The sequence below is a fragment of the Cryobacterium sp. Hh38 genome, assembly GCF_004403235.1.
Taxonomy (GTDB): domain Bacteria; phylum Actinomycetota; class Actinomycetes; order Actinomycetales; family Microbacteriaceae; genus Cryobacterium; species Cryobacterium levicorallinum.
In genome coordinates this window covers 1-57,436 of sequence record NZ_SOHD01000036.1, presented here as the reverse complement: position 1 = coordinate 57,436, position 57,436 = coordinate 1, and the positions used below count along the sequence as shown (strand labels likewise).

Here is a 57,436-nt window from a genome sequence, read left to right as displayed (position 1 = left end):
TCGTGAACCGGCCGCGGGTGAACAACGGGCCGGTGCTGCCGCGCGAAGGCGTGGTCTGGCTGCACTTTCTGGTAATTGCGATCACCGGATGCGTGATTCCGCACCTGCTCTTCGCCTGGGCCGAACAGTACGTCTCGTCGAGTCTGGCGAGCATCTACAACGCGGTCACTCCGATCATGACGGCGCTCCTGGCGACGCTGGCGTTTCGGGTGGAGAAGTTCGTGCGCGCCCAGGTGGCCGGGGTGATGCTCGGCATTTTCGGCGTCGTCGTGATCATCGGTCCGTGGCAATACTCCTCGCTCACCGGCGACTTCTGGGGTCAGCTCGCCTGCCTCGGCGCGGCCGTCAGCTACGGCTTCACCTATGGCTACACGCGTCGTTTTCTGAGCGGCCGGCCGATCGCCGGCAGCACCTTCGCCTTTCTCAATATCGGCATCGGCGGTGGCATCATGTTGCTGCTGACTCCCGTGCTGGCCGGGAGCCCGGTGCAATTGACGCTGCCGATCGTGCTGTGTCTGCTGGCTTTGGGTGCCCTCGGCACCGGAGTCACCTACATCTGGAACATCAACGTGCTGCGCGCGTGGGGCCCGACCAACGCGTCCACGGTGACCTACGTGACACCCGTCGTCGGCGTGATTCTAGGGGTGCTCGTGCTGGCCGAAACGTTCTCCTGGCACGAACCGACCGGGGCGCTGCTGGTGCTCGTGGGCATCCTGCTCACGCAGAAACGGTTGCGGCTCGGGTGGTTCGGGGTGCGGGGCCGGGAGGCGGCGGCATCCGTTTGACGCGGGCAGCATGCATTATCGTAAAACCATGGCCGTACACGAGGAACTACCCCCAGAAGCCGCCGCGGCTGCGATCGACCAGCTGCACAGCATTCGCGAGAGCATCGACAATATCGACGCCGCGCTCATTCATCTGCTGGCCGAACGGTTCAAATTCACCCAGCAGGTCGGGCGTCTGAAAGCCGCCCACGGGTTGCCGGCCGCCGACCCGGCGCGTGAGCTCATGCAGATCGATCGCCTGCGCGGGCTCGCCGAAGAAGCGCACCTCGACCCGGCCTTCGCCGAGAAGTTCCTTAATTTCATCATCGCCGAGGTGATCCACCACCACGTGAAGATCGCCGGCGGCGAGCCGGTCGTGGTGGGACGGGCCGCTGGGGCTGCGGCGGGGCTTCCGGCTGGGTCGGCGACTGTGCCCGCTAAGACTGCTGTGCGCGCTGCGACGCACCCGGTGCCGCACCCGCCGACCGCGCATGCACCGAGCCGGGCGTCGTGATCGTTCGGCGCCGCGCTGTGGGAACCGTGTGGTCAGCAACGTGAGCTGGGATCTGCGCTCCCTCCCCGACCAGAGCGGCAAGACCTTCGTGGTCACCGGCGCCAACGCGGGCCTTGGTTATTTCACCAGTGAGCAACTCGCTGGGGCTGGCGCGCACGTCATTCTGGCCTGCCGCAACACCCTGAAAGCGGATGCCGCCGCGGCGGCCATCCGCGATCGCGCGCCCGGGGCATCCGTTTCTGTGCTGCAGCTGGATGTATCAGACCTGCAGTCGGTGCGCGAGGTCAGCGAGACCCTGCGTGCTCTGCCGCGTCTCGACGGTCTGATTCTGAACGCCGGAATCGTGCACCCGTCTGCCGACCGGCAGGTGAGCCTCGACGGCAACGAGCTCATCTTCGCGACGAACTTTCTGGGCCACTTCGCGCTCACCGCCGGCACCCTTACGGCCTTGCGCCGCACGCCCGGCAGCCGGGTGGTGTCGCTCGGGTCGCTGATTTCCCGACTGATGGATTCGTCCCTCGATGATTTGCAGCTCGCCACCACGTACAACGGGTGGAAGGCGTACGCGCAATCCAAGATCGCCATGCAGGTGTTCGGATTCGAACTCGACCGGAGGCTACGGGCGACCGGCGCCGGCATGGTGCAATCCCTGGTGGCACATCCGGGATATTCCATTTCGGGGCTGACTCCGACCATTCCCGGTGTCAATAGCGTCTCGCGGATCAAACGGGTGATCGACGGTGCGCAAACCGTGGTCGGCGCGCAGGGCAAGCACCACGGCGCCTGGTCGACCGTGCGTGCTGCAATCGACCCGGATGCCCACGGTGGCGACTACTTCGGCCCGCGCCTGCTCACCCGTGGCCGCCCCGTGCGCCAGCCCGCCACCCGCACCTCCCGCGACCGAGCCGTGGCCGCGCGTCTCTGGGAGCGAGCCGAGACCCTCATCGACGAGCCCTTCCTCTAATCCCTCTCGCGAAAGCGCAAAAAGTGCCCGATTGAGAGGTTCAATCGGGCACTTTTTGCGCTCTCGCGTGACGTTATACGCGTGGCATCGTGTCGCCACGCCGCTATCCTGACCAAATGAGTACAACTCCCGCCACCCTGACCGCAGTCACACTGGGCGACGGCCTCACGGTCAGCTTGCAGGGCTACGGAGGCATGTCGCTCACTCCGGTCTACGGACCCATCGACCCCGACGACGCCCTGCGCACGGTGACGCATGCTGTTGACTCCGGCCTCACCTTCATCGACACGGCCAACGTCTACGGCAACGGGTTGAGCGAGCAGACCATCGCACGCTTGATCGCCACCCGGCGCGATGAGGTTCAGCTGGCGAGCAAGTTCGGCATCCTCTCTGGTGGCGGCATCGGAGCGCGCGGCATCCGCGGTGACCGTGCCTACGTGTTCGAGCAGATCGACCTGAGTCTCGCCCGCCTCGGCACCGACCACCTCGACCTCTATTACCAGCACCGGGTCGACCCCGAAGTGCCGATCGAAGAAACCGTCGGTGCACTCGCCGAGCTCGTTCAGGCGGGAAAGATTCGCCACATCGGCTTGTCCGAACCGACCGGCGATGAGCTGCGTCGCGCGGTGGCCGTGCACCCGATCGCTGCGGTGCAGTCTGAGTGGAGCATTATCAGCCGGGACGTCGAGCGGCACGTTATTCCGACGGCGATCGAGCTGGGAGTCGGGTTCGTTCCGTACTCGCCGCTCGGGCGCCAATGGCTCACCGGACTCTTCGACCGTGCCTCGCTCACCGACGGCGACGGTCGCCACAAGTTTCCCCGGTTTGCCCCTGAGGCTCTCGCCGCCAACCAGCCGATGCTCGACGAGGTGCTGGCGGTGGCTCGTGAGGCCGGGGTTTCGCCGGCTCAGGTGGCGCTCGCGTGGATTTATGACAAGGGTCGCGCTCTTGGGGTTGCCGTGTCGCCCATCCCCGGCTCAAGGTTTATTGAGCGCGTGGACGAGAACCTGGCGGCCGCGGGCATCCGTCTCGATGCTGCGCACGTCGAGCGCCTGGACGCGCTCGCCGACCGCGTCGTCGCCGGCCGGTCATTCAACCCCCAGTGGGTCTCCGCCGGTCTCCGCCGGCCGCGAATAGCGACTCGCCTTCCTCGCGAGAGCGCAAAAAGTGCCCGATTGGGCCTCTCAATCGGGCACTTTTTGCGCTCTCGGCTTACGGCCGCCAGCCGCCGGCCATGAGCGCCACCGTCACCCTGCGGATCACCTCGGGCGGATTGCGGAGGTGGGATTTGTTGATGCGGATGACCCGCCAGGTCTCCTCCATGAGCGCGTCGAGGCGGTCAACGTCCCAGTGGTACTGGTTCTCGTCGGTGCGATGCTGCCCGCCGTCGTACTCGAGCAGAACACGGTACCGGCGAAAGACCAGGTCCCCGGTGGCAAGTCTCACGCCGGTGCGGCCCAGAATCAGGCCATTGACCTCGGGCTCTGGCAGGCCGGACCGCACGATCAGCAGCCGCAGGTCGGTCTCGCGGGGTGAGTCGACGCCCGGTCGAATCCAAATTAGCGCCTCGCGCAGGAGCTTCACGCCCCGGTGTCCCGAATAGCGACGAACGGCGGTGAGCAAGTCGCGCGTCGTTGCGAACGGATGCTTGCGGCGCATGAGTGCGTCGCCGATCCGGATCAAGTCGTCGAGTCCAAGCATGGTAGATAGCTGGCACCAGGTGTCGACCGCACTCGTGACGTGCAGGCCCTGAACGTCAACCACGGTGACTGTCTGGGGGGCGACGTGGTGGCCGCGAACCCCGCGTACCCGGTCGCGCAGCGCGGGTGCTTCGGTTGAGACATGAATGGTTTGGGTGCGTTCGACGGCGTAGGGCAGTGGGAGCCCGTGCACGCGAGCAGCAGTCACATGGCTGAAAAAGTCTGATTCGGACATGCGGTGGGCGTAGGTGTGGATGAGCAGGTTTACCGAGTTGTTCTTTCCACGCGGGGTGCGCGTTGCCGGATAGGGACGCGCCAAGTCGGACGCCCGCATCCGCTTCTTGGTTAGGCCGGCGCCACTGCCCTCGGCCGTGCTGAATGGACGTCCGTCAAAGTCCGGTGGAAGTCTGTGAGACCGATTCATGCCCACAGTGTGACCCAACTTCAACGAGTCCCAAGAGTTATCCACACCCCAAGCCCCTGGCAAGGTTCGCGAGAGCGCAAAAAGTGCCCGATTGAACCTCTCAATCGGGCACTTTTTGCGCTCTCGCGAGCTAGCTAGGCGAAGGCGGCGGGGAGGGTGGTGCGGTGACGCGACTGCATCTCCGAGAGAGTCGCAGCGAAGACGTCTTGCACCTCCAGGGCGTGCAGGGTGTTGTCCGTCACACCGATGCGCAGCACCGGAATGTACCGGCCGGCACACAGTCCGAGGAATTTCACGTCGTCTTCGCGCGGCACGCTGACGATGACGCGACCGGCCGACTCCGAGAACAGGGCAGTGGATGCGTCCACCCCGTCGCGCCCGCAGATGTCACCCAGCCAGACCCGTGCGCCCACCCCGAAGCGCATCACGGCTTCGGCGAGGGCCTGGGCAAGCCCGCCCTCGCTGAGGTCGTGGGCGCTGTCGATGAGGGCTTCCTTCGATGCGGCGTGCAGCAGACCGGCGAGGGCCTTCTCCCGGCCGAGATCCACAACCGGCGGACGACCACCGAGGTGGTTGTGCACGACACCGGCCCAGGCCGAGCCGTCGAGTTCGAGGCGGGTCTCACCGAGCAGGTAGATGTTGTGCCCGTCGTCCTGCCAGCCGCTCGGGATGCGGCGGGCGACGTCGTCGATCACGCCGAGCACGGCGACGACCGGGGTGGGGTGAATCGGCTGGTCGCCGGTCTGGTTGTAGAACGAGACGTTGCCGCCGGTGACGGGAATCTCCAGCTCGAGGCATCCGTCGGCGAGGGCGGTGACGGCCTCACGGAACTGCCACATGACCTCGGGGTTCTCGGGCGAGCCGAAGTTGAGGCAGTCGCTGACGCCGGCCGGCACGGCGCCGGTCGCGGCGACGTTGCGGTACGCCTCGGCGAGGGCGAGCTGCGCGCCGCGGTACGGGTCGAGCTGGCAGTAGCGGCCGTTGGCGTCGGTGGCGATCGCGAAGCCGAGGCCCGACTCTTCGTCGATGCGGATCATACCGCCATCGTCGGGAAAGGATAGCGCCGTGTTGCCCTGCACGTAGTGGTCGTACTGGTCGGTGATCCAGCTCGGGTCGGCCAGGTTGGGCGAGCCCAGCAGATCGAGGAACTGCTCGCGCAGGGTCTCGCCGTCGAGTGCACGGGGCAGCACGGAGGCGGTGTCGGCCTGGAGGGCGTCGATCCAGGTGGGGTAGGCGAGCGGGCGCTCGTAGACCGGGCCGTCGACGGCCACGGTGCGTGGCAGCACGTTGACGATCTCCTCGCCGTGCCAGTTGATGATCAACCGGCCGGTGTCGGTGACCTCGCCGAGCACGCTGGTCTCAACGTCCCACTTTGTCGTGACGGCGAGGAAGCCCTCGAGCTTCTCGGGCGTGACGATCGCCATCATGCGTTCCTGGCTCTCGCTCATGAGGATCTCTTCGGCGGTGAGCGTTGGATCGCGCAGCAGCACCTTCTCGAGTTCGATGAACATGCCGCCGTCACCGTTCGAGGCGAGCTCAGAAGTGGCGCAGCTGATGCCGGCCGCGCCGAGGTCCTGAATACCCTCGACGAGCTTGCCCGCGAACAGTTCGAGGCAGCACTCGATGAGTACCTTCTCGGCGAACGGGTCGCCGACCTGCACCGCTGGGCGCTTGGTGGGTCCGCCGGCGCTGAACGTGTCCGAGGCGAGAATGGATGCCCCGCCGATGCCGTCGCCGCCGGTGCGGGCTCCAAACAATACGACCTGATTGCCGACGCCGCGGGCGTTGGCGAGGTGCAGGTCTTCGTGGCGCAGCACGCCGACCGAGAGCGCGTTGACCAGCGGGTTGCCCTGGTAGACCCGGTCGAAGACGGTTTCGCCGCCGATGTTGGGCAGGCCGAGGCAGTTGCCGTAGAAGCTGATGCCGCTGACGACGCCGTGCACGACGCGGGCGGTGTCTGCATCGTTGATATCGCCAAAGCGGAGGGCGTCCATCACGGCGACCGGGCGGGCGCCCATCGAGATAATGTCGCGCACGATGCCGCCGACGCCGGTCGCGGCACCCTGGAACGGTTCGATGTAGGAGGGGTGGTTGTGCGATTCGATCTTGAAGGTGACCGCCCAGCCTTCGCCGACGTCGAGCACACCGGCGTTTTCGCCCATGCCGACCATGAGGTTCTTCTTCATGGCGGGGGTGACCTTGTCGCCGAACTGGCGCAGGTACATCTTCGAGCTTTTATAGGAGCAGTGCTCGCTCCACATCACCGAGTACATGGCGAGCTCGCCCGACGTGGGGCGGCGGCCCAGAATTTCGCGAATCTTCGCGTACTCATCGGCCTTGAGCCCGAGCGCGCCGTAGGGCTGCTCCTTCTCCGGCGTCGCAATGGCGTTGGAAACGGTGTCGGCGACGCCGCGGGAAGAGGTATTGGAAACAGCGGTCACGTGTGGAATTCTCCCCGAGATAGCGGATGCTTGACCCGGTCAGTCTACCGGTCGCCTCGTTATGCCGATATCGGCATGGTGCGGCAGACGGGAATCGGGTGCCTTCGGCCCGCAGGGAGGACTACTCGGCTCAGCTCTGCCCCCAACGAAAAACGGGCGGGTCGGATGCCGCAGCACCCGACCCGCCCTGTTGGGTTCAGAAGGTCAGTCCCTACTTCTCCCAACCCATGTTCTCGACGGGCTGCACGCCGAAGAGGTCCAAGCCAACGTAGGGCTCGGGAGTGAGATTTGCGAGGCCTTCCTTGACAGTCCAAATTTCTGGTCCGTTATACATCGGGAAGATGCCCCAGGTCTCGGCGAGGATCTCGGCTTCGAGCTTCATCGCCTGGACCGTCTGCTCCTTGGGGTCGGAGATCGACTCAAGCTGGTCGTGAATCTTCGCGTCGATCTCGGGAGTTCCCGTTCCGGAGAGATTGAGCCCACTGTCGGAGCAGTAGATCTGGCAGAACCATGCCGCACCGAACGGGTCAGAGGCAGTGAAGCGAAGCGAAAATATGTCCCAGTTCTTCGTGGAGTAGTCGGTCGAGAAGTCCTGAGGCGACCGCGTGTCGATGGTGACAGCAAAACCGGCGGCCTTCAGCTGCTGCTGCAAAGCCTTGGCGGCAGCCTCCTGCACGGGGTCGTCGCTGAAGATGGGGTAGGTCAACGCGAGGGCGACGCCATCCTTCGCGCGAATTCCGTCCTCGCCCGCGGTCCAGCCGGCCTCGTCAAGCAGACTTTTTGCGCCTTCGAGGTCAAACTTGTAGCCGGCCTCTTCGAGCGCGTTGACGTAGTCGGGCTGGAAGGCGTACAGCGTGAACGAACCAGCGGGATCCTCTTCGTAGTTCAGACCGTTCCAGACGACCTTCTTCTGCTGCTCCACGTCAACAGCCATGAAGAATGCCTTGCGAACATTGATGTCCTGGAACTGTGGCTTGTCGGAGTCAACCTGCAGCAGCGTGTTGGCCGTCTGCTGAGCCCGGTACGTCACGACCCCATCCATATCCTTGACCTGCTCGAGGCGGTCCTTGGTGTTGGTGCTGGCCATGTCGATCTCGCCGTTTTTGAAGGCGTTGATGGATGCTGCGCGGTCCAGCTGACGAAAGGTCACCTTGTCGAGCAGCGGCTTCTCGCCCCACCAATTTTCGTTTGGCTCAAACACCACGGTTCCGCCGTTGATGTCGAAGTTGCTGAGTTTGTACGGCCCGGCGCCCCACTCAGCGTGCGGTTCGTCAATGTAGCCCTCGTTGAAGATTTCGGGCGTGTTCACATTGGGGTTGAGCACAGTGGTGAAGAGCATCTGGGGCCACGCAAATTCACCTTTAAAGGTGACGACGGCCTGCTTATCTGTTTCGCCCTTGGTGACCGACTCGATCTCCTTGTAACCGTCGGTGGCATTGGGGCTGTAGCCCTCTTCGTAGGAGCGGTTCGCGATCCAGGTTGCTTCGAACGCCTTCCAGTCGATGGGTGCGCCATCGTTCCAGACTGCGTCGTCGTTGATGGTGAAGTTGACGAAGGTCTTGCCGTCCGCGGTGCCGAATTCCCAGTCGTCGAGGTAGGCATCGTTCTTGTAGGGCGTGCCATCTTCTTCCATGAGCAGAATCTGTGGCGTGTACCACGACGCGAGGCGTGAGGTGTCCGCGCTCGCGTCGCCGTTGAGGGGGTTCATCTGCGGGGTGATCTCCACGATCGGGAAGACCACTTCGCCACCCTGCTGAAGGTTCTCGCGTGGTTGGGGATTGTAGTCGGCTGACGAGACCGCAATGATGCTTTCGCCACTGTCGCCGGAGTCACCTGCCGCGGTGCAACCGCTGATACCGAGGGTGAGAACACCGCCCAGTGCGACAAATCCAAGGAGCTTTCTGTGCTGATTCATACCGTTCCTTACTGTGTGGGGCTGGAAATGGGAAAATCAACTCCGGCCAGGAACCGTGACACCCGAACGGTGTCAACGCTCACTGAGCTGAGACGTTTTATCTGAAATGGCAAGCGTTGCGATGGGTGTTCTCTAGCCCGGTCAACGGCGGCACTTCGCCAAGACAACGTGCCTGATCTTCGGGCGGCAAAACCTTGAAGAGCTGGCACCTGCTGGCAAACGAGCAGCCACCAATGTGATCGGTGGCGCTCGCCAGATCGCCAGTGAGCACGATGCGTTCGCGGGTGCGCTCGATGTCCGGATCCGGGATGGGAATCGCAGAGAGCAAAGCCTGCGTATAGGGATGCTGGGGGTTCTCGAAGATCTCGTCGACGCTGCCATGCTCAACGAAAGCGCCCAGATACATGACGGCCACGCGATCAGCGATGTGTCGAACGACGGAGAGGTCGTGCGCGACGAAGAGGTAGGACAGGCCCAGTTTGGCCTTGAGCTCATCGAGCAGGTTGATCACGCCAGCCTGGATGGAAACATCGAGAGCCGAGACGGGTTCATCAAGTACCACAATCTTGGGGTTGGTAGCCAGGGCTCGGGCGATACCGATGCGTTGGCGTTGGCCTCCCGAGAACGCGGACGGAAAACGGTTGCTGTGCGTTGGGTCGAGGCCGACCAAGTCCATCAGCTCATCGACCCGGCTTTCGCCCTCAGCTTTCTTGGTTCCGATCGCACGTAACGGCTCGGCGATGATGTCGGCCACCGTCATGCGCGGGTCGAGGGCGCCCATCGGGTCTTGAAACACGATCTGGATGTCACGCCGCAGGGTGCGCTCGGCGTGACCGCGACGCACATCGGCGACGCTGGTCCCGCCGAGGAGGATGTCGCCGTCAACCTGTTCAACCAGATCCATGATTTGCAGCAGCGTCGTGGTCTTGCCGCAACCCGATTCGCCGACGATCGCCATCGTCTCGCCCTCACGGATGTCAAACGATATTCCACGGATGGCATGGACTTCCCCAACCTTGCGTTTAAGGAAGGCCCCCTTCATCAAGGGAAAGGTCTTGGTCAAATTGCGTACTTCGAGGGTCACCGGCCGATCCGCACGGGGGACGCCCGCCAGCGCGCGCTCGGGGATGTCTGGCAGGGGAAACACTGGGTGCCCATCGATGAGGCCACCGTCGGTAATTTCGTGTGAACGGATGCACGCAGCGTGGTGTTCGCCCACCTTGTCGTTGCCAACGGCCACGAGATCAGGTTCGCGCGAATGACAGGCATCGATAACGATCGGACAGCGCGCCGCGAAGGGGCACGCATCCGGAAGATTGATCAGCAGCGGCGGGTTTCCCTTGACCGGTACGAGGGGCTGTTTTTCGGCCTTGTCGACCCGGGGGATCGCGCCAAGGAGACCAATGGAGTACGGCATGCGCGTGCGGTGGAAGAGCTCGTGCACGGGGGCCTTCTCGACCGGCCTGCCCGCATACATCACCAGCACATCGTCCGCTGTCTTGGCGACGACCCCCATGTCGTGAGTGATCATGATGACGGCGGCACCGGTCTCGCTCTGGGCTTTGGCGATCAGGTCGAGAATCTGGGCCTGGATCGTCACATCTAGGGCGGTTGTCGGCTCGTCGGCGATGATGAGTTTCGGCTTGTTGGCCATCGCGATCGCGATCACCACTCGTTGGCGCATCCCGCCAGAAAACTCGTGGGGGAAGGACTTCATGCGCCGTTCGGGATTGGGAAGCCCCACGGTTTCGAGCAGTTCGACGGCACGAGCCCACGCTGCACGCTTCGAGAGCTTGCGATGAACGGTGAGCGCCTCAATAAGCTGGTCACCAATGCTGAAGACCGGGGTGAGCGACGACAGCGGGTCTTGAAAGATCATCGCCAAACCATTGCCCCGGATCGCGGAGAGCTGCTTGTCAGATTTGCCCAGTAGCTCCTGGCCGTCGAAAGTGATTGAGCCAGAGACCCTGACGTTCTCGTCTAGCAGCCCCATGATCGCCAGCGACGTGACCGACTTGCCCGAGCCGGACTCGCCGACAATGCCGAGTGTGCGACCGGCCTTGAGGTCGAACGAGATGCCGCGTACGGCGTCGACTGTGCCCGTCTCCGAGGGGAAACTGACCTTGAGGTCGCGAACAGAAAGTAGTGGGTTGGTCATGCTCGCCCTCCAGCGGCCGAAGTCGGGTCGAGCGCGTCCCGCAGGCCGTCAGCGACGAGGGCCATCGAGACCGTGAGTAGCGTGAGCGCGGCGGCTGGAAAATAGAACAACCACGGTGCGCTGGTGATGGTGTTTGCCCCGGAGCCAATCAGTGAGCCGAGCGAGACATCAGGGATCTTGACACCGAAGCCGAGGAACGACAGACCGGTCTCGATCATCACCGCGGCAACCACACCAAGAGTGAAGTTGATCACCAGAAGCGAACCGATGTTGGGCAGCATGTGGCGCAGCACGATCTTCATACCCGGCACGCCCATGTAGCGGGCGGCGTGCACATACTCTCGTTCACGCAGTGAGAGGGCCATCGTCCAGATCACCCGAGCGGGGAAGAACCACCCGATGAGAATCATGATGAGCGAAATAATGCGCCAGTCTCCGCCGGAGTCGTTGGAGAACATTGCCAGAAGCAGGAATGTGGGCACGACCATCAGGAAATGAATGAGCAGCAGTGTGAGCCGCTCGAACATGCCGCTGAAGTATGCGGCCGCGGTACCAACCACTGCAGAGATCACCGTGGTTCCCACCGAGACTGCGACGGCAATCATGAGTGAGCGTTGCAGGCCGATTGCCACCTGGGCGAAGGTGTCGTTGCCCGCGCTCGTGGTGCCAAACCAGTGTTCGCCGCTCGGCGGCTCACCGATGTTGAGAAAATCGAGCTCAATGTGGTCGTAGCGCGCAAGCAGGGGAGCAACGAGCGCGAACAGCACGAGGACGGCGAAGATCACCAGGCCCGCGACCGCCGGACGATTGCGCCGAAAACGCCTGGAGTAGAGCTCCCACTTCGACATCCGTTTTCGGGGAAGCCGAATAGCAGTGGTCTCTGGTCCGACGGCCGGTTGGATTGAATTCCTGGGCATCTCAGCTCACCCGCACTCTCGGATCGAGAACAACGACGGCGATGTCGGCGAGCAGCGCTCCGATCGCGGTCAGAACCGCGCCAAACGCGGCAATCGCGACGGTTCCATGGATGTCATTCTTTGAAATGGTTTCGAGAAAGTAGCGGCCCATGCCATTCCATCCGAAAATCGACTCGGTGAGGATCGCACCCATGAAAACGGTGGGGATTGTGAACGCCACCTGTGTTGCGACCGGAATGAGCGAGGTGCGCAGCGCGTGCTTGCGAATGGCCTGCGCCTTCGTCAGGCCCTTGGCGCGGGCGGTGCGCACGTAGTCGGCGTTGATGTTGTCGAGCAGCAGTGAACGCTGAAGGAAATGGGTGCCGGCATAGCCAATGATCACGAGTGCGACGGTCGGCAAAATAAGATGCTGCAGGGCATCAACGATGATGGGGAAGAATCCTGTAACATCCGGACTCGCCGAGCCGGTGACGAAGAACACCGTCGTTCCCACCATGTTGTTGAAACCGATCGCCAAGAGCACGATTCCGAGAGCCGCCACGACGATATTGATGTTCATCGTGACGATTGAGGTGGCCTGACCGATGCGGTCGGCAATCTTGTACTGTCTGGACGCGGTGTACACGCCGAGAGCAATACCCAAGACGGTGGCGAGTATCGTGGCGCCGAGTACGAGCTCTGCGCTCACCCACATGCGATAGGCCACTTGATCATTCACCGACTGGCCGACCGGGCTTACTCCCCAATCCCAGCGGAAGATGATGCCGGAGAACCAGCTCCACCAACGCTCCAGGAGCGGAACGGTATCGCTGAGGTTTCGTGGTTGGAGCAGTTGGACTATCTGGTCCTCTGACAGGGGTGGGCGACGTCCAACGTAGTTGTTGCGCGGGTCAAGAAATCCCCATGCCAAGAAGTAAGTCAAAGTCGTCGCGACCACGATCATGAGCATCCAGCCGGCGAAGCGACGTATCAAGTACTTGATCAAGAGCTTGTCTTTCTGCAGTGAAAGCGCGTGTCAGGATCGCCGACGCAACGCTGAGTCAGTATGTGCTGTGTACACATGCGACCGTCGTTTGTTTACGTCGGGTGAACAGGTGCAGAACATTCGTACTATCGCAGTGTGTCACGGCTGATGTCCGTCGCGATAGTTAAAGCTCGCCATCGTGTCTCTTGGGAGACGAGCGGCAGCTCTCTTTACGCGCCGATGCTGGATGCCAGGGATCCAGCAGAAGACCGCCTCATCGACAGGTGGGGAACGTTGCTGAATGACCATCAGTCCCGGGAAAATCGCAACCGGTTTGACCCCCGTTTTGGGGGAGAAGCTTACTCCTCCAGTGGCCGTCGATAGCGTCGGTTGCGGCTTTGTGGAATGCCACGCCGCGGGTCGTCGTCGACGCGCTCTTTCACGATATCGCCACCGGCATCGATTTTCAGGTCGTGAACACTCACTTTGACCACCGCTCCCGCACCTCGCGGCTGCGATCCGCCGACGCGGTTCGACGAATCGTGGCTGCATCGATGCTGCCCACTATCGTGACCGGCGATTTCAACACGGATGCGAATACCGCCCCTTTTGACCGGATCACCGGTCAGGGCCTGCTGCTGGATACCTGGAAAACAGCAGAAGAACGCCTCGCCGAAGAGTGGGGAACGTTCCTGAACTACCGCCTTCCGCGGCGCAATCTCAAACGCATCGACTGGCTCCTCGTCACGCCCAGCGCCACCGTGCTGAAGGCTGCCATTAACGTGACGCATTTTGAGGGCGACTGGCCGTCGGACCACGCCGCGATACAGGCCGTCGTGAATCTCGCCGGCACCCCCCGAGGCTCGAGCGCCGACCTGTTTCGCGGGAGGGACCGAACCTGGCGGGACTCTAGGCTGGCGGGTGGGGATGTGACCATTCCCGGTTTAAGGGGAAACCATGAGCAGTGCCGATCCACCCGTCATTCCGGCTGAGGTCGCCAAGAGCGCGCCTCGTCGCAGCATCGTCGCGCTGATCGCGTTCTGGTTCTGGATCGCCGGAGCCTTGACCATATTCATTTCCACCGCGGTCGGGTTCGCCCAGCCGATCCGGACCGGCTCCGAGTTCATGTTCATTGTCGGGCCGCTGTTGCTCTACGCCATCTACGTCCCCATTCTGACGATCGGCGCAGCCGTGGCCGTCGTCGCCATCGCGATGAAGAATCGTCCCAAGCGCCTGGCGATCGTGGCGCTGGTGCTGAACGTGGTGTCGGTGCTCCCGGCGCTCTTGGTTATCCTGCTGATGATGGGTGGCATTCCCGTCAGCGCGAATTGACCTGCCCGCATGTCTAAAGGAACGCTCCCTCGCACACCAGCGGCCAACCGCTGACGCTCATTAGCCGCTGATTTGGGGCCGGTCCAGGTGCGATCAATAGCCCTGATGAGTTGCCCATTCGAGCCAGTTGGCCGGCAGCCACGAGCCGTCCTGCAATTGCGGGTGAGACGGATGCCGCGCGAGAGCCCAGAGCGCAAACACGAGCTCCGCCCACTCCGAGTTGAGGCGCCACGTAATCGGTCCAGTGCTCGACCGGCCCTGCAAGATCAGGCAGTTGTAGCCGACCAGCTACATGAGGTCGATGGAGTCCCAGGTCCACTCAAATAGCCCCTCCATTGTCTGCAGGTAGAAGCCATGCGTGGTGACGAAGATGGTTCCGCCAAACAGTGGGCGCCACGCTATTTGGGCATTCGCTGCCGCACGGTTGCGCGCATTCGAGTTGCCGGTGGCTCTCGCCGCCAGAGTGCCGGCCGCGAGAGCGAGGCCAAACAGGCCTCTTCCAAAGGCGAAGGACCTGGATTGTGCGTACGAACCGTCTCCAGCGGCGTAGAACGCGTCGACGAGGAGCCCGCCCATGGTCAGCGCCGTCACGCCGGGCGACAACGGAAACAGCGTTTGGATGTGCGATTCTATCGGTCGCTTCTTCACCACATCGGACACGATATGACAGGTTGTCCACAGGGCGGTGTCGGCGGGAAGCCACACCCGTGCGGGAAGTCGGGAAGCCACAATGCACACTATCCACTTCGGCCCGGCACCGACAGGCATCGTGTGGATTCACCGGCGAGGGTTTGCACCTCGCCGGCTCCCGCCGGGTGGCCGAGAAGTCGGGGATCGCTGCGACCGAACAGGGGCCCGGCCACCCGCCACCGCGGCCGCTCAGGCCGCCGCATCCATCTTCACCGCCGGGACGTCGTCCTATTGAAGCATCGCGGCACGCTCCCGCGCGCGAAGGTCCTTACGCAGAATCTTGCCGGAGGCCGACTTGGGAATCGCTTCGATGAACTCGACCGCCCGCACCTTCTTGTGCGGAGCGACTCGCTCGGTGACGTAGGCCATCACCTCTTCGGCTGTCACGGCGGACGATGCCACGACGAAGGCCTTGGGAATCTCCTGGCCGTCGGCATCCGCTGCCCCGATCACGGCCGCATCGGCGATCTGCGGATGGGTGAGCAGCAGCGCCTCGAGCTCGGCCGGCGCGATCTGGTAGCCCTTGTACTTGATCAGCTCCTTGCTGCGGTCGACGATGGTCACCTCGCCGAGGGCGCTCACCGTGGCGATGTCGCCGGTGTGCAGAAACCCGTCGGCGTCGATGGTCTCGCGGGTGGCCTGCTCGTTGTTCAGGTAGCCGAGCATCACGTTGGGGCCGCGCACGAGCAGCTCGCCAGGCTCGCTCACCCCCGCTGAGGGCACCTCGATCTCCTCGCCGGTTTCGGTCGAAATGAGCTTGCAGTCCATGTTCGGCACGGTCACCCCGACCGAGGCGCGCGACAGGTGCGGCGCGTCGATCGGAATCAGGTGGCTCACCGGGCTGACCTCGGTCATGCCGTAGCCCTGCAGAATGCGGCAGTCCAGCCGGGCGGCGACGGCCGCGGCGAGGGTGCCGTCGAGCGGTGCAGCGCCAGAGAGAATCGTGTGCACGCTCGACAGGTCGTAGCTTTCGACGAGCGGATGCTTCGCCACGGCGACCGCAATCGGCGGCGCGATGAACACGTAGCTGCAGCGGTGATCCTGAATCATTCGTAGAAATTCGACGAAGTCGAACTTCGCCATCGTGACGAGGGCAGCCCGCTGTTTGAAGGCGAGGTTGAGCAGAACCGTCATTCCGTAGATGTGGTAGAACGGCAGCAGTGCGAGCACCCTGTCTTCGAGCACGACGCCGATCAGGTCCCGCGCTTGCTGCACATTCGCGACCAGGTTGCGGTGGCTGAGCATGACGCCCTTTGGCGCCGCCGTGGTGCCCGAAGAGTACGGCAAAACGGCCACGTGCGTGGCCGGGTCGATGCTCAGAGCGGGCGGGGCTGCATCCGCTTGTAAGAGGTCAGCCAGCGACGGATGCCCCGGCTCGCCGTCGATTACCACGACGTGCTCGTCGGGAATGCCGGCGGCGTGCGCTGCAGCCTTGGCGCCGGGCAACAAATGAGAGACGGTCACAAGCCAGGTCGCGCCGGAGTCGACCAGCTGACGCTGGATGTCGTCAGGGGTGTAGAGCGAATTGATGGTGGTGATCGTGGCGCCGGCGCGCAGAACACCGTGGAAGACGGCGGTGAACTCCGGTGTGTTGGGGCAGAGCAGGCCGATGACCGTGCCGGGGCCGACGCCCTGGGCGGCGAGAGCGCCAGCCACTCGGGTGATCTGGTCGACCAGGGTGCGATAGCTGAGTGCCTCGCCCGTGGCCCCGTCGATCACTGCGGTGCGATCGAGCTCGGCCTCGGTCAAATCGCCGAACAGAAAATCGAAAATGCTCAGGTTGGGAATCTCGACCGGAGCGTAGGGGCTCGTGAACACGGGGATCTCCTTTGATCGGATGCGGCGGTTCACCGTACCGCTCGGGGCTGGCGCGAAACTGTGCATGTCACGAAGGTGTCGATCTCGGCGCCAGGTGTAGCTGGCGCGTTCACCGGCAGGTGGCGCGGTGACCGAGTGTCACGGAGCCCAATTGCCATGGCGCGTTCACCTGCCGGTTACCCGGGTCGCCTTGGCTGTTGGCGTGGTCTGCCTAGCGTTGCAGAACGTCCTGGCAGCACGGGCGTCGGCCACGACCGGAATCGGTGTGACGACCGGTCTCGGCGAGCACGTGATTTCTACTGTCTGCGATCACCTCTCTGAAAGGCATTTCATGAGTACTGCACCGCTCTCTCCCGACCTGGACTCAGACCTCGACCTCGATGATTTCGAACCGGACGACGTCGAGGTTGAACTCGTCGTCTTCGACATGGCCGGCACCACCGTGAGCGACAACGGACTCGTCGAGCGGGCGTTTGTGCTGGCAGCGCAACGCAGCGGCATCGCCGACACCGCCGACGCGTTGGAAGAGGCCGTCGCCTACGTGCGTGAAACCATGGGCCAGTCCAAGCTGGATGTCTTTCGCGAACTGACCGACTCCGAAGGGGATGCCCTGGCGGCCACGGAAGCCTTTGAAACCGCCTACGGTGAACTCGTCGAGCGGGTCGGGGTGAGCGCGATCGATGGTACATCCGACCTGTTTCAGGAGCTGCGCGACAACGGCCTGAAAATTGCCCTGGTCACCGGTTTCTCCCGCGCGACCCAGGACACGCTGATTGACGCCCTAGGCTGGAGCGATCTGATCGATGTGAGCCTGTGCCCGGCCGAAGCCGGTCGCGGCCGCCCCTATCCTGACCTGCCGCTCACCGCCTTATTACGCACCGGTACGTCGAGCGTCGCGGCGATGGTCGTCGTGGGAGACACCGCCAGCGACATGCTCTCCGGGCTGAGTGCAGGTGCTGGACTCGTGGTCGGTGTGCGTACCGGTACCCATGACACCGAGACCCTGGAGGATGCCGGGGCTGACGTGGTCATTGACAGCGTGGCCGACCTCGCCGAGCTGCTCGGCCTGCGTGAGGAAACGACCGAGTAGTCATGTCGAAATCGGACCCGCACTCGAGGCCACCGTCGACGGACGGGATGCTGGCGACCGCTGCCGGGGATGTACTGCCGGTGAGCGGTTACCGGCTCGGCCGCGAGATCGTACTGCCGCGAACCGCCGAGGCGATGGTCTGGTTGGGAGCAGGCTTGCCGCTGGAGTGCGTGGCGGTGCCGGGAGTGCTGCTGCGTCCCGGCGACGTGCTGGTCGAAGTCGAGTTGGCGACCGTCTGCGGATCCGACGTGCACACGGCGCTGGGTCACCGCCCGGCCGCGAAGCCGCTCGTGCTCGGCCACGAGCAGGTCGGTCGCATCGTCGCGACCGGCGACCCGGCATATGCCGCAAATGGAATGCCTTTGCGGGTGGGGCAGCGCGTGGTCTGGTCGGTCACCGTGAGCTGTGGAACGTGCGCCCGTTGCCGCCGCGGAGTCCCGCAGAAATGCCTCGACCTGGCCAAATACGGCCACGAACGGATGCAGCGGGGCTGGGAACTCAGCGGCGGCTTCGCCACCCACGTGCAGGTGTGTGCCGGCACGGCGATCGTTGTGGTCGACGAGCAGGTTCCGGCGTCGGTGCTCGCGCCGGCCTCCTGCGCGACCGCGACGGTCGTCGCCGCGCTGGCTGCGGCATCCGCTCTGGTGCCGCTGGCCGGAGCCACGGTGCTGGTAACCGGTGCGGGAATGCTCGGGGTGACGGCCTGCGCTATGGCGACGGATGCCGGTGCCCTCGTGGTCGTGAGCGACCCGGATGCTGCGCGGCGGCAGCTCGCGCTGGCTTTCGGTGCTGCCGCCGTTGCGGACCCGAGTGCGCCCGGCGAGTCGCCGACCGGGGTGGCGAGCGTGCTCGCCGCGCTGCAGGATGCCGGTGCGGCCGAGCCGACGATCGCGCTGGAAGTGAGCGGCGCCCAAACGGCGGTGCAAACCGTCATCGACCTGATCGGCATCGGCGGAGTCGTCGTGCTGGTCGGAAGCGTTTCGCCGGGGGAGCCCGTGCTGCTCGACCCGGAGTCGATGGTGCGCCGCCTGATTGCGCTGCGCGGTGTGCACAACTACACGCCGGCCGATCTGCAGCAGGCAGTGACCTATCTGAGCGGCGGCTGGCATCGGCATCCGTTTTCGGCGCTGGTGGGGACGACGTTTCCCCTCGAGAAAGCGGATTCTGCCCTCTTGCTGGCCGCGACCACCCGCTACCCCCGCGTCGGAATCACCCCGCAGCAGCCCGCTACTCTCGGCTGACCTGAGCCGCCGTTTCGCTCCATCGCTTTGAACGGGCCCCGTCCCCATTGAATCCGTATTGAGGGGGAGGCTAGCTGGCGCCGCCGGGCGGGCCGAGCGTGAGCAGCGTGGCCATAATCGACACCAGGGCGACCGCCATGGCTGTCACGAGCAGCACCGGGCGGGCCAGCACCCAGCGGAGCAGGGCGCTCACCCCGGTATGATCGCGGGGATCATCGGTGCGAATACGGCGCCAATCACCGTCGAGCCGGCCCTTCTTCTCCAGCCCGCGGTCGAGGGAGATCGTGACGAACGGAACGATCGCGGTGACCATGGCGATCGCGGTGAGCTTCGGGCCCCAGTGCTGGTTGACGCCGACGAACCCGGCCGTCAGGCCGAAGGCGATGAAGACGAGGCCGTGCAGGAACCCGCCGATCTGCACCCCGAGCTCCCCGACCTGCAGGACATATTTCAGGAACATCCCGGTGAGCAGCAGTGCCCAGGTAATGGCTTCGGCAATGGCGACGGAACGAAACAGGAGGCGCGGGGTCATGGCGACTTTCAACTCAGGGCAGGGGAGGGGCATCCCCATCGTCGCAGCCGCAGCTGAACAACCCCCGGCGGGCACGCCTGAGCGTTCGCCAAGAAACATGCATCACTAGAAACTTGCAGTTGCGCAACCGAGGCCGGGTTCCTGACGATCCCGATGATGGCCGCGCTGCTGATCAGCTCGATCGGTTCCGGCTGGTCAGCAAGTTCGGGCGCTACAAGTGGATGCGCATCGCCGTACCCGGCCGCTGCTACCGTGAACCCATGCGCACGCTTTCGCCCCGCCCTAACCGCCCGGCTGCGGAATGATCGGGGTCGTGCTCGCCCTCGTTTCGGCCGCGGCCTATGGTATGAGCGACTTTCTCGGCGGCATCGCGTCCCGCCAAGTGGCCGCACTCCGGGTCGTCCTCCTGTCGTATCCGATCTCGGCCCTGATTATCGCCGTCGCTGCCGCGTTCGTCGGCGGTGAGTTTTCCTGGCGGTCGATGCTGTTCGGCGCGGCGTCCGGCGTGGTGATGGCCCTGGCCATGTGGTGGTTCTACATCGCCCTCGCCGAGGGGCCGATGAGCGTGGTGTCGCCGCTGACCGCCGTGATCGTCGCCGGAATTCCGGTCATTGTGGGAGTGCTGATCGGGGAGCGGCCCTCGGGCATCTCCTACGCCGGAATTGCGCTGGCGATCGTCGCGGTGATAACGGTGAGCCGCGAGCCGAAGGGGGTCGAAGACCACACCGTCTCCGGGGCCAATGCTCCGCGGTTCACCCGCCGGGTGGCCTGGTTCACGGTGGGATCCGGCGTCTGCTTCGCCCTGAGTTTTATCTTCACCAACGAGATTGAGGTCGGCACCGGGCTGTGGCCGCTGGTCGTGGCGCGCACCGTGGCATCCGTTATCGTCATCGCGGTGGCGACTGGAACCCGGCAGTTGGGCAGGCCGCCGCTGACGATTCTCGGCCTCGCCGTACTCGTGGCGACGCTCGACGTCATTGCCACGATCACGCTGCTCTACGCGCTGCAGGGTGGCCTGCTGTCGCTGGTGTCGGTACTCGTGGCGCTCTACCCGGCCGTGACCGTGCTGCTCGCAGTGCTCGTACTCAAGGAACGGGTCGGCGGCTGGCAGGTCGCCGGCATGGGCCTCGCCCTGGCCGCGGTCGCCGCCATCGCCGCCAACGGCTAGCTGCCCGGCTCGCCAAGCGGATACCTCGCCAAGCGGATGCCGCGCCCGAACGTGATGAGGCGAGCGCGGGCGCGGCTATCTGGCCGAACTGACGCAGCGCGGCTACGCGCCGACGAGCGTCCGCGCGATGACCGAGGTGAAGAACGTGAGGCCGTCAATACCGCTGGCCATCGCCGCGTCGGTGTCGGGCCCGAAGCCGGCCTCGACGGCGTGCTCGGGGTGTGGCATGAGGCCGACGACGTTGCCGCGGGCGTTGGTCACGCCGGCAATGTCGTTCAGCGACCCGTTCGGGTTTCCGAGGTAGCGAGCCACGATGCGTCCTTCACCCTCGAGCATTTTGAGGGTCTCGGTCGAGGCCATGAACGAGCCCTCGCCGTTCTTGAGCGGAATGACGATTTCGGCGTTGGCTTCGAAACCGTTGGTCCAGTCGCTCGCGTTGTTCTCGATGCGCAAGCCCTGGTCCCGGCAGATGAAGCGGCCCTGCTCATTGCGAATAAGTCCGCCGTCGAGCAGGTGGGCCTCGGTGAGCATCTGGAATCCGTTACAGATTCCCAGCACCGGCATGCCCTTGTTGGCCGCGTCGATGACCTCGGTCATGATCGGCGAAAGGCTTGCGATGGCGCCGGCCCGCAGGTAATCGCCGTAGCTGAATCCGCCTGGCAGCACGATGGCGTCGACGCCGTGCAGGTCGTGGTCGCCGTGCCAGAGGGCTACGGCGTCGGCGCCGGCAAGACGAATCGCGCGCGCAGCGTCACGATCGTCGAGCGAGCCGGGAAAGGTGACGACGCCGATCCGCATCAGGCGACCGCTGACGAGGGGGCGTCCTGCACGTGGATGCCGACGACATCCTCGATCACGGAGTTGGAGAGCACGGTGTCGGCGAGCTCGCGCACGGCGGCGAGGGTCGTGGCATCCGCTTCACCGTCGATGGAAATCTCGAAGCGCTTGCCGACGCGCACGCCGGTGACGTTGGCCAGCGCTGATTGGGTCTGACCGAGGCGACCAAGGGCGCCGGCGACGGCCTTGCCCTGGGGGTCAAGCAACTCAGCCTTGGGCATTACTTCGACGACGATCGTTGGCACAGGGCACTCCGCATACAGTCTGGGGCTATTAGTCGTGGCAAATCACTGCAATTCTACAGGTCGAGCCCGACCGGGCCCGCCGGTCTACTGGCTCAGCCCGCTTTGGCCGAGCAGAATGCCGCGCAGCACGTCGCGTACGGCGGCCACGCCGTCGTAGGTCTCGACGAAGCTCGTGCTGAGCGGAGCCAACCCGAGTCGCAGCCCGTTTGGGGCGCGAAAGTCGGGAATCACATCGTTATCCCACAGAATCTTGGTCACCTGACGCATGAGCGGATGGTTGATCGTCACGTGCCCGCCGCGATGCGTCTGTTCCCGCGGCGATGCCACGGTGACGCCCATCGGCGCGAGCCACTCGTCGACGAGGGTGATCGCGAACTCGGTCAGCGCCACCGACTTCGCACGCACCGACTCGATCGTCGCCTCGTCGAGCATGGCAATCGTGTCCTGCATCGCGAGCATGCCCAGCACTGCGGGCGTTCCGCTCATGAATCGACGGATGCCGGTGGCCGGCCGATACCCCGGCCCCATTTCAAAGATGTCCTGCGTTCCCATCCATCCCTGAATTGGCTGGGTCAGCACGTCCTGCAGGTCACTCTTGACGTACCCGAAGGCCGGCGCGCCGGGCCCGCCACTCAGATACTTGTAGGAGCAGCCGACCGCGAGGTCGACGTCGCAGAGGTCGAGCTGCACCGGAACCGAGCCGACCGAATGGCTCAGGTCCCAGAGTACGAGGGCGTCGTGTTCGTGGGCGATGGCGGTGATCGCCCTCATGTCGGCGAGGTAACCGGAACGGTAGGCGACGTGGCTGAGCAGCACCAGCGAGGTCTGCGACCCTACGACCTGGCGCACCTGTTCGGCCGTGACGCCACCCTCCGGATCGGAGTCGATCCAGCGCAGCGTGAGGCCACGCTCCCGCGCGATGCCCTCGAGAATGTAGCGGTCGGTGGGAAAGTTGTCGCTGTCAAGCACGATTTCGGTGCGGTTGGGACGTGAATCCACCGCGGCGCGGGCAAGTTTGTAGAGCAGTACGGTCGTCGAGTCGCCGACGAACACCTGCCCGGCGGCCGCGCCGAGGCAGGCCCGGCCGAGGTCGTCGCCGATCTGCAGGGGCAACTCCATCCACTGCTCGTCCCAGCCGCGAATGAGTCGCGTACCCCAGTCCTGCTGCAGAAAGTCGGCGATGCGTTCGGCGCTCGCCCGCAGTGGGCGGCCGAGCGAGTTGCCGTCGAGATAAGAACGGGGGTTGGCGGTCTCGGGGTCGGCGTCGGTGCCGAGAAAACGGCCGCGGTAGTGCGCCAGGCCGTCGATGCGGTCCATTCGGCGCGCAAAGGTGAGTTGGGCGTCCAGGCCGGTTGCTCCGGCAAGGGTGGGCGTCATTCGAGTACCTCGAGTTCTGAGTGGGTGAGGGCGCGGGCGCTGCCGAGCCACTCGGTAAATTCGTCTGGATCGCGTGGTCGCTCGCCGGGAATGAAGGTCACCCGCGTGTCAGCGAGGGCCAGACCGAGCGGTGCGCGCGGGCACAGGGCGTCCAACACGTCGTCGGGGGTCAGCCCGGCGCCGAGCAGGGCGCTGATTTCCCGACGGTTAATGCCGAGCACGAGCGGCCCGTTGCCGAGGTCGGTGCCGTACAGCACTCGACCGCCGGCGGCGTGAAACCGGTGCAGGTTGTCACTGGCGATATCGAAGGCTTCGGTCGGCGTGCCCCAGCCGTGAATGTCCAGGGTGCTGATCCAAGTCATGCTGGCCGCCATCGCCGTCACCAGATCGTCGGCGAGGCGCTCCGAAAACGGCGTGTGCGCGAACGCATCGACTCCCGCGGCGAAGGCCCGATCGGCCTGCCCGGCGCCCTCGGCGTGCGCCACGACCGGCAGCCCGCATTCGTGGGCCCGATCGACCGCCGCGGTCAGTCCCTTGGCATTCAACACCGGACCGGCCACGGCATTCAGCGTGACCTTCAAAACGGATGCCCCCGCCGCGGCCTGTAAATCGACTGCCGCCGCAGCATCCGCGGCTGTTGCAATCTCCCGGCACCAACCGGGTTCGGCCCAACCAGCCTGGCTCGGGTAGCCGCCCGGCGCCGTGAGGAATTGGTAGGCATAGGCTACATCGGGCATGTCTTCGCGTTTGCCGTTCGGCAGCCAGCCGCCGAGGTCGATCACGCGGGCGATGCCGCCGTCGACCAGCTGGCCCGGATCAATCAGGGCCAGGTGCACGTGGGCGTCGAGAAACCCTCGATAGACCGCGCCCCGCCCGTGCAGAAAGTGCCCATGAAAGGACTGGCCGGTCACGCTCCGATCTCCGTGCGCACCGCGAACAGCTCCGGAAAGAACGTGAGCTCGAGGGCCTTTTGCAGAAAGGCCGCGCCGCTCGAACCGCCGGTGCCGTGCTTCATACCGATAATGCGCTGCACGGTCTTCAAGTGGCGAAAGCGCCAGAGCTGAAAGTTGTCTTCAAGGTCGACGAGTTCTTCGCAGGCCTCGTAGGCGGCCCAATTCTGGGACGCGTTCTCGTATATTCCGCGAAAAGTATGAACGAGTTCGGGGTGAAACGTCCAGGCCTCGGTGACGTCGCGGCCCCGGATGGCGGCCGGAATGTCGAAGCCCGCGCGGTGCAGGTAACGGAGAAATTCGTCGTACAGGCTCGGTGCCTCGAGCATGTCGGTCAGCAGGGCGTGAGCCGGGGCATCCGCTTCAAAGACCGTCAGCATGCGGCGGTTCTTGTTGCCCAGGGCGAATTCGACCGCACGGTACTGGTACGACTGAAACCCGCTCGAATTACCGAGAAAATGCCGAAACTGCGCGTATTCAGTCGGGGTGAGGGTGGCGAGCACCGACCACTGCTCGGTCAGTGTGCGCTGGATGTGTTTGACCCGGGCAATGCCCTTGAGGGCCGGCGCGAGTTGATCCTGGCGCAGCGCTTCGATGGCTGCGCGAAGCTCATGCAGCATGAGCTTGAGCCATAGTTCGGTGGTCTGGTGCTGAATAATGAACAACAGCTCATCGTGGTGTTCCGGAACGCTGACCGGATTCTGCGCAGCGAGCAGAACGGGAAGGTCAAGGTAGGTCCCATAGCTCATCTTCTCTCGAAAATCGGTGACGATCTCGGGGTCGAAATCGCGGGTGTTGTTTTTGAGGGTCATGGGTTCCGTTCGGCTTGTTCAAATTGTGCGCACGTTGCGGCGGCGGGCGCAACACCGGGGACGAAGCGCACAGGGCGAAGTTCTAGACTGGACCGCATGACCTCGCCGACCCGAAAGCCCCAGGATGGCTTACCGGTTGCCTCGGCTGCCGAGCGAAGCACGCCGCCGCGTCGCCGCGACGCCCGGCTGAACCGCGACCGTCTCATCATCAGCGCGCGCGCTCTGATCGCGCAGCACGGCGTCGACGCATCGCTCGAAGAGATCGCCCGCCAGGCCGAGGTCGGCGTGGCTACCCTGTACCGCAACTTTGCGACCAGAGACGATCTGGTGCGCACCCTCTACGACCTGGCCTTGGCTGAGCTGCACGCGGTGCGCGGTGAGATCGAGGCCGCGCCCACACCGTGGGACGCGCTCGTCGTCTACACCGAACGGGTCGCCGAATGGCTGGTCGCTGACCCGTCGCTGCCGCCGATACTGCGGCGCATGGCCCAGCTCGACCCGTCGGCACGGCCGGCCGCCGAGTTCGACGGCTTCATCGCAAGCCTGGTCGCTCGTGCGAAGAAGGACGGGACCCTGCGCCGCGACGTCGACGCGGTCGATCTCGCCGTGCTCGTCACGATGGTCGGATCGCTCGGCAGTCTCGGCGACGGCTACGCCGGTCAGTGGCGGCGTCAGCTGTCGATCGTGCTCGACGGCCTGCGTGCGGCGGATGCGCCCCGGCCGAAGCTGCCCGGTCGCCCGCTCAACGTGCAGGACTACCGGGCGACCGTGCACGGCCTCACCCGGCGGGCGGCCCGCGCCGCCCGCTGAACGTCACCGGAAGCGTCGCTCGTTGCTCTCCGGGAAGTTACGGCATGGCGACGGGGTCCGCGGCGGATGCGGTGGCGCCTGGAGTTTCAGCGACATCCGCCGCGCGCACGCGGATGCGGTTGGCCCAGGGGTCGTCGAAGCGAAGGGTCTGCCCGTCGTGACGGGTGTCGACGTTGTAGTGGTCCAGGCGCTCGTTGAGGGCACCCACGTCGTCAGTGCTTGGCACGATAATGCTGACCTCTCCCAGACCGAGGGCCAGGCGGCGCTTGCCGCTGCCCGAGCTCTCCCAGGTGTTCATGGCCATGTGGTGGTGGTAGCCGCCGGCCGAGACGAACAGGGCGGAGGGGCCGAAGTTCGCGGTCGCCTCGAAGCCGAGTCGGTTCACGTAGAACTCGCGGGCACTGGCAACATCGCCAACCGAGAGGTGCACGTGGCCGACGATCGCGTGTCCCGTGCTCGGCCGCTCCGACATATGCTCCGAAATGAATGCGTTCGGATCGAGGTAGAGCGAGGCCATTTCGACCTGGCCGTGGGTCCAGCTCCACAGTGTGCGATCGCGGTCCCAGTACAACTCGATGCCGTTGCCCTCCGGGTCGGTGAAGTAGAAGGCCTGGCTGACCAGGTGATCTGCGCTGCCGGTGAACGTTTCGGGGGATTTCGTGCCGATCGAGTACACCGCAGCGGCGAGGTCGGCCTGCGTGTCGAACAGAATGGCCGTGTGGTACAGCCCGGCCGAGCGCGGTTCGGCGGCCCTGAGCTCGGGGGCGTGCTGCAAAATGACGAGTGGAACAGGACCGCGGCCGAGCACGGCGACGGGGCCGTCCTGGCTGATGAGGTCGAGGGTCACGATGTCGCGGTAGTACGCGATCATGGCGTCGAGGCGGCCCACGCGCAGGGTCACGGCGCCCATTCCGGTGTCGGCGGCCAGCAGATCTTTCGCAGTTAGGGTCACAGCAGGCACAACTTAGGCGTCGCCCGGGCTATTCCGCGATCCGCGCAGTTATGCTCCCCCGACTGCGGGCCGCGCCGGTTGCGGCGCGCAGGGCGTCGTGCGCCGACAGATGCCTCAGCGCCGCGACGGGTCAGGCCCGTGACAGGCGCTCGAGCAACTCGCGGTAGCGGGCCGCGGTCTGCTCGACGATTTCGCTCGGCAGTACCGGCGGGGTGCCGGCGCCGTCCCAGTGCGCGGCGAGCCAGTTGCGCACGATCTGCTTGTCGAAGCTCGCCATCCGGGTCTCCGGCGTGGTTCCCGTCTTCCAGGCTTCGGCATCCCAGTACCGACTGGAGTCGCTCGTGAAGACCTCGTCGGCGAGCACGGTCACCCCGGTCTGCCGGTCGGCGCCGAACTCGAACTTGGTGTCGGCGAGAATGACGCCGGCCTGTTCCGCGATCGCGCTGGCGGTCGCGAACAGGGCGAGCGACAGGTCACGCAGCTCGGCGGCGACCTGCGCGCCGACGAGCTCGACCGTGCGCTCGAAGGAGATGTTCTCGTCGTGCTGACCCATTGGGGCCTTCCACGCCGGAGTGTAGATGGGTTCGGGCAGTCGGTCACCATTCTGCAGGCCGGCCGGAAGCGCAATGCCGCACACCGACTGAGACTGGCGGTATTCCTTCCAGCCGCTGCCGGTGAGGTAGCCGCGCACGACGCACTCGATCGGGTACATGTCGAGGGTGCGGCAGAGCATGGCTCGGCCGGCCACGGCGGCGGGAATCAGCTCGCGCACCGAGTTGCCGACCAATTCATGGTCGGCGACGAGGTGGTTGGGAACGTCGCGCAACCGGTCGAACCACCACAGGCTCAGAGTGGTCAGCAGTGCGCCCTTGCCCGGGATGCCGGGCTCGAGTACGTGGTCGAAGGCGCTCACCCGGTCGCTGGCGACCACGAGCACACGTGAGGCTGTCTCGAGGGAGGGGGCGGCATCCGCTGTCTCGATACCGCTTGATTCAACGTAGAGGTCGCGCACCTTGCCCGAGTAGACGAGCGTCCACCCGTCGAGGACGGCGGCAGCGGATGCGGGGGACTCGTGCTCAGATTGGCTCACCCGTTCATTCTCCCGCATCTCCAGTGCACACAACTCCTGCAGAAAATCTGCTCGGCGGGCGGCGCTCCCGCAAAGACGGGGAAGTTCTGGCGACCGTCAGCAAATTGCAGCAGTTATGCACGGCACGAGTGGGGACGGCGCCGGCGCGGGGACTCAGGCGACCCGGGCAGCGATATCCGTGCGAAAGTGCGCGCCGGCCAGGGACACGTGCCCGAGAGCCTCGTAGGCGACGGCGCGAGCCTCGGCGAAGGAAGCCCCGACAGCGACAACGCTGAGCACCCGGCCGCCGGTCGACACGAGCGCGCCGTCAACGAGCCGGGTCGCAGCGTGCGCGATCGTGACGCCGTCCACGGCCAGGGCGGCGTCGAGCCCGGTGATTTCGCGCTCGACGAGCGGCTCTTGGGGGTAATTTTCGCTCGCGAGAACGACGGTGACGGCCACGTCGGCCGAAAAAACCGGCCGGGGCAGCCCGCCGAGCAGGCCGGTCGCCGCGGCGAACAGCAGCCCGGAGAGCGGCGTGACCAGGCGCGGCAGCACGACCTGAGTCTCTGGATCCCCGAAACGCGCGTTGAATTCGATGACGCGAATGCCGGCATCCGTCAAAATAAGGCCGCAGTAGAGCAGGCCGACGAACGGGGTGCCCTCGGACGAGAGCTGGCGCACGGTCGGCAGCGCGACGGTTTCGATGATCTCGTCGACGAACGCGTTCTCGCTGCCGAACTGGGCGTCGAGCCAGGGCAGCGGGGAGTACGCGCCCATGCCTCCGGTGTTGGGGCCGGCATCGTTGTCCAGGGCGCGCTTGTAGTCCTGAGCGGGTGAGAGCGGCAGCACGTTCTCGCCGTCGCTGAGCAGAAAGAGCGAAATCTCTTGGCCATCGAGAAATTCTTCGATCAAAACGCTGCCGTGTTCGAGCCAGAAGGTCGCGTGACTGATCGCGGCGTCGCGGTCAGTGGTGACCAGCACGCCCTTGCCCGCGGCGAGGCCATCCGCCTTCACCACATAGGGGGCGCCGAACTCGTCGAGGGCGGTTTCGGCCTCGGCCAGGGTACCGGCACGCACGGCACGGCCGGTGGGAACGCCGGCCGCATCCATGATGCGTTTGGCGAAGGTTTTGCTGCCTTCGAGGGCTGCGGCGGCTTTGTCCGGCCCAAACACGGCGATGCCGCGGGCGCGCAGGGCGTCGGCGACACCGGCCACGAGCGGAGCCTCCGGACCGATCACGACGAGCTCGATGCTGTGCAGCACCGCATAGTCGGTCACGGTGACCGGGTCGTTCGGATCGAGAGCGACAACCGGCACCTGGGCCGCGATTCCGGCGTTGCCGGGGGCGCACTCGACGCTGGGCCGCGGCTCCTCACGGAGCAGCGCGGTGATGATGGCGTGCTCGCGGGCACCGGAACCAAGGACCAGAATTTTCACCGTTTCAGGCTACCCGATGCCTCGGGCCCGCCACGGCACTGGGATATGGGCATGCCCCTAATCCCGGACTCTCGTCACCGTCAGCGTCCCCGGCTACCGGTTGGAAGCCGCCATCGAGGCGTTGCACCGCGCGCTGATTCCATACGCGGACGCGCGCATCATCGCGCTCACCCAGAGCACAAATTGGATGTCCGCCAGGTTTGCCGAACATCGTTCTCGCCGTCGTGGAGTACACGCCCGCCGCCTGATCCGGCAGACTGGAGCCATGGCACGAGCGCGCATCGACGACGGAGCCGGCCGGGCGGCCGTGGGGGCAGCGCTCGAGGGCGGCTGCGCCGCGAGCCGGGATATCCGCGCCCAAGCGGTGCGCTACACCCTGCAACTGCTGGCCGAACAGGCCGAAGGAAACACCCTCGAGGTGCGCGTGCCGCCATTTGGCGCCACGCAGTGCATCGAGGGCCCCCGGCACACCCGTGGCACGCCGCCCAATGTGGTCGAAATGGATGTCGCCACCTGGCTTGGCCTCGCCACCGGCACCCTCGCCTTCGCCGATGGTGTCACGTCGGGGGCCATCCACGCCTCCGGGGCCCGCGCCGACCTGACCGGCCACGTGCCCGTGCTGCTCCTGCACTAGCGGCGCGCCTTGATGGCGCGAGATGCCATCTTCGGTCCCTTGGCGAGGTTCAGGTCTCGTTGTCAAATGGGCGTTTGTGCGCTTTTGCGAACGTGCTAGACGAGGATTGCCTCTACTTCGTCGCGGGTAGGCATCGACGAGGTCGCCCCCGCTCTGGTCACCGCGATCGACGACGCGACGGTCGCGAAACGCACGGCCTCGATCATCTCGTCCGGCGATACGGCCGTGCCACGGACGTATCCCGCCGCCAGGCGCGCCACAAGCGCCCCGACGAAGGTGTCGCCGGCCGCGGTCGTATCGACGGCCGTCACAGGCCGGGCCGGTGCGAGTCCGAGGACCTCGCCGTCATAGGCGACGACCGAACCTTCCGAACCCAGCGTCACGATCGCCCAGGTCTGGTCAGCGCTGAGTACCTCGGCGGCTCGTACCGGGTCGCTTTCCCCGGTGAGTTCGGCGGCCTCAATCTGGTTCGGAACCACGAGGTCGACCGAGGCGAGAAACCCCTCGGGCAGCGGCATGACCGGCGCCGGGGTCAGCACGGTGAACACTCCGGCGGCGTGGGCCGCGGCGATCCCCTCGACCAGTACCGAGATCGGCAGCTCGCACTGCATCACCAGAAACGCCGACTCCGTGATCGCCGCCCGCTGCGCCTCGCTCAGCGTCGTGACCGCGGCGTTCGCGCCCGACACCACCACGATCGAGTTCTCGCCACTGTCCACGACGGAGATGTGGGCGGTGCCGGTGGGGGCATCCGCTATCGCGAGGCCGTCAGAACGGATACCCTCGGCCAGCATCAGCGCGCGCAGCTCGCTCCCGTAGGCATCCGCTCCCACCGCTCCTAGAAAGTTCACGGCCTCGCCCAACCGGGCCGCGGCGACCGCCTGGTTGAGTCCTTTCCCACCGGGAACCGTGCTGAAGCCAGCCCCGAAAATCGTCTCGCCTGGTCGGGGCAGGCGCGACTGCCGCACGACGAGGTCCATGTTGGCGCTTCCGAGTACCGCAATCGAGTTCATAGAGTCAGTCTCGCATCCGCTCATGGGACAATAGGAGCGTGAGTTCTTCTGAGCAGCCCCAGAACCCGTCGGCCGAGAACGAGATCGTGCGCGCCGAGGCGACCGTGACCCTGCACCGAGCCCCGCGGTACCGCAATTTCATGTTGCTCGGCGCCATCGTGGGGGTGCTGCTCTCGCTCATTCTCACCGTCTCCTTCCCGGAGACCGCGGAGTACGAACGGATGCAAATCTTCGGCTTTCTGCTGCTCGGCGGCGTCGCCATCGGCACTGCGCTCGGCGCGGTGGTGGCCCTCGTGATCGACCGAATCATCGGCCGCTCCAAGATGTCGGTCGTCGCGGATAGACTGGACACGAACGGTGTCAGTACCACAAGCGAATTGCGTGCCGCTGAGCCTGGCTCCGGCACCCCCGATGACGAATTCCCCACGTTCAACGAGAAGTAAAGAGGCTGCGGCTTGCCCGGTGGCGACGGACTGTTAAATCACGATCTTCTTCCCAACGAGAAGGGCCCACAAGACGCTTGTGGGGTCTTCGGAGTCTGGGCTCCCGGCGAAGAGGTGGCCAAACTCAGCTACTTCGGCCTCTACGCCCTGCAGCACCGCGGCCAGGAATCGGCCGGAATCGCCACGAGTGACGGCAGTAAGATCCTCATCTACAAAGACATGGGATTGGTCTCGCAGGTCTTCAACGAAGCCTCGCTGAGTACCCTGCTCGGGCACATCGCCGTCGGGCACACCCGCTATTCCACGACCGGGTCCTCGAGCTGGCAGAACGCCCAGCCAACCCTCGGCCGCACCTCGAGCGGAACGGTGGCCCTCGGCCACAACGGCAACCTCACCAACACGGCTGAGCTACTCGAACTCGTGCGTGAACGCTACCCCAAGGTCGACGGTGAGCTGGCCAGGGGCAACACCACCGACACCGCAGTGATCACCGCCCTGCTCACCGGCGACCTCGACCACTCCCTCGAGGCCACGGCGCTCGAGGTGCTGCCGCGGCTGCGTGGGGCCTACTGCCTCGTGTTCATGGACGAAACCACCCTCTACGCCGCTCGCGATCCTCAGGGCGTTCGCCCGCTCGTGCTCGGCCGCCTCGAACGCGGCTGGGTCGTCGCCTCCGAAACCGCAGCCCTCGACATTGTCGGCGCGAGCTTCGTGCGCGAAGTCGAGCCCGGCGAGCTCATCACGATCGACGAGAACGGGCTCCGCACCCAGCGGTTCGCCAAGGCCGACCCCAAGGGCTGCGTCTTCGAGTACGTCTACCTCGCCCGCCCCGACACCACGATCGCTGGTCGTGGTGTGCACGAGGCGCGGGTCGAAATGGGTCGCAAGCTCGCGGCGGAGTACCCGGTCGAGGCCGATCTCGTGATCCCCACGCCGGAATCCGGCACTCCGGCAGCCATCGGCTACGCGCAGGCGTCCGGCATTCCGTTCGGTCAGGGTCTCGTGAAGAATTCCTACGTCGGGCGCACCTTCATCGCGCCGTCGCAGACCATCCGGCAGCGCGGCATCCGTTTGAAGTTGAACCCGCTCAAGAACGTGATCAAGGGCAAGCGCCTCATCGTGGTCGACGACTCAATCGTGCGCGGCAACACCCAGCGCGCGCTCGTGAGCATGCTGCGGGAGGCCGGCGCCGCCGAGGTACACGTGCGCATCTCAAGCCCGCCGATCACCTGGCCGTGCTTCTACGGCATCGACTTTGCCAGTCGTGCCGAGCTCATCGCGACCGGCCTCGAGGTCGACGAGGTGCGCCAGTCGATCGGCGCCGACTCGCTCGGCTATCTCTCCGAAGACGGCATGATCGAAGCCACCGAGCAGCCGCGGGAGCGTCTCTGCACCGCCTGCTTCACCGGCGTGTACCCGATCGCGCTGCCCGAATCGCAACACCTCGGCAAGAACCTGCTCGAGCGGCCGGCCGCATCAAACGGATGCGACCCGGGTCCCGATTCTGATCTGGAAGCCGTGCTGGCACCCGCCGCACGACAAGAAGAAGCCCTCGCCCGTCTGGGCCAGGTACCGTTCGGTGATCCGGGAAGACCAGAATGAGCAACAACTCGTCCAGTATCTCCAACGCGTCTTATGCAGCGGCCGGAGTCGATACCCAAGCCGGTGACCTCGCGGTCGAGCTCATGAAGTCCGCCGTCTCGAAGACCCACGGCCCCGAGGTCTGGGGCGGGGTCGGCGGTTTCGCCGGACTGTTCGACGTGTCTTTCCTCACCAAGTTTCGGCAGCCGCTGCTGGCCACCTCAACGGATGGCGTCGGCACCAAGGTCGCCATCGCGCAGGCCATCGACAAGCACGACACCATCGGCCAGGACCTCGTCGGCATGGTCGTTGATGACATCATCGTGGTCGGCGCCCGCCCGCTGTTCATGACCGACTACATCGCCTGCGGCAAGGTCGTGCCCGAGCGCATCGCCTCGATCGTGGCCGGAATCGCCCGCGCCTGCTCCGAGACCGGAACGGCTCTCGTCGGCGGCGAAACCGCCGAACACCCCGGCCTGCTCGGCCCCGACGACTATGACGTGGCCGGAGCGGCCACCGGCGTCGTCGAAGCCGACCAGGTGCTTGGCGCCGACAAGGTTCTCTCGGGTGACGTCGTCATCGCCATGGCCTCGAGCGGCCTGCACTCCAACGGCTACTCGCTCGTGCGCCATATTCTGGCCCAGCGCGGCATCGGCTACACCGATACCTCCGCCGAACTCGGCGGCGTGGTCGGCGAAGTTCTGCTCGAACCGACCCGACTGTACACCGGCCCGCTGCTCGATGTGCTCGGCGACCCAGAGCTGGCCGGCGCCATCCACTCACTCAGCCACGTCACCGGCGGTGGCATCGCCGCCAACCTCGCCCGTGTGCTGCCTGTTGGCTCCTGGGTCGAGGTTGACCGGTCCACCTGGTCGCCCGCCCCCGTGTTCCGGGTGCTCGGCGACATGGCCGGGTCAACGCTCGAAAGCGCTGAAGGAACCTGGAACCTCGGAGTCGGCATGTTCGCGGTCGTGGATGCGGCATCCGCTTCATCGGTCATCGCGCGGCTGGCTCTGAGCAAAATTCCCGCCTGGGTCACCGGCCGCGTCTCGCGCGCCGAGCACGACCTGACCGGGTTCGAACAGGGCGCCAAGGGCGTCAACGGCGGCGCCGTGCGTCTCGTCGGCGCCTACGCGAACTAGGGTTCCCGCCTCAGGGGCACTCACCCGGTCGCTTGTTGCCCGGGCCCCGGTGACTCGCGGGGCGGCAGCGGCGTGGCCGGTTGCTGCACGGGCTGCCTCGTGGTGATCGCGCGCGTGGCGCGCCGAGCGCGCGGGCCACAAATGGCACCACGACCCGGCGTGCACCCCATGCAGCGCGGGATACACCAGGCATTGCGACTGAGGCCGCTGGCGGCGTTAGGCGCGCTTCTTTTCGTCTTCGGTGGCGTAGTGGTCGACGTAACGGTCGTCGTCATCCGGATCGTCGTCGTCATCGTCAGCGGAATCAACGGTGTCACCACCGGTGGCCTTCTTGGCCTTGTCCGCTTCATACTCCGGCCACTTGGCGAGGTCTTCGTCGAGCCGAGGATCGGACGGATGCCCGGTCAACTCGCGTTCGAGCGCGTTGTAGTTGGTATCCGGGCTAAAGTACTTCAGCTCCCGAGCTACCTTGGTGTGCTTTGCTTTTTGACGGCCGCGCCCCATGCGTGACCCCCTTACGATGCCAGGCCGAGCGAGTCGCGAGACACTCGGGATTTGCCGAACGGAATGTGTAAAAACTAGAGCTTAGTTTAGCATGACGGGCCTACCCGCCCACTGACGCTGCTCAAAGATCAAACGGGCCGGTCAGACCGTAAGAATGGATAGTGGATCGGTTCTCCGGCCCGGCCTGGTCGCGCAAATCATGGCGAGCGGATGCTGCTGGCTGGTCCCGGGCGCCGGCCCGACGCTACTTGCGCTTCCGGCGACGCGATGCCGTCGGCCGAGACTGCGACGGCACAACGACCGGGCTCGACTTCGTTGCCGTGTCGGGGGCTCCGGTGGGCGGTGCGAGCGGACGGCGCGACACCGGGCGGGATCGCACCGGCTCACCGCGTCGATCCTGGCCGGGGATCGGCCGCGAGCGGCGACCATAGATGAGCTCAGACGAGTCGAGCAGCCAGGGCACGAGGGCGATCGTGACGCCGTGCACCATCATCAGCTTCTGACGCAGTCGGCGGGCCTTGTGGTTGTGCAGCAGGTTCTCCCACCAGTGGCCGACGATGTAGATGGGCGTGTACACGGTGATGACCTCGGAGCCGTGATCGTCGCGGCGACCCCGAATGTAGCTGATCAGCGGCCAGCTGATGTCGCGATACGGTGAGGCGACGATGCGCAGCGGAACCTGGATGTTCTGTTTCACCCAGGCGCGTTTGAGCTCTTTGGTCTCGGCTGTGTCGATCGAGACGTGCACGGCTTCGAGGCTCACGTGGCGGGCGGCGATCGCGTAGTCGAGTGCCTTGAGCACCGGTTTCTGCATCTTGCCGACCAGCACGATGGCATGATCGCCCTGCGAACCGAACGTGGTGACGGGGTCGACCTCGATCTCCTTGGCCACGTCTCGGTAATACCGGTTGACGCCCATCATGAGAAAGAACAGCACCGGCATCATCACGAACACGAGCCAGGCGCCGTGGGTGAACTTGGTGATGGTGACAACGATGAGCACGACACCGGTCAGCGCGGCGCCGAAACCGTTGATCGACAGGCTCAGAATGATCGACCCGCGGTTCGGCGGATTCTTCTTGAGCAGTTTCAGCCAGTGCCGCACCATGCCGGTTTGGCCGAGCGTAAATGACACGAAGACGCCGATGATGTAGAGCTGAATCAGCACGGTCAGGTTGGCCCGGTAAACCACCATGATCACGCAGGCGGCCAGGGCCAGGAGCACGACACCGTTGGAGTAGATCAGGCGGTCGCCGCGGGTGCTGAGCGACTTCGGTGCGTACTTGTCGCGCGCGAGCACGGAGCCGAGCAGCGGAAAGCCATTAAACGCGGTGTTGGCGGCCAGCAACAGCACCGCTGCTGTCGCTGCCTGCAGCACGAAGAACATGATCGAGAAGTTGCCGAACGTGGCAGCGGCGACCTGCGCGATGAGGCTGCGCTGGGGCGCAGTGGCGCACTCGGCCCAGCCGATTAGGTCGCAGGGAGCCTCGGCGTAGTGCACCTTGGAGATCAGCGCGAGGGCGGTCAATCCTACGAACAACACGATGGCAATGCCACCCATGAGCGTCAGGGTGCGCTGGGCGTTCTTGACCTTGGGGTGTTTGAACGCCGGTACCCCGTTGGCGATCGCTTCGACGCCGGTGAGGGCGGAGCATCCGCTTGCGAAGGAGCGCAGCAGCAGCAGAATGAACGCGGCCTGCGCGAGGTTCTCGCCCTGCACGTCGTAACCGGCGGACTCGGCGACGGGGGCGTCGCCCATCAGCGCCCGACCGAGGCCGACGACGATCATGAGCAGCACGCTGCCGATGAAGAGGTAGGTCGGAATAGCGAAGGCATTGCTCGACTCGCGCACGCCGCGGAGGTTCACCGCCGCGAGCAGAATGATGAAGATCACCGCGAGCTCCACGCGGAGCGGGGCGAGAGCTGGAATGGCGGAGATGATGTTGTCCACGCCGCTGGCCACCGAGACGACCACGGTCATCACATAGTCCACGAGCAAAGCGGATGCGACGACCAGGCCAGCCTTTTCGCCCAGATTCTTGTGGGCGACCTCGTAGTCGCCGCCGCCAGATGGGTAGGCCTTGATCAGCTGGCGATACGACGCCACGACAACGATGAGAAGCATGACGACGACTGCAGCGACCCACGGTGCGAAGCTCAAAAAGGCGAGCCCGCCGAGGGTCAGAATCATCAGGAGTTCTTGCGGCGCGTAGGCCACGCTCGACAGTGGGTCGCTGGCAAAAATGGGAAGAGCGAGGTGCTTGGGTAGCAGCTGGCCGTCCAACTGCTCGGTGGGGAGCGGATCGCCGATGATCCACCGCTTGGGTGATCGGCTTTCCGGTACTGGGGCGTTCGCCTCGGGTGTCACGAGGGACGACATTACACCTAAGCTGGCCCCTGTCAAATCGGGTCGCTTTTTTAAGCGGATGCAGGTGGGTGGCCTGGGCGGCACAATCATCCGCTGGTCGAGCTTTTCGAGACCACCACCGACTCGCGCTGGCGGTCTCGAAAAGCCTACGGGTGCAGCGTGGCGAGGATGTTCGCGCGAACGTCGGCGAGCTGGCGTCGCAGCGTGGGCACCGTGTCGGGCGGAACAACCGAGCGGGCCGCTTGCGTGCGCAGGTCTGTGCGCAGCTGCTGCCGGAACTCGTTGAGTACCATGTCGGCTTCGCGCAGGGCGAGACGTGAATCCAGGCGAGCGGAGGTCTCGTCGCTGGTCGACGATGGCGCCTCGGCCGCCGTTGGTGCATCCGGGGCATCCCAGGACTCGGGCGTGCCGTCGTAGCCGCGCGAAGCCGGCGACCCTGCGTCGCGGGCCTGCCGGGCCGCGGAGGCCAGGTCGGCGCGCAGGGACTTCATGGCGGAGTTGACGCGGCTGCGCACCTGGTCGGCGAGGCGCCGCACAGAGTCGGTCACCTCGTCTTCGATCGCGCCGAGTTCTCCGTCACGGGCGAGCAACTCGGCGCGACCGGCATCCGTGATCTCGTAGACGGTCTTGCGGCCGTCGGCCTGCTTGGTGACCAGGCCCTCTTCCTCGAGTTTGGCCAAGCGCGGGTAGATCGTTCCGGCGCTGGGGCTGTAGGTTCCGCCGAATCGGTCGCTGAGCGCCTGAATCAGCTCGTAGCCGTGTCGGGGCCGCTCGGCGAGCAGGCTCAGCAGGTAGAGGCGCAGGCTTCCGTGGGCGAACATGGCGCTCATGCTGGGTCTGCCTGGGTGATGTCGGCCGCGGCGGGCGCTGCGGCATCCGCTTGACTGGATGGTGCCTGAGATGATGCTGCACTCATCGACGCTGCACCGCCCGGCGCGCTGCCGCCGCTCTCCCGCCGCACGACCGAGATATCGCCGGACACCGAATTACCACGCAGGTCGAGCCAGCTGCCGTCGAGCGTGCCGGTGGAGCCTTCGTAGCCCTTGCCGAACGCGGTGCGCACGGTCTGGTCGTCGAGCTGCAGCGTTCCGGAGAGGGTGTTGAGGTGGTACCGCGCGGCGACGCCCGGCTCGAGCCGCACCGTGAGGTTGCCGCTGACCGAGTTCGTCACGATCTGGTCTGGTGTGCCCGCCAGGTCGAGAAACACGTTGCTCGCGACCCCGTCGAGCGTGAAACGACGGATGCTGCCGCTCGCCGTGATATCGCCCGATACGGTGTGCACGGCCAGTGCTCCGACATGGTTGCGCACCGAGATTTCGCCGTTAACCGCGTTGAGTTCGAGGTCGCCCTCGACGTCATCGATTACGACATCGCCGGAGACGGTGCTGAGTTTGGCGTCATTGCGCAGTCCGGACACGAGGGCATCCGCCGAGACGACACCGAAGCGCAGGGCGACGTCGCGCGGGACCAGTACGCTCACCTCGGCGCGGGCGGTGCCGCGGAACGCGGTGAACACCTCAAGAAAGTTATCCCAGCGCAACTGGGGATGGTCGATTTCGAGGCGGTCGCCGTCCATCGAGATCTTCAGGTCTTTGCCGGTGACGCCGTGCACTTCAATGCGGGCGCCGGGTTCGTCGTGGCCGATGATGTCGACCGTGCCGCCGATCAGACTGACCTTGAGCTTGCGCACCAATTCGACATCGATGATTTTGGTCTGCCCGGGGGTGACCAGCCATTTTTCCAATGACACTGGGTTGTCCTTTCAGGAGCATGAACTCGCGTTATATCGCGTGTGTTGAAAGACACGATATATCGCGTTCCTGAAAGTTGCAATCAGTACAGAAAAATATCCAGCCACTGGCGATTGTGGGCGTGTACCAGCACGGCGAACACCACGACGTCGAACAGCAGGTGCACGCAGACCACGTAGGTGAGCGAGCGAGTGCGGGCAAAGGTGTAGCCCTGCAGCAGCGCGAACGGCACGGTCAGCAGCGGCCCCCAGGCCTGGTAGCCGAGCTCCCAGAGGAACGACGAGAAGATCACGGCCTGCAAAATATTGGCCTGCCAATCGGCAAAGTGCCGCCGCAGCAGGGTGAAGGCGACGCAGATGAAGAACAGTTCGTCCCAGATCCCCACGAAGCCCACACCCACGAACAGCCGGGCAATCTCATCGGGAGCGGTCACCGCTGGCCAATTCTGGTACGCGCCGCTTCCGATGAAGTAGCTCGGCAGAATCAGGTACCCGAGCAGCACTACGAGTGGCAGGTAGGCGCGTTCGAGCCGGGTCCAGCGTTGCCCGGTGCGAATCGGAAACCGGATCGCGTGGTCCTTGAAGTAGTACCGCGAGAGCAGATACGGCACGAGCACCGACAGGCTGAGCACCGTGCCCATCAGGGCGATATTCGGGTAGCTGATGTTCGCCTCAACCGAGATGGTGCTGATGATCCCCAGCCCAACGGCAATCAGCAACAGATCGCGAAACAGCGCCCGATTGATCAGGAACGCGAGCGCCAGGGCCGCCGCCAGCACGCCATAGCCGGCCACCGGCATCCGCAGCGCAAACAGCAGCACAGCGGATGCGCTCACCAGCGCCGCCGGAATCAGCCCCCACCGCGATCTAGTACCCATGCTGCACCCTACCCAGAGCACCTCTCAATTTAACGAGAGCGGAAAAAGTGCTGCTTCGGCACCCCGGAGGCAGCGATTTTCCCGCTCTCGCGGGGAGGGCCTAGATTCGAGGGATGAAGCGTTTTCCCAGCGACCCGGTCGCGATCTTGCAGCACCTCGTGCGCATCGATTCGGTCAATCCTGACCTGGTTCCCGGAGCGGCGGGTGAAGCCCAGATCGCAATCTGGTGCAGTGAATGGCTGCTCGGGCAGGGGTTTCAGGTCACCCTGCTCGAGCAGGTTCCCGGACGGCCCTCGGTCGTCGGCATCAAACGCGGCACCGGCGGCGGACGCTCGCTCATGCTCAACGCCCACCTCGACACGGTCGGCGTCGCCACCTACGCGGGCGATCCGTTCAGCGGCGACCTTCGCGCCGGCCGGGTGTACGGGCGTGGGGCCGTCGACACCAAGAGCGGGCTCGCGGCCATCCTCGTGGCGGCAGCGCGGGCATCCGCTGTCGGGCTGGCCGGGGATGTGATCGTGACGCTGGTCGCCGACGAAGAATTCGGCAGCATCGGAACGGAAGAGGTGCTGCGCACATTGAGCGCCGATGCCGCCCTCGTGATCGAGCCGAGCAGCCTGGAACTGACCACAGCGCACCGCGGATTCGCCTGGTTCGAGCTCTGCCTGACCGGCCTGGCCGCGCACGGATCGCAGCCGGAGCTCGGCGTGGATGCCATCTGGCATGCCGGGCTCGCGCTGCGTGCCCTCGACGAGCTGCGGCAGCAGCTGAACTCGGCCCCGGCGCATGCCACACTCGGCCACGGTGCCGTGCGGGTGTCGAAGATTGTCGGTGGTGACGATGCCGCCACGGTCGCGGCCCACTGCGTGCTCACCCTGGAACGACGGATGCTGCCCGGCGAGTCCCCGGAGCGCGTCGACTCCGAGCTGCGGGCACTGTTCACCGAGCTGGCGCGCACGGAGCCGCAGTTTCGGTTTGAGCTGACCCGGCTGGTGGCGCGGGCTGCCTTTGAGGCCGAGCCGCACTGGCCGATCCTGCGCGCGCTTAGTGGCAATGCCGAGCGGGTGCTCGGCGCCCCGGCGAAAACGCGCGGCGAACCTTTCTGGACCGACGCCGGGCTTATTCTCGAAGCCGGTATTCCGTGTGTGGTGTTCGGTGCCGACGGTGAAGGCCTGCACGCCGACACGGAATGGGTCGACGCGCAGTCGGTGCGCGCGCTCGCCGAGATTCTTGAGGGCACGATCACCGAGTTTTGCGGGCCTACAGTCGGCTGATTCGCTCCCACCCCCGGCCCTCGTGCCACGATTCGATGACCAGATGCGTGTTGTCCGAGTCTATGTAGGTGAGCACGACCTCGTGTACGTGCAGCTCGAAACTGGATGTATCCGGCGGATCGGTCGGTTCCGGCTCGGTCACCACCAGTACCCCGGCCAGTTTCGCGTCGCCGGCCCACTCCGACGGCTGCCCGACTGGCGGCTCGAGGGTTGGCGAGTGGATGGCCACCCGCGGGTCCCGCAGCACATCGTGCAGCTTGAGCGAATGGGGCATCATGCCCAAAGTGATGCGCCCGTTGTTGATCACGAGTTCGGTGCCGCTGATCCGCGGGGCACCATTCCGGCGCAGGGAGGCCATTGTCTTGTTGGTGCCCGCGTCGAATCGTGAGCGTACCCGCGCTGCGAACTGCGGAGCATCCGCTTCAATTTCTCGCCATGTTGCCATGCGTTGAACGCTACCTCTCGGCACCGACACGAGGGCTTAACGCACCGCGCAGTAGCTACCCGGCAACGCGCTCGGCATCGGGATCGGGCGCCGGCGAGACGGCCGCGGGGCGGCGGACTGCGAAGAAGGGGATCGTGCGCTGGCAGAGGGGGCCGATCAAGACGGCGAACAGCACGGTGCCGATTCCCACGTTGCCGCCGAGCACCCAGCCGATGCCGAGCACGATCACCTCGATGCCGGTGCGCACGATCCAGATCTTCCAGCCGGTGCGCTGGTGCAGCCCGGTCATCAGGCCGTCGCGCGGGCCGGGGCCGAAGTGTGCCCCGATATAGAGGCCGGTGGCGACGGCGATCAGCAGGAGTCCCGCGGCGAACAGGAGGATGCGGGCCCAGAGGTCGAGGTCGGCCGGAATGAGCCACAGGCCAACATCAGCTGACGGGCCAACGAGCAGCGCGTTGAGCAGAGTGCCGGCACCGGGCTTCTGGCGGATGGGGATCCAGAGCAGGAGTACGACACCGCTCAGCAGAATCGTGATCAGCCCGAACCCGAGGTGCGTGTGGTTGTCGATGCCCTGGGCGAGAACGTCCCATGGGGCGACGCCGATGGCGGCGCGCACGATCAACGCGATGCCGATTCCGTAGAGGAACAGGCCAATCAGCAGTTGAATCACACGACGAGTCACGAGAATTCAGTCTAAATGCCGCTCGGTGCCCACGTCGGCCACCGGTCCCTGCGGGGCTCAACCGCCGAGGATGATTCCGCGGTTGAGGAAGAACGGCTGGGGGTCGATCCTTACGCCGTCAACCCGAACCTCGACGTGGGTGTGACAGCCGGTGGACAGGCCGGTGCTGCCGACCCGTCCGATCTGTTGGCCGGCGCCGACCCGATCGCCGACATCGACCAGGGTCTCATCGTCGGCCAAATGGGCGTAGCCGGTCTGCACTCCTTCGCCGTGGTCGATCAGGATCCAGTTGCCGTAGCTGCCGACCGCTCCGGCGGCGCGCACAATGCCGGAGGTGGCCGCGAAGACCGGTGCCAGGCAACCCGCTCCAATATCGGTGCCGTAGTGGAACGCGCCCACCCCGGGGAGGGGGCGGACCGGCCTGGGCCCGTAGACATCCGTTGTGGGGCCGCTAGCTGGATTTGCCCAGCCCTGATCGCTCAGCTGGCCGTAGTCGGTTGGAGTGATCGGACGCAGGTCCAGTCCGGACAGGCCGGCAGCGGCACTCGCGGCCTGAGCTGCGGCGTTTACCAGAGCCAGGCCGGCAGCTTCGACGTCGTTTTGGGCAGCGTCGAGCGCGGCCCGGCTCGCGTCGACCGATAGGCCGCTCGCGGCAGCACGGGTCTCGGTATCTTGCTCGTTCAGCCGCTGCGCTCGGGCTTCGTCGGCCTCGGCGCGGGCCTGAATCGTCTCGATATTGTCGGTGACATGATCCAGCTGGTCGAGTGTGCTGAGCTGGTCGAGCACGTTGCCGAGGGAATTACCGCCGAGGAAGACCTCGGTCACGACAGCGCCGGATTGCTGCTGCGCCAGTTTGCGCGCGAGCACGGCAAAGCTTCGTTTGGAGTCGGCGGCTTGCTGCGTGGCCTCCACGGCGAGCCGGTGCACCAGTGCGGAGCGACCGCGCGCGAGCGTCTGACTCGCCTGCGTCGACTCGAGCGTACGCTGGGCGGTGGCCCGCACCGCCTCCGTTGACTGTGACCGGGTGAGCGCCAGGGCCAACGCTGCGGTTCTTTGTGTCGAGTCTTGTTGAGCGGATGCGCGCTGCGCGGCCGCCAGCGCGGCGGCCGCCTGACTCTCGGCGAGGGCGGTTGCGGCTGTCGCGCGAACGACTGCGGCCGCTGCCTGGGCTGCCGCCTGCGCCTCGATGCCAGTGTCACTGGGAGTCGGCGCTACCTTGGGTGGATCGGGGAGATCGACAACTGGCGGGATCGGTCCGTCTGTCGGCTCGGGAACTGGTTCGTTGTTCGGTTCCGGGGTCGGTTCGACCGTGGGTTCCGGGGTCGGTTCGACGGTCGGTTCCGGGGTGGGTTCGGCGGTGGGCTCAGCCGTGGGTTCCGGCGTCGGCGTCGGTTCCGGGGTCGCTTCGGTCGTGGGCGCGGGAGTGGGCTCCGCGGTCGGTTCTGCCGTCGGCGTGGGCGTCGGGCTGCTGGTTGGTTCGGCGGTTGGTTCAGCGGTCTCTTCAGCGCTCGGTTCCGGGTTCGCGCTCACGGTCGGCGTGGACGTGCCGGTCGAACCGGCTGGAAGTTCACCGGCGCTCGCCGCGACCGGGGCGCCGAAGAGGAGCAGCGTGGTCACGATAATGATCGCCAGCGGGCCGCCTGGCCTGCGATGTGTCGCGGCCCGCTGCCGTGCTCGCAGGAGAAGCGTAGCGGGACCGTGACTTGGGGCTAAGAACATCGGCAAACCTGATCCATTCGGGTATGGACTAACGCGGGCGGGCGGGCTGGCGTGGCGACAGTATGGCACGCCAGCCCCACGCTCACAACGGGTCAAACGAGCAGTCCAAGGTGCCTATAAGGTGCGGTTCGCACTAGACCAACTCGGGCGCTTCGCATTCCGCGGCCGCGCGCACTGCCCCCGAAGCGACGAGCGCCACGACGCCCTCAATTTCGGGGGAGAGAAAGCGATCGTGGCCGGGACCGGCGGCCACGGTGCGCACGAGGTCGCGTACCGCTCCGGTCGCGGCGCCCGGCTCAAGCGGTGCCCGCAGATCGAGCGAGCGCGCCGCCGTCATGATCTCGATCGCGAGCACCCGGCCGAGCCCGTCGAGCGAACGGCGCAGCTTGCGGGCCGCATGCCAACCCATCGAGACGTGGTCTTCCTGCATCGCCGACGAGGGAATCGAATCAACGGATGCCGGCACCGCCAGCCGTTTGAGCTCCGACACGATCCCGGCCGCTGTGTATTGGGCGATCATGAGCCCGGAGTCCACGCCTACCTCGTGCGCGAGGAACCGCGGCAGGCCCTTGCTGCGGCTCCCATCGAGGTGACGGTCGGTGCGTCTCTCACTCATGCTCGCGACATCCGCTGCGGCAATGGCGAGAAAATCGAGCACGTAGCCGAGCGGGGCGCCGTGAAAGTTGCCGTTCGACAGAACTCGGCCGTCGACCGTGACAACCGGGTTGTCGATGGCGCTGTCCAGCTCGCGGCCGGCCACGAGGGCGGCGTGGGTGGCGGTGTCGCGTGCGGCGCCGTGCACCTGCGGGGCGCAACGCAACGAGTAGGCGTCTTGCACCGAGGGATCCTCGGGGCCGGCGTGGCTCGCGACGAGCGGGGAGCCCTGCAGCAGTCGGCGCAGGTTGGCGGCGCTGTCGGCCTGGCCGAGCTGGGGCCGCAGTTGCTGCAGATCCGCCGCGAAGACAGCATCCGTTCCGAGCAGAGCCTCGACACTCATCGCCGCGGCGATGTCGGCAGTCACGAGCAGGCGGGCCAGGTCGTCGAGGGCGAGCACGAGCATGCCGAGCATGCCGTCGGTGCCGTTGATCAGGGCGAGGCCTTCTTTTTCGGCGAGCACGACCGGCCTGATGCCGGCTGTGGCGAGGGCGTCACCGCCGCCGAGCAGGGCGCCGCTGGCATCGCGCGCCTGCCCCTCGCCCATCACGACGAGCGCGCAGTGGGCGAGCGGCGCGAGGTCGCCGGAGCAGCCGAGCGAGCCGTATTCGTGCACGACCGGGGTTATTTGCGCGTTGAGCACGGCCGCGTAGGTCTCGGCGGTGGCCGGGCGCACGCCGGTTCGCCCGGTCATCAGCGTCGAAAGCCGCAGCAGCATGAGGGCGCGTACGACCTCGCGTTCCACTTCGGGGCCGCTGCCGGCGGCGTGCGAGCGCACCAGGCTCGCCTGCAGCTGCGCGCGCCGGTCGGAGGTGATGAACGTCGTCGCGAGGGCGCCGAAACCGGTCGAGATCCCGTAGTGCGGTTCGGTGTCAGCCGCGAGGGCATCGATGATGGTGCGGGTCGCTGCCACTTGCTGGAGGCTGGTCGGATCGAGGCTGACGCGCGCATTGTGCCTCGCGACGGCGATCACGTCGGCGAAGGAAAGGGCGCCGGTTCCGACGACAACGGTGGCTGCGATTACGGATGCCCCGCTCTGGTCGTGCGCGGATGCGGAAGTCTGAGGCGTGGTCGTGAGGGTCATGGTTCGATTCGACACCCCCAGGGCCCCAGGCGATAGGGCGCTATGCTGCTTCGTGTCCGGGATACCGGACACAAAGCAATCGCCCTGAACGAACGCGGCAGCATTTTCTTCGACTCGAAGTGGCAGCCGCTCGGCGAGAACGTGAGAGGAACGCCATGGCGACCGCATCGAAGGTTCCGGCCGCCGAAAGCACGCTGCGCGTGCTGACTCACCTCGCTGCGCAGCGCGGACCGACACCGGCGGCCGCCGTGGCCAGCGCTCTTGGCTTGCCGCGCTCGACCGTCTACCAGCTGCTCGATGTGCTCGTGGGGCAGGGGTTCGTCGTGCACCTGCCCGAGGAACACCGCTACGGACTCGGCATCGCCGCCTTCGAGCTGAGCACGGGATTCAGCCGCCAGGAGCCACTCTCCCGGCTCGGTCGCCCGTTGATTGCCCAGCTTGTCGACCGGCTGGGGGAGAGTGCGCACCTCGTGGTGCTGCACGGCCGCGACGTGATCTATCTGGTCGAAGAGCGCGCCGCGCACCGCCCCTCGCTCGTTTCCGACGTCGGCGTGCGGCTGCCAGCGCACCTCACGGCGAGCGGTCGCGCCCTGCTGGCGGCGCTTCCGGCGGCCCAATTGCGCGCGCTGTACCCCAGCCAGGCCGTGCTCGAGCAGCGCGACGGCCGGGGCCCGCGCTCCCGGCTTGAGTTGCGGGCGGTACTCGATCGAGTGCGAACCGATACCTACGCCACCGAAAATGGCGAAATCACGCCGGGCATCGCCTCGGTCGCGCTCGCCGTACGCGATCATGCGGGGTGGCCCGCTGCCGCGATCGCGGTGACCTTTGCGCACGACCGCATCCCGGACGACTACTGGCCGGCGCTCGCTGCAACCGTGGCGGCGACGGCCGCCGAGCTGTCCCGCCGCATCGGTGGCCGCCCGCGCTAACGCCCGCGCCGCGCCTCACGCCGAGCCTCGCGGCACTTTTTAGAGATGCGGACACTCGTTCCATTTGGTGCCTCGGTCTACAACGAGTGCCACGAGCCCGGTTCCGCCTGCAGGGGCTGCGACGGGCTAGCCCTGGCGGGCCTTCGCGCGGGGGTTGAGCTTGTTGATCACAAAGGTGCGACCGCGGCGCCGCACGATTTGCGATCCCGGAACCTTCTTGAGCGCCTTGAGGGAATTGCGTACCTTCATTTATTTCTCCATTGCTTATTGAGAACGAATGTCAATTAGACTAACAGGCATGCAGATAGAAACGTATCTTCGGGTGAATGTGGTGAGCGGCCTGGCCGGCGCCGGTAAATCCTCGGTGGCCCTGACCCTCGGGCGGCAGCCATTCGCCCTGGCCACCTCCGTGTCCGATGCCCTGCGCACGGTGCTCACCGAGGTTGCCGACGCGGTGCCGGTCGGCCGGGGGGAGGCGTGCGCCATTGATGTCTTCGTCGAAGCGCCAACCGCGGTGGGCCCGCTGGAAATTGCCAGTTCCCTCGTTGAGACCGGCGACTCGCCGGAGCGGCTGGCGAATGGGCATGCGGTGCGGCTCGGTGACCTCATCACCGTGCTCGATGCCGAGCGATTCTGGGCCGACCTGCGCAGCGAAGCCCCCGCGCCGGTCCCGGAAGAACACGACGTCAACTTCTCCGATACCCACGACGATCCCGACCGCACCGTCGGCGACATATTGATCGAGCAGGTCGAGTGGGCCAGCATCGTCGTGATCAATAAGACCGACCTCGTGCACGCCCGCGACGCTGCCGATATTCGGGACTTCGTGCGCCTGCTCAACCCGGCCAGTCACGTCGTGTTTGCCGAACACGGCCGCGGCAGTGCCGAGGGTTGGCCGGTGCCACGCCGGGACATGTTCGCCTGGCTGCAACGCAGTCCCGGCTGGGTACGCCAGCTCAACGGTGACGCCCTGCTCTCACGCAGTCCGCAGGGGCTGATCTGTGTCGTCTACCGTGACGTGCGCCCGTTCCATCCGCTGCGCCTGGCCGAATTCTTTCGTGACCGCGCCGAGGAGTCGGGTGAGATCCTGCGTTCCCGTGGCCTGTTTCGCCTCGCCACTCGGCCGTCGACGGTCGGCTCGTGGAGCAGTGCCGGCCCCACGATCACCTTCGAACCGACCGGCATGCAGAGCCATGACCCGGATTCACCGCTAGGCCAGGAGATCGCCTTCTTCGGACGTGACCTCAACGCCCGTCTACTCAGCGCCAACCTCGATGCCTGCCTGCTCACCGACGCTGAATTTCTCGCCGGACCCATGTTCTGGAACACCCTGGCCGACCCGTTCCCCGCCTGGGCGCTCGAAAGCGCCGCCTGAGTTACAGGCTCTTGGCGAAGCAGACGCTGAACTCTTCGCCGACGTACTGGCCGAACAAGTCGATCTGTTCGTAGCCGCGACCGCGGTACAGCGCCATAGCCGCGTGTTGCAGTGGGCCGGTTTCCAATGCCAGAGAGCGGATACCGCGGCCAGCGGCATCCGCTTCGATGCGGTCGAGCAGGCGGCCGGCTATGCCGCGCCCCCGAACTTCGTCGTAAACGAACAGTCGCTTCAGCTCGGCAGTCAGCTCGGCGCCGAGTGGAACCAGGGCGGCCATGCCGCAGGCTGCGCCGTCTTCGTTCCTGGCCACGTAGACGGCAACGCCCGGGCGTTCGAGCTGGTCGGTGCTGAGCAGAAAGCTGCTCTCCTCCGGGTAGAGGGAGTGCGCGAAGACGGTGCCGGCGGTCAACAGTGCCTCAACGTCGGCCTGCCGCGGCGGCTCGATACTGATCGAAATGGTCATGTCCTCAGAATAGAGCGAGGCAATGTATACCTATCTGCGTGACTTTTCAGGAGGCATAGGGTAACGTCAATAGGTCGGCTCTTGACACCGCGCTGTGCGCGGATGGGTTTGTAAGTCAAGTTGGGCCGGTTTCCCAGTAATCCGCTGGTGAAAAATCACTGTATGTGAACGGCCCCGACCACAGATTGCTCGGGTTCTCAGTTACGTCGCGTGTGCGATGTTGTTCTGCCATGTACTGAACACAACCCAGAGATATCTTTATGCCTCAAGGCAATTCGCACAACTCCACCGTCGGTCGTGGCGGTAAGAACTTCGATCCCAAGTACGCCTCCAAGGGCGGATCGGGCCACGGCGGTTCCAACAACGCGGGAAGCAAGAGCCCCGGACACCGCGGATACCGCGCTGACGAGGGTGCCCCCAAGAAGCAGCGCTGGAATGCAGACGAGCGCGCCGCGCGCTCGAACGAGCGTCCCTCGAGCGAACGTCCGGCCTACGGCTCGCGTTCCGTTCGCCCCGAAAACGGCGGCCGCACCAACACCGAGCGCAACGAGCGCCCGACCTACAATAACGACCGTCCGGCTCGCACCGAGCGTCCCTCCTATGGTGACCGTCCTCCGCGTACCGACCGTCCGGCCTACAACAACGACCGTCCGTCGTATGGTGACCGCAACAGCGCTCCCCGTACGGAGCGTCCGTCCTATGGTGACCGTGCTCCGCGTACCGAGCGTCCGGCCTACAACAACGACCGACCGTCCTACGGTGACCGTGCTCCGCGTACCGAGCGTCCGGCCTACAACAACGACCGCCCGTCCTATGGTGACCGTGCTCCGCGAACCGATCGTCCGGCCTACAACAACGACCGCCCGTCCTATGGTGACCGTGCTCCGCGAACCGATCGTCCGGCTTACAACAACGACCGTCCGTCCTATGGTGACCGTGCTCCGCGAACCGATCGTCCGGCTTACAACAACGACCGTCCGGCTCGTACCGAACGTCCCTCCTATGGTGACCGCAACAGCGCTCCCCGTACTGAGCGTCCGTCCTATGGTGACCGTGCTCCGCGAACCGATCGTCCGGCCTACAACAATGACCGTCCGGCTCGTACCGAGCGCCCCTCCTATGGAGACCGCGCCCCGCGCAGCTTCGAAGACCGCGCCCCGCGCAGCTTCGAAGACCGCGCCCCGCGCCGCTCCAACGATGACCGCCCGCCCCGTCGCGACTTCGGCAACGACCGTCCCAGCGACGGCGACAGCAAGTTCTACCCGAAGCGCAGCGAAGAGGGGGTCAAGCCCACCTTCGCCGGTGGCGAAGACGTCGTCCTCGAGCGTCTCGAAGCCATTGCAACGACCGCGTCCGACGTTGTCGGCGTAACCTTCGGCGACCTCGGCCTCGGCGAGAACATCGTTCGCGAGCTCGCCACCCTCGGCGCTCCGGCCCCGTTCCCGATCCAGGCCGCGACCATCCCCGACGTTCTCGCCGGTCGCGATGTGCTCGGCCGTGGCAAGACCGGATCCGGCAAGACCATCGCCTTCGCTGCTCCCTTGGTTGAAAAGCTCATGGAGAACAACGGCGCCAAGGACCGCAAGCACGCACGTAAGCCGCGCGCGCTCATCCTGGCCCCGACCCGTGAGCTCGCGCTGCAGATTGACCGCACCGTGCAGCCCATCGCCCGCAGCGTCGGCCTCTTCACCACCCAGATCTACGGCGGAGTTCCGCAGTACCGTCAGGTGAGCGCCCTCCAGCGCGGCGTCGACATCATCGTTGGCACCGCCGGACGCATCGAAGACCTCATCGACCAGGGTCGCCTTGACCTGAGCGAAGTCGTTATCACCGTGCTCGACGAGGCCGACTACATGTGTGACCTCGGATTCCTCGAGCCCGTGCAGCGCATCCTGCGTCAGACCAAGACCGGCGGCCAGAAGTTGCTCTTCTCCGCCACCCTCGACAAGGGTGTTGCCTCGCTGGTCAAGGAATTCCTGACCAACCCGGCCGTGCACGAGGTTGCCGGCGAAGACCAGGCGTCCTCCACGATCGACCACCGCGTGCTCGTCATCGAACACCGCGACAAGAGCCGCATCATCGAAGAGCTCGTCAACCGTGAGGGCAAGACGCTCATCTTTAGCCGCACCCGGGCCTACGCTGAGCAGCTCGCCGACCAGCTCGAAGACGCCGGAGTCAAGGCCACCAGCCTGCACGGTGACCTCAACCAGGCCCGTCGTACCCGTAACCTGCAGATGCTCACGAGTGGCCGGGTCAACGTGCTCGTAGCAACGGATGTCGCTGCTCGCGGAATCCACGTTGACGACATCGACCTGGTCATCCAGGCCGACGCCCCCGACGAGTACAAGACGTACCTGCACCGTGCCGGCCGGACCGGCCGCGCGGGCAAGACCGGAACCGTCGTGACGCTCATCCCCAAGCAGCGCAAGCGCCGCATGGACGAGCTGCTCGACCGTGCCGAGATTGACGCGAGCTACACCTCCGCCACCCCCGGTGACGCGGCTGTACGCGAACTCGCCAACATCTAGCATCCGTTTGAACTAAAAGGGGCACTCGCCAACCGGCGGGTGCCCCTTTTTCGCGCCCGGCGCCCAGCGGGTTGTGCGAACCCGGCCGCGTCTGCCAGAATTACTTTCCGAACGATCGGTAAGTTGGCAATCGTTCCCGCTGCCACCTACAGCCATCTACAGCCACACGCAGACACCGTCGTCAGGAGAGAATATGGCCGAGGCCTACCTCGTTGGAGGAGCACGAACCCCCGTAGGCCGCTACGGCGGAGCGTTGGCCACGGTTCGTCCCGACGACCTCGCCGCGCTCGTCGTCGGCGAGGTCGTACGCCGCGCCGAAATCGACCCCGGCCTGATCGAGGAGATCATCTTCGGCGCCGCCACCCAGGCCGGCGAAGATAACCGCAACGTCGCCCGCATGGCAGGGCTGCTCGCCGGGCTGCCCGACCACGTGCCCGGAATTACCGTCAACCGGCTCTGCGCCTCCGGAATGTCCGCCATCACGATGGCCGCCCAGGCGATCCGCGCCGGCGACGCCGACCTCATGATCGCCGGCGGAGTCGAATCCATGACCCGCGCACCTTGGGTGCAGGCCAAACCCGAGCGCCCCTGGGCCAAGCCCGGCGCCCAGTTCGACACCTCCATCGGCTGGCGGTTCGTCAACCCCAAACTCGCCGCCCGAGACAAGGCCACCTTCTCCATGTCGGAGACGGCCGAGGAGGTCGCCCGACTCGACGGCATTACCCGCTTAGAAGCGGATGCCTTCGCCCTCCGCAGCCATCAGCGCGCCGCTGCCGCGATCGATGCTGGCCACTTCGTTGACGAAATCGTCGGCGTGCCCACCAAAAAGGGCGAGGTGCTCGTCGATGAGGGCCTGCGCCGGGACACCACCCTCGAGGGCCTCGCCGCCCTGCGTCCCATCGTCGCGGGCGGCTCCGTCGTCACAGCCGGCAACGCGAGCTCGCTCAACGACGGCTCCTCGGCGATTCTGGTCGCGAGCGGTGAGGCCGTGAAAAAGTACGGCCTGACTCCGCGCGCCCGCGTCGTCGTCGGCGCGAGCGTCGGCCTGGCCCCCGAGATCATGGGCCTCGGCCCGGTCGTCGCCACCCAGCGTGCCCTCGAGCGCAGCGGCCTCGACATCGCTGACCTCGGGGCGATCGAGCTCAACGAAGCCTTCGCCACCCAGTCCATCGCCTGCATCCGTCGCCTCGGCTTCGATGAGGAGATCGTCAACCGGGATGGCGGGGCGATCGCGCTCGGGCATCCGCTGGGATCGAGCGGAGCGCGCCTGGTCGTGACCCTGCTGGCCCGCATGGAACGGGAAAATGCCGGGCATGGCCTCGCCACGATGTGCATCGGCGTCGGCCAGGGCTCGGCCCTCATTCTGGAGCGGGTCTAGTGTCGAAAGGCACGGCCGTCGTAATCGTCACTGTGGAGGATGTCTGATGTCTGTTTCTGAACTGGAACTCGGTGATCGCGGCGAAAACGGCGTGCCCGACCGGGTTGGCGTGCTCGGCGGCGGGCGCATGGGCGCTGGCATTGCCCACGCCTTCCTGCTGGCCGGTGCCCGCGTGGTACTGGTTGAACGCAACGACATCGAAGCAGATGCCGCGCGCGCGCGCGTGCTGCGCGCCGTCGACGCGAGCATTGCCCGCGGGGCCACCGGCGAAACCCGTCTCGAACTCGAGGCCCGCCTCGCCGTCGGCGCCGACTTCGGTCTGTTCAGCGACCGGGAACTTGTCGTGGAGGCCGTCCCCGAGATACGCGCGCTGAAGGTCGACGCCCTGCAAAGGGTCGAAGCAGAGCTTCCCGATGACGCCGCGCTCGCCAGCAACACCTCATCGATCTCGATCGACGACCTCGCCTATGAGCTGAAACGGCCGGCCCGCTTTCTCGGCCTGCATTTCTTCAACCCGGTTCCCGCCTCGAACTTGGTCGAACTGGTTACCGGCAGTGCGACCTCGGCTGAATTGGTAGCGGATGCCCAAAGCTGGGTCTCCGCCCTCGGCAAGACTCCGATCACCGTCAGCGATGCCCCCGGATTCGCCTCCTCCCGGCTCGGAGTGGCCCTCGGACTCGAGGCCATCCGCATGCTCGAAGAGGGAGTCGCGAGCGCCTCGGATATCGACGCCGCCATGATGCTCGGCTACAAGCATCCGGTTGGACCGTTGAAACTGACCGACCTGGTCGGGCTCGACGTGCGGCTCGGAATCGCCGAATACCTGCACAAACAGCTCGGCGCCCGCTTCGAACCGCCGGCGCTGCTGCGCAAACTTGTAGCCGAGGGCAAGCTCGGCCGCAAGTCCGGCCAGGGCTTCTACCACTGGGACGAGGCCTGATGCCCGCCCCGACCACGCGAGGCACTCTCGAAAACGCACCCAATCCGTTGGTCGAGCCTGTCGATACCGCCATTCCGACAACGCGACCCATCCTCGAAAACGCACCCCATCCCATCGCCAAGGAGGCGCCCATGACGACCATTCTGCCCAGCTACGTTCAGGGCGCCTGGTGGACCCCGACCGATGTCTCGATCGGTACCGACGTCTGTGACGCCTCGACCGGCGAGGTCGTCACCCGCGTCAGCACCCACGGCCTCGATCTGGCCGCCGCGCTCCACTACGCGCGCACGGTCGGCCAAAAATCGCTCGGGGAGCTCACGTTTCACCAGCGTGCCGTGCTGCTCAAGCAGATGGCGCTGCTGCTGACCGAGCGCAAGCAGGAGCTCTACGCGCTCTCCAGCCGGACCGGCGCCACCAAGGTCGACTCCTGGGTCGACATCGACGGCGGAATCGGCGTGCTGTTCAGCTACTCCTCCAAGGGCCGCCGTGAACTGCCCAACGCCCGTGTCTACGTCGACGGACCGGTCGAGCCGCTCTCCAAGGACGGCTCCTTCATCGCCCGCCATATTTACTCGCGCCTGCCCGGCGTGGCCGTGCAGATCAACGCCTTCAACTTTCCGGTCTGGGGCGCCCTGGAGAAGTTCGCGCCGGCGTTCCTGGCCGGCGTGCCGACCCTGGTCAAGCCCGCGACCCCCTCCGGTTACCTTGCCGAGGCCTTCGTGCGCCTCCTCGCCGAATCCGGCCTGCTGCCGGAAGGCTCGCTGCAGCTCGTCTCCGGCAGCGTGCCGACCCTGTTCGACGACGTGCGCCTCGGCGACCTCGTCGCTTTCACCGGATCGGCCTCGACCGCCGAGAAGCTGCGCGCGAGCGACGCCGTGCAGACCGGGGGAGTGCGCTTCACCAACGAGACCGACTCGATCAACGCCTCCGTCCTCGGAACGGATGCGGCCAAGGGCACCCCCGAATTCGACGCGTTCGTCAAGCAGGTCGTCACCGAAATGACGGTCAAGGCCGGCCAGAAGTGCACCGCGATCCGCAGGGTCATCGTGCCGCGCGCGGCGATGGACGACGTGGTCGCGGCCGTGCACGCACGGATCAGCGAGCGCATCGTGCTCGGAGACCCGCGCGCCCAGGGCGTGACCATGGGACCGCTCGCCTCCACTGCCCAGCGCCTCGAGGTGCTCAAGCAGGTCGCTCGCCTGCAGGAGGCCGGCGGCAAGCTGGTCGTCGGCCAAACGGATGCCCCCGCCGTTCTGCACGCGGACGGCACGACCGGGTTTGCTCCCGACGGCGCTTTCGTCGAGCCGCTGCTGCTGCGCTTCGACGATGCGTCGGCCGCCGCCGTGCACGAGGTCGAGGCCTTTGGCCCGGTCTCGAGCGTGCTCGGCTACGACTCCATCGATGAGGCCATCGCCCTCGTTCGGCGCGGCGGCGGATCGCTCGTGACCAGCATCGCCACGCACGACCCGTCAGTGGCCGTCGCCTTGATGACCGGCATCTCGGCCTTCAACGGTCGGGTGCTCGTGCTCGACCGTGACGACGCCCGCACCTCGACCGGGCACGGTTCGCCGGTGCCGCAGCTCGTGCACGGCGGCCCAGGCCGGGCCGGCGGCGGCGAAGAGCTCGGCGGCATCCGCGCGGTGCTGCACCACATGCAGCGCACCGCCATTCAGGGCTCACCCGAGATGCTCACGGCGATCACCGGAATCTGGCACCAGGGCGCGACTGCGCGAGCCGGCTCCACGCATCCGTTCAGAAAGAGCCTGGCCGAGCTCGTAATCGGCGATCAGATCGTCTCGGACTCGCGCACGGTGACCCTCGAGGACATCGAAACCTTCGCCCAGTTCACCGGCGACACATTCTACGCCCACATGGACGAAGCGGCCGCCGCAGCCAACCCATTCTTCCCTGGCCGGGTGGCCCACGGCTACCTGCTCGTCTCCTGGGCCGCTGGCCTGTTTGTCGATCCGGCCCCCGGACCGGTACTCGCGAACTCCGGCCTCGAGAACCTGCGTTTCGTCACGCCGGTCTCGCCCGGTGACAGTATCCGCGTCGCGCTCACCGCGAAGCAGATCACCCCGCGCGAGACCGACGAGTACGGCGAGGTGCGCTGGGATGCCGTGCTGACCAACCAGAACGACGAGCTGGTCGCGTCCTACGACGTGCTCACCCTGGTTGCCAAGCACTAACTTCCAACAGGGAATTCGGGCGGGCCCGCGCATCGAGCGCGGGCCCGCAGTCGTGAGCTCGGTCCGCGGTCGGGCGCGCCCCTCGGTCGTGATTGAGCCCGCTCGCTACACGGGCAGGGGCACGGTGGTTCCGCGCGTGGACGCACGGGCGGTGACGGTGGTCCTGGGTCGCGGCGACAGAGGAGTGGCCGGCATGGAGTCGTCCTCGCTCACTACGACCAGTCCCTGGGCGCTGTTGGCCGAACGGCTCAGGTCTTCGATCCACTGGCGGTTGAGGGTGGCCGCCCGACCTCCCACGAACTTGAAGTAGAGCGGAATAGCGGGATTGAGCCAGATCGAACTGCGCCCGGACCCCACCTCGGCGGAATCGCGCCAGGACAGCAGAAAGCTCTCGCCGCGGCGCAGCTTCTGAACGATCACCATTTGCAGGTGTGCCAGGGTGCGGTCGTCGATCTCCACGATGACTCGGTCATACGTAAGAGAGCCCATGAGTGCCTTCCAGTCAAATTCAGCAATGCCGCTCATCTCAGTATCTCGGCCGCGCCAGGAGAGCACTAGAGGCCAACGGCCCCACCTGCCCCCCAGTTCGTCCGGGGCCTGGGGCCGGAACCTGAGCCCAGATTACAAACTGGGCCCGCGTTCGTAAGGTGGGCCCGGCATCCGCTCAGCACTAGGTTGATTCAACCGGCGTCGTCGTCTGTGGTGCCGGCGCGAACGCGCGCGATCGTCTCCCACGCCGCCACGGCAACCAGAATGACCGAGGTCGCGACGCCCAGCCCGAGCGGAGTCACGAGGGCGGCGGCCGCACCGGCCACGGCGAGCACGGCAATTCCGACGACGTGCGACATGAGCACGGTGCGCGCGACGATCCAGCGAAACAGCAGCAGCCCGACGAGGTAGAACAGCGGCCCACCGACCAGGGTGACGGCCACCGGAAGCGTCATCACATCCTCCGGATGCTCGAGCACTGATTTGTCCGCGACCGAGGTCAGCACGATTCCGGCGATGACGATCGCGTGCACGTAGGTATAGGCGAGTCGAGCGATGCGGCCCGGCTCGCTCGACGCGGCGATTGCCTTGCTCCCGGCACGCTCCCCGTGATCGAAATAGAGCCACCACATGGCCACGCCGTTCACAAAGGCGAGAAACAGACCGGCAATCCCCAAAGCGGATACCTCCTGGTCGACAAATGCGAACCCGGTCACCAAAAAGGACTCGCCGATCGCGATGATCACGAACAGGGCGCTGCGCTCGGCAATATGCGGGCCGGAGACATCCCAGTCGTCGACACCGGGTGCTTTCAGCCCGGGGACGCGAAACCCGAGGCTCGCGGACCCGTACTCGATGGCGAGGGCGATGAGCCAGGCCGGCAGGCGATAGGTCAGCGGCAGCAGCGCCCCGACGATCCAGAAGGCGCCGGCTGCCGACAGCCAAAGCAGAATGCGCAAAAATGTCGCGTGCAGGGCCGGATCGTGCCGGGCGAGGGCCAGCACCATGAACACCGAGCGCCCGAGTTGCAAGGCCACATACGCGATGGCGAAGATCAGCCCCTGGTCACCGAAGGAATCGTAGATCGAGGTACTGATCACGAGACCCACGAGGGAGAGGCCGATGACGACACCGCGCACCGGCAGCCTGGCCGGATCGAGCCAGTTGGTAACCCAGGTCGTATACACCCACAGCCACCACAGGGCGAGCACGAGAATGATCGACTCCAGTGCACCCACCCAGGACTGGTTGGCATACAAATAGCGCGAGAGCTGAGTTAGAGCAAAGACGAAAATGAGGTCGAAAAACAACTCGATGTAGGTGACGCGCTCGCTGCGCTCGGTGTCCTCCGGCCGCAGCAGGCTTCGCCGAAACCCGAGACGCAGAATCCAGGCGCGATGCTCAAGCGGATGCTGCTGCGTCGTCTTCGATGATCGGCTCACGTCCCCAGTCTCCCGCAAGCCCCCGACATCCGCAGTTCCAATTCCGCTCCCATGCTTCAGTCCTCCTGTAAGCGTCCCCACCTGCCCGGCCCCGCCCTCACTTCTGCACGGGGCCCGGTCTAGAAACTGAGTCCACGTTCATACGGTGGGCCCGGCTGTGCGGCTGCCCGGCCATCGCGGGGCGATCTGCGGAACGCGCTCTTTTTCGTTGATCGAGCTTGTCGAGATTGCCATACGACCGGCGTGAGCTGGTCTGCGTTGCTGGCCCTGCGGCTGGGTGGGGGAGGGGGTGTCGGGGTTGCGACACGCCCGGGTGGGGGGCGTTTTGACGGGTGGGTGGTCTGGCCGTAATGTATCTATACGTACCCCAAAGGTGCGGAAAGCCGTAGTGCTTTCCGGCCTCATGTG

General features: G+C 65.7%; 51 protein-coding genes and 1 pseudogene (1 of these 52 cut by a window edge). 21 read left to right on the top strand and 31 right to left on the bottom strand.

The features are described 5' to 3' along the window. The 4 genes and pseudogenes from E3T41_RS12735 to E3T41_RS12720 all read left to right on the top strand — a co-directional run. Positions 1-785 carry the 3' portion of a DMT family transporter gene (locus E3T41_RS12735; protein WP_370257634.1) on the top strand. It extends 175 nt beyond the left edge of the window, so 785 of the gene's 960 nt are visible here — the last part of the coding sequence; its start codon lies beyond the left edge, outside the window; its stop codon occupies positions 783-785. A gap of 28 nt (positions 786-813) precedes the next feature. Next, positions 814-1,131, top strand: a pseudogene (locus E3T41_RS12730) (chorismate mutase); the annotation flags it as partial. Positions 1,132-1,306: 175 nt separating this feature from the next. After that, on the top strand, positions 1,307-2,242 hold the full coding sequence (locus tag E3T41_RS12725) for an SDR family NAD(P)-dependent oxidoreductase (protein WP_233195001.1): 936 nt from the start codon (positions 1,307-1,309) through the stop codon (positions 2,240-2,242). A gap of 116 nt (positions 2,243-2,358) precedes the next feature. Then, entirely contained in the window at positions 2,359-3,480 is a 1,122-nt protein-coding gene (locus E3T41_RS12720; protein WP_134478898.1) for an aldo/keto reductase, read from the top strand. Here the strand turns inward: E3T41_RS12720 and E3T41_RS12715 are convergent. The 6 genes from E3T41_RS12715 to E3T41_RS12690 form a co-directional block, all read right to left on the bottom strand. Beyond that, the gene (locus tag E3T41_RS12715; RefSeq protein WP_134478896.1) at positions 3,455-4,366 is read right to left on the bottom strand and encodes a hypothetical protein; all 912 of its coding nucleotides are present in this window, start codon (positions 4,364-4,366) and stop codon (positions 3,455-3,457) included. The two genes, E3T41_RS12720 and E3T41_RS12715, sit on opposite strands and share 26 nt — an antisense overlap. 134 nt (positions 4,367-4,500) lie before the next feature. Beyond that, positions 4,501-6,807: a phosphoribosylformylglycinamidine synthase subunit PurL gene (purL, locus tag E3T41_RS12710; protein WP_092447893.1), complete on the bottom strand. Its 2,307-nt coding sequence runs from the start codon at positions 6,805-6,807 to the stop codon at positions 4,501-4,503. A 211-nt stretch (positions 6,808-7,018) separates the two neighbouring features. Further along, positions 7,019-8,722, bottom strand: coding sequence for an ABC transporter family substrate-binding protein (locus E3T41_RS12705; RefSeq protein ID WP_134478894.1), 1,704 nt, complete (start codon positions 8,720-8,722; stop codon positions 7,019-7,021). A 97-nt stretch (positions 8,723-8,819) separates the two neighbouring features. Then, positions 8,820-10,880, bottom strand: coding sequence for an ABC transporter ATP-binding protein (locus tag E3T41_RS12700; RefSeq protein WP_134478892.1), 2,061 nt, complete (start codon positions 10,878-10,880; stop codon positions 8,820-8,822). Further along, positions 10,877-11,728 carry an ABC transporter permease gene (locus E3T41_RS12695; RefSeq protein WP_104129869.1) on the bottom strand — a complete coding sequence of 284 codons (852 nt, stop codon included), beginning with the start codon at positions 11,726-11,728 and terminating at the stop codon, positions 10,877-10,879. The genes E3T41_RS12700 and E3T41_RS12695 overlap by 4 nt, the downstream gene beginning before the upstream one ends. Before the next feature lie 70 nt (positions 11,729-11,798). Beyond that, complete coding sequence (locus E3T41_RS12690; RefSeq protein WP_134478890.1) at positions 11,799-12,782, bottom strand: ABC transporter permease; 984 nt, start codon at positions 12,780-12,782, stop codon at positions 11,799-11,801. A gap of 377 nt (positions 12,783-13,159) precedes the next feature. On the opposite strand from E3T41_RS12690, the gene E3T41_RS12685 reads away from it, so the two are divergent. Together E3T41_RS12685 and E3T41_RS12680 are read left to right on the top strand one after the other, a co-directional pair. Then, the gene (locus E3T41_RS12685; protein ID WP_134478888.1) at positions 13,160-13,753 is read left to right on the top strand and encodes an endonuclease/exonuclease/phosphatase family protein; all 594 of its coding nucleotides are present in this window, start codon (positions 13,160-13,162) and stop codon (positions 13,751-13,753) included. Next, positions 13,719-14,093, top strand: a complete 375-nt coding sequence (locus E3T41_RS12680) for a hypothetical protein (protein WP_134478886.1) — start codon at positions 13,719-13,721, stop codon at positions 14,091-14,093. Before E3T41_RS12685 ends, E3T41_RS12680 begins: the two co-directional genes overlap by 35 nt. Before the next feature lie 288 nt (positions 14,094-14,381). Here the strand turns inward: E3T41_RS12680 and E3T41_RS12675 are convergent, their stop codons facing one another. Together E3T41_RS12675 and E3T41_RS12670 are read right to left on the bottom strand one after the other, a co-directional pair. Beyond that, on the bottom strand, positions 14,382-14,822 hold the full coding sequence (locus tag E3T41_RS12675; protein ID WP_134478884.1) for a hypothetical protein: 441 nt from the start codon (positions 14,820-14,822) through the stop codon (positions 14,382-14,384). A 189-nt stretch (positions 14,823-15,011) separates the two neighbouring features. After that, positions 15,012-16,601: an AMP-binding protein gene (locus tag E3T41_RS12670; protein ID WP_198416421.1), complete on the bottom strand. Its 1,590-nt coding sequence runs from the start codon at positions 16,599-16,601 to the stop codon at positions 15,012-15,014. 331 nt (positions 16,602-16,932) lie between these two features. Between E3T41_RS12670 and E3T41_RS12665 the strand changes: the two genes are divergently transcribed. Together E3T41_RS12665 and E3T41_RS12660 are read left to right on the top strand one after the other, a co-directional pair. After that, the gene (locus E3T41_RS12665) at positions 16,933-17,691 is read left to right on the top strand and encodes a phosphonatase-like hydrolase (RefSeq protein ID WP_104131801.1); all 759 of its coding nucleotides are present in this window, start codon (positions 16,933-16,935) and stop codon (positions 17,689-17,691) included. A 2-nt stretch (positions 17,692-17,693) separates the two neighbouring features. Then, the gene (locus E3T41_RS12660) at positions 17,694-18,932 is read left to right on the top strand and encodes an alcohol dehydrogenase catalytic domain-containing protein (protein WP_233194994.1); all 1,239 of its coding nucleotides are present in this window, start codon (positions 17,694-17,696) and stop codon (positions 18,930-18,932) included. Positions 18,933-19,002: 70 nt separating this feature from the next. On the opposite strand, the gene E3T41_RS12655 is transcribed toward E3T41_RS12660, so the two are convergent. Further along, the gene (locus E3T41_RS12655; protein WP_134478880.1) at positions 19,003-19,464 is read right to left on the bottom strand and encodes a DUF3817 domain-containing protein; all 462 of its coding nucleotides are present in this window, start codon (positions 19,462-19,464) and stop codon (positions 19,003-19,005) included. Between the two features lie 313 nt (positions 19,465-19,777). Here E3T41_RS12655 and E3T41_RS12650 point away from each other — a divergent pair, with 313 nt between their 5' ends. After that, on the top strand, positions 19,778-20,632 hold the full coding sequence (locus E3T41_RS12650) for an EamA family transporter (protein ID WP_198416420.1): 855 nt from the start codon (positions 19,778-19,780) through the stop codon (positions 20,630-20,632). A gap of 102 nt (positions 20,633-20,734) precedes the next feature. Here the strand turns inward: E3T41_RS12650 and purQ are convergent, their stop codons facing one another. The 5 genes from purQ to kynA all read right to left on the bottom strand — a co-directional run bounded on the left by purQ (position 20,735) and on the right by kynA (position 24,853). Next, the gene (gene purQ / locus E3T41_RS12645) at positions 20,735-21,430 is read right to left on the bottom strand and encodes a phosphoribosylformylglycinamidine synthase subunit PurQ (protein WP_134478876.1); all 696 of its coding nucleotides are present in this window, start codon (positions 21,428-21,430) and stop codon (positions 20,735-20,737) included. Further along, positions 21,430-21,714 carry a phosphoribosylformylglycinamidine synthase subunit PurS gene (locus E3T41_RS12640; protein WP_092447886.1) on the bottom strand — a complete coding sequence of 95 codons (285 nt, stop codon included), beginning with the start codon at positions 21,712-21,714 and terminating at the stop codon, positions 21,430-21,432. The genes purQ and E3T41_RS12640 overlap by 1 nt, the downstream gene beginning before the upstream one ends. 84 nt (positions 21,715-21,798) lie before the next feature. Beyond that, positions 21,799-23,091 carry a kynureninase gene (locus E3T41_RS12635; RefSeq protein ID WP_104131798.1) on the bottom strand — a complete coding sequence of 431 codons (1,293 nt, stop codon included), beginning with the start codon at positions 23,089-23,091 and terminating at the stop codon, positions 21,799-21,801. Beyond that, positions 23,088-24,002, bottom strand: a complete 915-nt coding sequence (locus E3T41_RS12630) for a hypothetical protein (protein WP_092447884.1) — start codon at positions 24,000-24,002, stop codon at positions 23,088-23,090. The genes E3T41_RS12635 and E3T41_RS12630 overlap by 4 nt, the downstream gene beginning before the upstream one ends. Beyond that, positions 23,999-24,853 (bottom strand): tryptophan 2,3-dioxygenase, encoded by an 855-nt coding sequence (gene kynA, locus E3T41_RS12625; protein WP_092447883.1) that lies wholly within the window; start codon positions 24,851-24,853, stop codon positions 23,999-24,001. Before kynA ends, E3T41_RS12630 begins: the two co-directional genes overlap by 4 nt. A 96-nt stretch (positions 24,854-24,949) precedes the next feature. On the opposite strand from kynA, the gene E3T41_RS12620 reads away from it, so the two are divergent. Beyond that, a complete protein-coding gene (locus E3T41_RS12620) occupies positions 24,950-25,663 on the top strand; it encodes a TetR/AcrR family transcriptional regulator (protein WP_092447882.1) in 714 nt (237 codons plus the stop codon). A gap of 37 nt (positions 25,664-25,700) precedes the next feature. On the opposite strand, the gene E3T41_RS12615 is transcribed toward E3T41_RS12620, so the two are convergent. The 3 genes from E3T41_RS12615 to purD form a co-directional block, all read right to left on the bottom strand. Continuing rightward, entirely contained in the window at positions 25,701-26,573 is an 873-nt protein-coding gene (locus tag E3T41_RS12615) for a VOC family protein (protein WP_092448175.1), read from the bottom strand. A gap of 172 nt (positions 26,574-26,745) precedes the next feature. Next, positions 26,746-27,723: a phosphoribosylaminoimidazolesuccinocarboxamide synthase gene (locus tag E3T41_RS12610; RefSeq protein WP_092447881.1), complete on the bottom strand. Its 978-nt coding sequence runs from the start codon at positions 27,721-27,723 to the stop codon at positions 26,746-26,748. 135 nt (positions 27,724-27,858) lie between these two features. Further along, positions 27,859-29,124 carry a phosphoribosylamine--glycine ligase gene (purD, locus tag E3T41_RS12605; protein ID WP_092447880.1) on the bottom strand — a complete coding sequence of 422 codons (1,266 nt, stop codon included), beginning with the start codon at positions 29,122-29,124 and terminating at the stop codon, positions 27,859-27,861. Positions 29,125-29,389: 265 nt separating this feature from the next. On the opposite strand from purD, the gene E3T41_RS12600 reads away from it, so the two are divergent. Continuing rightward, a complete protein-coding gene (locus tag E3T41_RS12600; RefSeq protein ID WP_092448174.1) occupies positions 29,390-29,758 on the top strand; it encodes a sterol carrier family protein in 369 nt (122 codons plus the stop codon). A gap of 95 nt (positions 29,759-29,853) precedes the next feature. On the opposite strand, the gene E3T41_RS12595 is transcribed toward E3T41_RS12600, so the two are convergent. Then, positions 29,854-30,771: a ribokinase gene (locus tag E3T41_RS12595; protein ID WP_092447879.1), complete on the bottom strand. Its 918-nt coding sequence runs from the start codon at positions 30,769-30,771 to the stop codon at positions 29,854-29,856. 38 nt (positions 30,772-30,809) lie between these two features. Here E3T41_RS12595 and E3T41_RS18145 point away from each other — a divergent pair, with 38 nt between their 5' ends. From E3T41_RS18145 to purM, 3 genes are read left to right on the top strand one after another with little or no spacing between them, the layout of a single operon-like run. Beyond that, complete coding sequence (locus E3T41_RS18145; protein WP_174775303.1) at positions 30,810-31,214, top strand: hypothetical protein; 405 nt, start codon at positions 30,810-30,812, stop codon at positions 31,212-31,214. A 12-nt stretch (positions 31,215-31,226) separates the two neighbouring features. Next, the gene (gene purF, locus E3T41_RS12585; RefSeq protein ID WP_104131794.1) at positions 31,227-32,816 is read left to right on the top strand and encodes an amidophosphoribosyltransferase; all 1,590 of its coding nucleotides are present in this window, start codon (positions 31,227-31,229) and stop codon (positions 32,814-32,816) included. Next, positions 32,813-33,937 carry a phosphoribosylformylglycinamidine cyclo-ligase gene (purM, locus tag E3T41_RS12580; RefSeq protein ID WP_092447877.1) on the top strand — a complete coding sequence of 375 codons (1,125 nt, stop codon included), beginning with the start codon at positions 32,813-32,815 and terminating at the stop codon, positions 33,935-33,937. Before purF ends, purM begins: the two co-directional genes overlap by 4 nt. 216 nt (positions 33,938-34,153) lie before the next feature. Here the strand turns inward: purM and E3T41_RS12575 are convergent, their stop codons facing one another. The 5 genes from E3T41_RS12575 to E3T41_RS12555 form a co-directional block, all read right to left on the bottom strand. Then, the gene (locus tag E3T41_RS12575) at positions 34,154-34,441 is read right to left on the bottom strand and encodes a DUF3073 domain-containing protein (RefSeq protein WP_092447876.1); all 288 of its coding nucleotides are present in this window, start codon (positions 34,439-34,441) and stop codon (positions 34,154-34,156) included. A 244-nt stretch (positions 34,442-34,685) separates the two neighbouring features. Next, the gene (locus E3T41_RS12570) at positions 34,686-36,821 is read right to left on the bottom strand and encodes an APC family permease (RefSeq protein ID WP_092447875.1); all 2,136 of its coding nucleotides are present in this window, start codon (positions 36,819-36,821) and stop codon (positions 34,686-34,688) included. A gap of 134 nt (positions 36,822-36,955) precedes the next feature. Then, positions 36,956-37,639, bottom strand: coding sequence for a PadR family transcriptional regulator (locus tag E3T41_RS12565; protein ID WP_092447874.1), 684 nt, complete (start codon positions 37,637-37,639; stop codon positions 36,956-36,958). Further along, positions 37,636-38,559: a DUF4097 family beta strand repeat-containing protein gene (locus E3T41_RS12560; protein WP_092447873.1), complete on the bottom strand. Its 924-nt coding sequence runs from the start codon at positions 38,557-38,559 to the stop codon at positions 37,636-37,638. The genes E3T41_RS12565 and E3T41_RS12560 overlap by 4 nt, the downstream gene beginning before the upstream one ends. Before the next feature lie 83 nt (positions 38,560-38,642). Then, positions 38,643-39,437, bottom strand: a complete 795-nt coding sequence (locus E3T41_RS12555) for a CPBP family intramembrane glutamic endopeptidase (protein ID WP_134478874.1) — start codon at positions 39,435-39,437, stop codon at positions 38,643-38,645. 113 nt (positions 39,438-39,550) lie between these two features. Between E3T41_RS12555 and E3T41_RS12550 the strand changes: the two genes are divergently transcribed. Further along, complete coding sequence (locus tag E3T41_RS12550; protein ID WP_134478872.1) at positions 39,551-40,711, top strand: M20/M25/M40 family metallo-hydrolase; 1,161 nt, start codon at positions 39,551-39,553, stop codon at positions 40,709-40,711. Here the strand turns inward: E3T41_RS12550 and E3T41_RS12545 are convergent. From E3T41_RS12545 to hutH, 4 genes are all read right to left on the bottom strand, one after another. Then, complete coding sequence (locus E3T41_RS12545; RefSeq protein ID WP_092447870.1) at positions 40,698-41,156, bottom strand: pyridoxamine 5-phosphate oxidase; 459 nt, start codon at positions 41,154-41,156, stop codon at positions 40,698-40,700. The two genes, E3T41_RS12550 and E3T41_RS12545, sit on opposite strands and share 14 nt — an antisense overlap. 55 nt (positions 41,157-41,211) lie before the next feature. Continuing rightward, the gene (locus E3T41_RS12540) at positions 41,212-41,838 is read right to left on the bottom strand and encodes a YitT family protein (RefSeq protein ID WP_092447869.1); all 627 of its coding nucleotides are present in this window, start codon (positions 41,836-41,838) and stop codon (positions 41,212-41,214) included. A 57-nt stretch (positions 41,839-41,895) separates the two neighbouring features. Beyond that, positions 41,896-43,455 carry a M23 family metallopeptidase gene (locus tag E3T41_RS12535; RefSeq protein ID WP_134478870.1) on the bottom strand — a complete coding sequence of 520 codons (1,560 nt, stop codon included), beginning with the start codon at positions 43,453-43,455 and terminating at the stop codon, positions 41,896-41,898. 235 nt (positions 43,456-43,690) lie between these two features. Continuing rightward, complete coding sequence (gene hutH, locus E3T41_RS12530) at positions 43,691-45,295, bottom strand: histidine ammonia-lyase (protein WP_092447867.1); 1,605 nt, start codon at positions 45,293-45,295, stop codon at positions 43,691-43,693. A gap of 155 nt (positions 45,296-45,450) precedes the next feature. Here hutH and E3T41_RS12525 point away from each other — a divergent pair, with 155 nt between their 5' ends. Next, positions 45,451-46,224, top strand: a complete 774-nt coding sequence (locus tag E3T41_RS12525; RefSeq protein ID WP_092447866.1) for an IclR family transcriptional regulator — start codon at positions 45,451-45,453, stop codon at positions 46,222-46,224. A gap of 126 nt (positions 46,225-46,350) precedes the next feature. Here E3T41_RS12525 and ykgO read toward each other — a convergent pair whose 3' ends face one another. Next, entirely contained in the window at positions 46,351-46,473 is a 123-nt protein-coding gene (ykgO, locus tag E3T41_RS12520) for a type B 50S ribosomal protein L36 (RefSeq protein ID WP_035839829.1), read from the bottom strand. A gap of 49 nt (positions 46,474-46,522) precedes the next feature. Between ykgO and E3T41_RS12515 the strand changes: the two genes are divergently transcribed. Next, positions 46,523-47,599, top strand: coding sequence for a GTP-binding protein (locus E3T41_RS12515; RefSeq protein WP_166791554.1), 1,077 nt, complete (start codon positions 46,523-46,525; stop codon positions 47,597-47,599). A gap of 1 nt (position 47,600) precedes the next feature. On the opposite strand, the gene E3T41_RS12510 is transcribed toward E3T41_RS12515, so the two are convergent. Further along, positions 47,601-48,062, bottom strand: a complete 462-nt coding sequence (locus tag E3T41_RS12510; RefSeq protein ID WP_092447864.1) for a GNAT family N-acetyltransferase — start codon at positions 48,060-48,062, stop codon at positions 47,601-47,603. Positions 48,063-48,322: 260 nt separating this feature from the next. Here E3T41_RS12510 and E3T41_RS12505 point away from each other — a divergent pair, with 260 nt between their 5' ends. The 4 genes from E3T41_RS12505 to paaZ all read left to right on the top strand — a co-directional run bounded on the left by E3T41_RS12505 (position 48,323) and on the right by paaZ (position 55,097). After that, entirely contained in the window at positions 48,323-50,590 is a 2,268-nt protein-coding gene (locus E3T41_RS12505) for a DEAD/DEAH box helicase (protein ID WP_134478866.1), read from the top strand. A gap of 193 nt (positions 50,591-50,783) precedes the next feature. Then, positions 50,784-51,968: a thiolase family protein gene (locus tag E3T41_RS12500; RefSeq protein ID WP_092447862.1), complete on the top strand. Its 1,185-nt coding sequence runs from the start codon at positions 50,784-50,786 to the stop codon at positions 51,966-51,968. Between the two features lie 46 nt (positions 51,969-52,014). After that, positions 52,015-52,908 carry a 3-hydroxyacyl-CoA dehydrogenase family protein gene (locus tag E3T41_RS12495; RefSeq protein ID WP_092447861.1) on the top strand — a complete coding sequence of 298 codons (894 nt, stop codon included), beginning with the start codon at positions 52,015-52,017 and terminating at the stop codon, positions 52,906-52,908. 131 nt (positions 52,909-53,039) lie between these two features. Then, entirely contained in the window at positions 53,040-55,097 is a 2,058-nt protein-coding gene (gene paaZ, locus E3T41_RS12490; RefSeq protein WP_134478864.1) for a phenylacetic acid degradation bifunctional protein PaaZ, read from the top strand. Positions 55,098-55,202: 105 nt separating this feature from the next. Here paaZ and E3T41_RS12485 read toward each other — a convergent pair whose 3' ends face one another. Both E3T41_RS12485 and E3T41_RS12480 read right to left on the bottom strand, forming a co-directional pair. Next, positions 55,203-55,586 carry an ATP-dependent DNA ligase gene (locus E3T41_RS12485; protein ID WP_241991163.1) on the bottom strand — a complete coding sequence of 128 codons (384 nt, stop codon included), beginning with the start codon at positions 55,584-55,586 and terminating at the stop codon, positions 55,203-55,205. Positions 55,587-55,777: 191 nt separating this feature from the next. After that, positions 55,778-57,028, bottom strand: a complete 1,251-nt coding sequence (locus E3T41_RS12480) for a low temperature requirement protein A (protein ID WP_158251567.1) — start codon at positions 57,026-57,028, stop codon at positions 55,778-55,780. Between the last annotated feature and the right edge of the window lie 408 nt (positions 57,029-57,436).

Bases quoted from the DNA above. Each gene is read 5' to 3' on its own strand.
- E3T41_RS12720 (WP_134478898.1), top strand. From the start codon at position 2,359: ATGAGTACAACTCCCGCCACCCTGACCGCAGTCACACTGGGCGACGGC.
- E3T41_RS12715 (WP_134478896.1), bottom strand. From the start codon at position 4,366: ATGAATCGGTCTCACAGACTTCCACCGGACTTTGACGGACGTCCATTC.
- E3T41_RS12705 (WP_134478894.1), bottom strand. From the start codon at position 8,722: ATGAATCAGCACAGAAAGCTCCTTGGATTTGTCGCACTGGGCGGTGTT.
- E3T41_RS12700 (WP_134478892.1), bottom strand. From the start codon at position 10,880: ATGACCAACCCACTACTTTCTGTTCGCGACCTCAAGGTCAGTTTCCCC.
- E3T41_RS12695 (WP_104129869.1), bottom strand. From the start codon at position 11,728: ATGTCGAAGTGGGAGCTCTACTCCAGGCGTTTTCGGCGCAATCGTCCG.
- E3T41_RS12680 (WP_134478886.1), top strand. From the start codon at position 13,719: ATGAGCAGTGCCGATCCACCCGTCATTCCGGCTGAGGTCGCCAAGAGC.
- E3T41_RS12665 (WP_104131801.1), top strand. From the start codon at position 16,933: ATGAGTACTGCACCGCTCTCTCCCGACCTGGACTCAGACCTCGACCTC.
- E3T41_RS12660 (WP_233194994.1), top strand. From the start codon at position 17,694: ATGTCGAAATCGGACCCGCACTCGAGGCCACCGTCGACGGACGGGATG.
- E3T41_RS12655 (WP_134478880.1), bottom strand. From the start codon at position 19,464: ATGACCCCGCGCCTCCTGTTTCGTTCCGTCGCCATTGCCGAAGCCATT.
- purQ (WP_134478876.1), bottom strand. From the start codon at position 21,430: ATGCGGATCGGCGTCGTCACCTTTCCCGGCTCGCTCGACGATCGTGAC.
- E3T41_RS12635 (WP_104131798.1), bottom strand. From the start codon at position 23,091: ATGACGCCCACCCTTGCCGGAGCAACCGGCCTGGACGCCCAACTCACC.
- kynA (WP_092447883.1), bottom strand. From the start codon at position 24,853: ATGACCCTCAAAAACAACACCCGCGATTTCGACCCCGAGATCGTCACC.
- E3T41_RS12620 (WP_092447882.1), top strand. From the start codon at position 24,950: ATGACCTCGCCGACCCGAAAGCCCCAGGATGGCTTACCGGTTGCCTCG.
- E3T41_RS12615 (WP_092448175.1), bottom strand. From the start codon at position 26,573: ATGGGCGCCGTGACCCTGCGCGTGGGCCGCCTCGACGCCATGATCGCG.
- E3T41_RS12610 (WP_092447881.1), bottom strand. From the start codon at position 27,723: ATGCGGGAGAATGAACGGGTGAGCCAATCTGAGCACGAGTCCCCCGCA.
- E3T41_RS12600 (WP_092448174.1), top strand. From the start codon at position 29,390: ATGGCACGAGCGCGCATCGACGACGGAGCCGGCCGGGCGGCCGTGGGG.
- E3T41_RS12595 (WP_092447879.1), bottom strand. From the start codon at position 30,771: ATGAACTCGATTGCGGTACTCGGAAGCGCCAACATGGACCTCGTCGTG.
- purM (WP_092447877.1), top strand. From the start codon at position 32,813: ATGAGCAACAACTCGTCCAGTATCTCCAACGCGTCTTATGCAGCGGCC.
- E3T41_RS12575 (WP_092447876.1), bottom strand. From the start codon at position 34,441: ATGGGGCGCGGCCGTCAAAAAGCAAAGCACACCAAGGTAGCTCGGGAG.
- E3T41_RS12570 (WP_092447875.1), bottom strand. From the start codon at position 36,821: ATGTCGTCCCTCGTGACACCCGAGGCGAACGCCCCAGTACCGGAAAGC.
- E3T41_RS12565 (WP_092447874.1), bottom strand. From the start codon at position 37,639: ATGAGCGCCATGTTCGCCCACGGAAGCCTGCGCCTCTACCTGCTGAGC.
- E3T41_RS12555 (WP_134478874.1), bottom strand. From the start codon at position 39,437: ATGGGTACTAGATCGCGGTGGGGGCTGATTCCGGCGGCGCTGGTGAGC.
- E3T41_RS12550 (WP_134478872.1), top strand. From the start codon at position 39,551: ATGAAGCGTTTTCCCAGCGACCCGGTCGCGATCTTGCAGCACCTCGTG.
- E3T41_RS12545 (WP_092447870.1), bottom strand. From the start codon at position 41,156: ATGGCAACATGGCGAGAAATTGAAGCGGATGCTCCGCAGTTCGCAGCG.
- hutH (WP_092447867.1), bottom strand. From the start codon at position 45,295: ATGACCCTCACGACCACGCCTCAGACTTCCGCATCCGCGCACGACCAG.
- E3T41_RS12525 (WP_092447866.1), top strand. From the start codon at position 45,451: ATGGCGACCGCATCGAAGGTTCCGGCCGCCGAAAGCACGCTGCGCGTG.
- ykgO (WP_035839829.1), bottom strand. From the start codon at position 46,473: ATGAAGGTACGCAATTCCCTCAAGGCGCTCAAGAAGGTTCCGGGATCG.
- E3T41_RS12515 (WP_166791554.1), top strand. From the start codon at position 46,523: ATGCAGATAGAAACGTATCTTCGGGTGAATGTGGTGAGCGGCCTGGCC.
- E3T41_RS12510 (WP_092447864.1), bottom strand. From the start codon at position 48,062: ATGACCATTTCGATCAGTATCGAGCCGCCGCGGCAGGCCGACGTTGAG.
- E3T41_RS12505 (WP_134478866.1), top strand. From the start codon at position 48,323: ATGCCTCAAGGCAATTCGCACAACTCCACCGTCGGTCGTGGCGGTAAG.
- E3T41_RS12500 (WP_092447862.1), top strand. From the start codon at position 50,784: ATGGCCGAGGCCTACCTCGTTGGAGGAGCACGAACCCCCGTAGGCCGC.
- E3T41_RS12495 (WP_092447861.1), top strand. From the start codon at position 52,015: ATGTCTGTTTCTGAACTGGAACTCGGTGATCGCGGCGAAAACGGCGTG.
- paaZ (WP_134478864.1), top strand. From the start codon at position 53,040: ATGACGACCATTCTGCCCAGCTACGTTCAGGGCGCCTGGTGGACCCCG.
- E3T41_RS12485 (WP_241991163.1), bottom strand. From the start codon at position 55,586: ATGGGCTCTCTTACGTATGACCGAGTCATCGTGGAGATCGACGACCGC.